Annotated in this window: 6 protein-coding genes; all 6 read right to left on the reverse strand. The window is 72.9% G+C overall.

The features are described from left to right. A partial coding sequence (locus ACOJUJ_RS08435) for a non-ribosomal peptide synthetase (protein ID WP_420126421.1) occupies positions 1 to 2,689 on the reverse strand: 2,689 nt, incomplete at its 3' end. 166 nt (positions 2,690 to 2,855) lie between these two features. Further along, a complete protein-coding gene (locus ACOJUJ_RS08440) occupies positions 2,856 to 18,953 on the reverse strand; it encodes a non-ribosomal peptide synthase/polyketide synthase (protein WP_420126422.1) in 16,098 nt (5,365 codons plus the stop codon). 1,260 nt (positions 18,954 to 20,213) lie between these two features. Continuing rightward, entirely contained in the window at positions 20,214 to 33,158 is a 12,945-nt protein-coding gene (locus tag ACOJUJ_RS08445; RefSeq protein WP_420126423.1) for an amino acid adenylation domain-containing protein, read from the reverse strand. Continuing rightward, entirely contained in the window at positions 33,151 to 36,192 is a 3,042-nt protein-coding gene (locus tag ACOJUJ_RS08450; protein WP_420126424.1) for a type I polyketide synthase, read from the reverse strand. Before ACOJUJ_RS08450 ends, ACOJUJ_RS08445 begins: the two co-directional genes overlap by 8 nt. A 773-nt stretch (positions 36,193 to 36,965) precedes the next feature. Next, on the reverse strand, positions 36,966 to 43,430 hold the full coding sequence (locus ACOJUJ_RS08455; protein ID WP_420126425.1) for an amino acid adenylation domain-containing protein: 6,465 nt from the start codon (positions 43,428 to 43,430) through the stop codon (positions 36,966 to 36,968). Between the two features lie 16 nt (positions 43,431 to 43,446). Continuing rightward, positions 43,447 to 45,789 (reverse strand): non-ribosomal peptide synthetase (locus tag ACOJUJ_RS08460; protein ID WP_420126426.1); only part of this gene is annotated, 2,343 nt, incomplete at its 5' end.

Raw genomic sequence — 45,789 nt, forward strand, 5'->3', positions numbered from 1 at the left:
CGTACGCCACCAGCCGCCGGTCGCCCGGCACGTCCTCGCGCGCAATCACCACGCAGTCGCTGACGCGCTCGTGGCCCCGCAGCATCGCCTCGATCTCGCCCGGCTCGATGCGGAAGCCGCGGATCTTCACCTGCGCGTCCATCCGCCCCAGGAACTCCAGCGTGCCGTCCGCACGCCAGCGCGCCCGGTCACCCGTCCGATACAGCCTCGCGCCGGGCTCCGCGCCAAACGCATCGGGAACGAACCGCTCCGCCGTCAGCTCCGGCCGTCCCAGGTACCCGCGCGCCACCCCCGCCCCGCCGATCAGCAGCTCGCCCGGTACGCCCGCCGGCTGCGGGCCGCCGAACGCGTCGCACACATAGAGGCGCACGTTCCCCAGCGGCCGGCCGATCGGATGCCCCTCCACGATTCCGTCCAAGGGCACCGGGTGCACGGAGGCCAGGATGGTACCCTCGGTGGGTCCGTACAGGACGTGCGTCTCCGCGCCGGGGAGCGCCTGGCGCATCTCCGCCAGCAGGTCGGCCGCCACCTGATCGCCGCCCACGAACGCGCGCCGCAGCCGGGCGAGCCGGGGGGTCTCGCGCTCCGCATGGACGATCTGCCGCATCAGCGCGGGGACGGCGTGAACCAGCGTGGCGGCGGCGATCTCCTCCACCAGCGCGGGTACGTCCATCACCCGCTCGCGCGCCACCAGGCGCACCGCCGCGCCGGAGGTCAGCGGCAGCAACCCCTCGAAGAGCCAGATGTCGAACGCGTACGACGCCAGCGCCGGCATCACGTCGCCCGAGGCGACGCCGAACGCCTCGCGCGTGGCGGCCAGCAGGTTGGACAGGGAACCGTGCTGCACCTGCACTCCCTTGGGGCGGCCGGTGGAGCCGGAGGTGTAGATGACGTACGCCAGGCTCGCGTCGGACGCGGTCACCTCCGCCGCCGCATCCGTCGTGTCGGAGGCGAGATCCGGAAGCTGGTCCACCCGCACGAGGGTGGCTCCGTGCTCCGGCAGCACCCCAGCCGTGTCCGTCGTGGCGACCACCACCGGAAGCGCGGCGTCGGCGATGATCCAGCCCAGCCGCTCCGCCGGGTAGCCGGGATCCAGCGGGACGTACGCGCCGCCCGCCTTCCAGATCCCCAGCACGCCCACCAGCAGCTCGGGCGTGCGCTCCATGCACAGGCCCACCGGCGTCTCAGGCCCAACCCCCAGCTGGCGCAGGTGCCGGGCGAGGACCGCCGCGCGACGGTCCAGCTCGCCATACGTCACGGCCTCCTGGCCGGCCAGGAGCGCGACGGCCTGCGGCGCGCGGCGCGCCCACTGGGCAAAGAGCGCGTGGGCCGGCGGGTCGGAGGTTTCGCGCGCCGTCTGGTTCCACGTCCCCAGCACCTGCTCGCGCTCCGCGTCGCCAAGCAGCTCCAGCCGCGAGAGGCGCACGTCCGCGTTGGCGGCGACCTGCTGCAGCACCCGCTCCAGGTGCCGCGCCATGCGCTGGATGGTGGGCGGCTCAAAGAGGTCTCTGCTGTAGTCCAGCCGGCCGCGCAGGCCTCCCGGGGTCGCCACCAGCTCCAGGGAGAGATCGAACTTGGCGACCTCCACGTCCGCTCCAACTCCGTTCACCTCCAGCCCCGCGAGAGCGCCGCCCCCGCCCCCGCCGCCACCCCCGCCCTCGGCGTCCTGCAGGCTGAACATCACCTGAAAGAGCGGCGAATGGCTCAGGCTGCGCTCCGGCTGCAGCTCCTCGACCAGGCGCTCGAAGGGCACCTCCTGGTGCTCGTACGCACCCAGCGTCGCCTCCCGCACCCGGCGCACGGCCTCGCGAAAGCTCGGGTCTCCCGAAAGATCGGCCCGCAGCACCAGCGTGTTGACGAAGAAGCCGATCAGCCCCTCCACCTCTTTTCTGGTGCGCCCCGCGACGGGGCTTCCCACCACCACGTCCTCGCTCGCGCTGTACCGGGAGAGGAGCACCTGAAATGCGGCCAGCAGCACCATGTACAGCGACGCGCCCTCGCGCCGGCCCACCTCGCGAAGCCGCTCCAGAAGCTCGCCGGAAAGCCCGACCCCTTCGTTCGCCCCCCGGAACGTCTGCACGGCCGGGCGGGGATGGTCGGTGGGCAGCTCCAGCAGCGCGGGCGCGTCCGCCAGCCGCTCGCGCCAGTACGACAGCTGCCGCTCCAGCACCGCCCCCCGCAGGTGCTCGCGCTGCCAGGCGGCATAGTCTCCGTACTGCACCGCCAGCTCGGGGAGCGGCGACCCCCGTCCCTCGCGGTACGCCTGGTACAGCGCCGAAAACTCGCTGGAGAGCACGCCGATGCTCCACCCGTCGCTGACGATGTGGTGCATCCCCACCAGCAGCACGTGGTCTTCCTGGCCCAGCCGCAGCAGCGCCGCCCGAAAGAGCGGTCCCGCGGCCAGGTCAAAGGGCCGCGCCGCATCGTCCGCCACCCGCCGCCGCACCGCCATCTCGCGATCCGCGTCGGCCAGCCCGGAAAAATCCTCGACCGGAAGGGTGAACCCGCCAAAGGGGATGATCACCTGCACCGGAGCGCCATCCACCTCCCGGAAAACGGTCCGCAGCGCCTCGTGCCGCCGGACGATCTCGCCCAGGCTACGCTCCAGCGCCCCGATGTCCGACGCTCCCCGCAGCCGGAGCGACCAGCCCACGTTGTACGCGCTGCTCCCCGGATCCAGCCGGTCCATGAACCACAGCCGCTCCTGCGAGAAAGACAGCGGAGCGCTTTCGCGATGGGGACGGGGTGCGATGGCAAGCGAGCGGACCTGGCCCCTGAGCCTAGCCTCGATGAGGGCACGCCTGGCAGCGGAGAGTTCCGGACGCGGAAGTCCAACCGTCGGTTCTGCGGACATATCAGGCTCTTACAACGGGGTTGGACGCGGCCAGCTGCTCGATCTCGTCTTCGGACAGGGTGGCGACGTCCTCGTAAATCCTGCGCTCGATCTCTTCCGCCATGGCTTCCAGCGCCGGCATGGCGTACACGGTGCGAATCGAGATCTCCACGTCGAACGTGGCCTGGACGTGGGCCAGCAGCCGCATGAGCAGCAGCGAGTGGCCACCCAGATCAAAGAAGCTCTCCGTCACCCCCACCCGTTCCAGCTGCAGCACCTCTGCCCAGATCTCCGCCAGCACCTCCTCCACCGGCGTACGCGGCGCCACGTACCGCTCGCTCGCCGAAGCGAGGCCCGGAGCGGGAAGCGCCTTGCGGTCCAGCTTGCCGTTGGGCGTCAGCGGCATCGCGTCCATGCTGACGAACGCGGACGGCACCATGTACTCCGGAAGATCGCGGAGCAGGTGCTCGCGCAGTGCTCCCGCGTCCACGTTGCCCACCACGTACGCCACCAGCCGCGTCTCCCCGGGCACGTCCGCGCACGCCACCACCACGCAGTCGGTGACACCCTCGCTCCGCCGCAGCACGCCCTCGATCTCGCCCGGCTCGATGCGGAAGCCGCGCACCTTGACCTGCTCGTCCACCCGCCCCAGGAACTCCAGCTCGCCCCCGGCCGACCACCGCACCCGGTCACCCGTCCGGTAGAGCCGCGCCCCGGCTTCGCCGCCGAAGGGGTCCGGAACGAACCGCTCCGCCGTCAGCCCCGGCCGGCCCAGGTAGCCGCGCGCGACGCCTACGCCGCCCACGTACAGTTCGCCAGGAACGCCCACCGGCGCCGGCCGGCCCGCCGCATCCAGCACGTACACCCGCACGTTCTCCAGCGCGCGGCCAATGGACGGGGCACGCCCGTCAGCCTCGCAGCGGGCGGAGGTGGCGCAGACGGTAACCTCCGTCGGCCCGTAGGCGTTCACGAAGGTGCGCCCGGCGCTCCACCGCGCGACCGTCGCGGCATCCACCGCCTCGCCGGCGCTGATCACCGTGCGCAACTCCGGCAGGTCGTCCGGCGGAAGGATGGCCAGCACCGACGGCGGCAGGGTGGCCACGGTGACGCGCCCGCCCCGCAGCGTCTCCAGCAGCCCCGGACCGGGGAGAAGTGCCTCGCGCGGCGCCATCACCAGCGCGGCCCCGTTCAGCAGCGTGTCGAATACTTCCGCCACCGCCGCGTCGAACGAGAACGAGGCGAACTGCAGGACGCGGCTCGTACCGTCGATGCCGAAGCGGCGCGCCTGCGCGTACGCCAGGTTCGGCACGCCTCGGTGCGGCACCATCACACCCTTCGGCCGGCCCGTGCTCCCCGAGGTGTAGATCACGTACGCCAGCTGGTCAGGCGAGACGGGGCGCTCCGGGTTCTCCGCGGACTCCGCCGCGAGCCGCGCCGCGTCGCCATCCACGCTCACCACCGCGACGCCCTCGCCGGTGGGAAGCACCGCGCGCAGCGACTCCTGCGTCACCAGCACGGGGACGGCGGCGTCGGCCAGCATGAACGCCAGCCGCTCCGCGGGATAGGCGGGGTCCAGCGGTACGTATCCGCCGCCCGCCTTGAGCACGGCCAGCGCGGCGACGATCATCTCCATCCCCCGCTCCAGGCAGATCCCCACCCGCGTCTCCGCCCCGACGCCCAGACCGGCGAGATGATGCGCCAGCCGGTTGGCCCGCTCGTTCAGCTCACGGTAGCGGAAGGTTTCGCCCTCGAACTCGACCGCCACGGCGTCCGGCGTCCGCGCCGCCTGCGCCTCGAACAGCTCGTGGATGCAGCGATCGGCCGGGTACTCGGCCTCCGTGCGGTTCCACGCCTCCACCACCACGCGGCGCTCCGCCTCCGGCAGCACGTCGATGCTCCCGATGGCCCGACTGGGAGCCGTCTCCAGCGCCTCGACCAGCCGGGCGAGCGCCGTGTGCATCATCCGGCACACCTGCTCCGCGTCCGCCGGGGCCGCGACCTGCGCCATCAGCGAGAACGCATCCCCCAGGTCGTCCACGGCCAGCGACAGGGGGTAGTTGGTCCGCTCCTGGGCGTGAATGCCGCGCACCCCCTGCTCCGGCTGCCCCGCCTCACCCGAACGCTCCGTCCCGCCCCCGTGCCGGTAGTTCAGCAGCGAGGTGAACAGCGGCGCGGGTGCCGCAACGCCGCTGCTGCGCTGCGCCAGCGCCAGCGAGGCGTGCTCGTGCCGCAGCAGGTCGGCCAGCAGGGCGTGCGTGCGCCGCACCGCCGCCTCGACCGCTTCGTCGCCGACCCCGATCCGCACCGGCAGCGTGTTGATGAGCGGGCCCATCACCCGGTCCGACCCCTCCCCGCCCTGCATCCGGCCGAAGAGCAGCGTCCCGAACACCACGTCATTTCGCCCGCTCAGCCGCGCCAGCACCTGCGCCCACGCCAGGTGGCACAGGCTGGCCACGGTCACCCCCAACGACCGCGCCCGGCGGCGCAGGCGCACGCCCAGGTCGCCCGCGATGGCAAGCCGCGCCTCGGCGATGCCGTGTCCCTCGCCCCACACGTCCAGCAGCCCGTACGGCGCCGTCGGCTCGTCCACGTCGGCCAGCATCCCGCGGAAGAACCGCTCGTGCTCATCCCGGCTCATCCCCAGCCGCGCCTGCGCCACGTAGTTGCGGAAGGGCGTGGGCGCCGGCAGATCGGACCCGCGGCCCAGCAGGTGTGCGGAGATCTCCTCCTGCTGCACCTCCAGCGACTCGTGGTCGTTGGTCAGGTGGTGCGTGAGCATCAGCAGCAGCCACCGGCCGCTTGCCGGGTCCTGGGCGATGCACGCGCGCAGCAGCGGCGCCCGCTTCAGGTCCATGCGGTAGTGCCGGGGGTCAAAGCGCCGCCACAACCGCTCGGCCGCCCCAACCCCGTCCCCGGCCCCCGCATCCAGCACCACCTCCTCCACCGGCAGCGGCGCGTGCCGCAAAACGACCTGCACCGGCTCGCGCAGCTCCTCCCAGGCCATGGCCGTGCGCAGGATGTCGTGGCGATCGATCACCGCCTGCAGTGCCGCCAGGTGCTGATCCAGACGCGCGCGCGTGTCGAACTCGGTCACCATCGACAGGAGGTAGGGATCCCCCTGCTCCGACAGCAGATGGTGGAAGAGGATCCCCTCCTGCAGCGGGGCCAGCGGATAGATGTCCTGCACGTTCGCGGCTCCGCCCGGCACCTCCGCCACGATGCGGTCGATCTCCGTCTGCGTGAGCTCCACCAGCGGCAGCATCCGCGGCGTGATGGATCGGCTTCCCTCCGGGATGGCGTTCGCGGGGATCTCCATCTCCATGGACGCCCGGCCCACGGCCAGAGCCAAATCCGCCAGCACCGGCGTGGCGAAGAGTGCCCGCACGTCCGTGTACAGCCCCACCTGCCGCATCCGGCCGATCAGCTTGATTCCCAGCAGCGAGTGCCCGCCCAGCTCGAAGAAGTGGTCCCATCGCCCCACCCGCTCCACGCCCAGCACCTCGCCCCAGATCTCCGCCAGCGCCGTCTCGATCTCCCCCAGCGGTGCCTCGTAGCTGCGGCGCGCGTACGCATCGCCCTCCGGCGCAGGCAGCGCCTTGCGGTCCAGCTTGCCGTTCGCCGTCAGCGGCAGCGCGTTTAGCGGGACGAACGCGGCCGGGACCATGTACTCCGGCAGTTCCCGGCGCAGGTGCTCGCGCAGCGCGTCCGCCTCAACGGCGCCCACCACGTACGCCACCAGCCGGCGGTCGCCCGTCGCGTCCTCACGCGCCAGGACCACGCAGTCGGTGACGCCCGCGCTGCGCCGCAGCACGCCCTCGATCTCGCCCAGCTCGATGCGGAAGCCGCGCACCTTTACCTGGAAGTCCAGCCGCCCCAGGTACTCGATGGCGCCGTCCGCCCGCCAGCGAGCGCGGTCGCCGGTGCGGTAGAGACGCGCGCCCGGCTGCGACGAGAACGGATCGGGGATGAAGCGCTCCGCCGTCATCGCCGCGCGGCGCTGATAGCCACGCGCCACCTGCACACCGCCGATGTACAGCTCGCCCGGCACGCCCACGGGAGCGGGGTTGAGCACGGCGTCCAAAACGTACAATTGCGTGTTCCAGACGGGGCGGCCGATCGGCACCACGTCCGCCGCTTCGTCGCGCGCGCACATCCAGCAGCTCACGTCCACGGTCGCTTCCGTCGGGCCGTAGAGGTTGGTGAGAACGACGGGGCCGGCGAATCGGTCGTAGAAGCGATGCACCAGCGCCGGCGGCAGCGCCTCGCCGCTGCAAACGACATTGCGCAGCGACGCGCAGCGGGTAGGCTCCACCGCCTCCACGAACGACTGCAGCATGGAGGGGACAAAGTGCAGTGTCGTCACCCCCTCGGCCTCGATGATCTCCTGCAGGTACAGCGGATCGCGATGCCCGTCCGGCCGCGCCATCACCAGCCGCGCGCCCTGCTGCAGCGGCCAGAAGAACTCCCACACCGATACGTCGAACGAGAACGGCGTCTTCTGCAGCACCACGTCGTCCGCGCCGATGCCGAAGTGCGCCTGCATCCACACCAGGCGGTTCACCACGCCCCGGTGCTGGTTCATCACACCCTTCGGTCGGCCGGTGGAGCCGGAGGTGTAGATGACGTACGCCAGCGAGTCCGGACCCGCGCCGACCGCCGGGTTCTCCGCCGGCTCCGCCGCCAGCCGCTCCGCAAGCGCGTCCACCACCAGCACCTCGACGCCCTCGCGTGCGGGCACCGTCTCGCGCTGGGCCGCCTGCACCAGAACCAGCGGCACGGAGCTGTCCTCCAGCATGTACGCCAGCCGCTCGGCGGGCAGGCCCGGGTCCAGCGGCACGTACCCGCCCCCGGCCTTGAGCACGGCCAGGAGCGAGATGACCATTTCGAAGCTGCGCTCCATCAGCACGCCGACGCGCACCTCGGCGCCCACGCCGCGGCCGCGCAGGTGGTGGGCGAGCTGGTTGGCGCGCGCGTTCAGCTGCGCGTACGTGAGCGACGCATCCTCGAAGCGCACGGCCACCGCGTCCGGGGTGCGCGCCGCCTGCGCCTCGAACAGCTGGTGGATGCAGCGGTCCGCCGGAACCTCCGCCTCGGTCCGGTTCCACTCGTCCACCACCCGCGCGCGCTCCGTCTCGCCGAGCAGTTCCAGCTCGGAGAGCCGCACGTCCGCATCGCCCGCGACCTGCTCCAGCACCCGCTCCAGGTGGCCGAGCATCCGGACGATCGTGCCGCGCTCGAAGAGGTCGGTGCTGTAGATGATTCCGCCGCGCAGCCCCTCGGGGGTCGCCGTGAGCTCCAGGGAAAGATCGAACCGGGCGACCTGCATGGCCGCACCGACGCCGCCCACCTTCAGACCCGCAAGCGCGCCTCCCCCGCCGCCTGCGTTCTGCAGCGTGAACATCACCTGGAACAGGGGCGAATGGCTCAGGCTGCGCTCCGGCTGCAGCTCCACCACCAGCTTTTCGAAGGGAAGCTCCTGGTGCGCGTACGCCCCCAGCGTCGCCTCCCGCACCCGCCGCAGGGTTTCGCGGAAGCTGGGGTCGCCCGAGAGGTCGGTCCGCAGCACCAGCGTGTTGATGAAGAAGCCGATCAGCGCCTCCACCTCGCCGCGCGTGCGCCCGGCGATCGGGCTGCCGACGACGACGTCCTCGCTGCCGCTGTACCTGGACAGCAGCACCTGGAACGCGCCCAGCAGCGTCATGTACAGCGTCGCGCCTTCGGTGCGGCTCAGCGCCTGCAGCCGCTCCAGCAGCTCCGGAGAGAGCTGCACCGGGACGGTCGCGCCGCGGTACGACTGCACCGCCGGGCGCGGATGGTCGCTGGGCAGCTCCAGCAGCGCGGGTGCGTCCGCCAGACGCTCCTTCCAGTACGCCAGCTGCCCGTCCAGGGTCTCGCCCGCCAGCTGCTCGCGCTGCCAGACCGCGTAGTCGGCGTACTGCACCGCCAGCTCCGGGAGCGGCGACGCACGCCCTTCACGGTACGCCTCGTACAGCGCCGACATCTCGCGGAAGAGCACCCCCATGCTCCACCCGTCGCTGACGATGTGGTGCATCGAGAGCAGCAGCACGTAATCTTCCCCGCCCAGCCGCAGCAGCGCCGCACGGAAGAGCGGGCCCGCGGCCAGGTCGAACGGCCGTGCCGCCTCCTCCCCCGCGCGGCGCCTGGCCGCCGCCTCGCGATCCGCGTCGCCCAGCCCCGACAGGTCCTCCACCGGCAGGGCGAAGCCGTCGAACGGCGCGATCACCTGCACCGGCGAACCGTCCGCCTCGGCGAAGACCGTCCGCAGCGCCTCGTGCCGCCGCACGATCTCGCCCAGCGCCCGCTCCAGCGCCGCCGGGTCCAGGGCTCCGCCCAGGCGCCAGGCGGCGGGCATGTTGTAGGTGGTGCTCCCCGGCTCCAGCCGGTCCAGGAACCACAGCCGCTCCTGCGCGAACGACAGCGGCAAAGCACCCGCGCGCCCGGCCGGCACCACGGAGGGCAGCACCGGCGCCCCCGCGCGGCGCATCTCCTCCACGCGCCCGGCCAGCTCGCCCACCGTGGGCCGCTCGAAGAGCGCGCGAAGCGGCAGCTCCACCCCGAACACCTCGCGGACGCGCGAGACCACGCGCGTGGCCAGCAGGGAGTGGCCGCCCAGCTCGAAGAAGCTTTCCGTCACGCCCACCCGCTCCAGGCGCAGCACCTCCGCCCAGATCTCCGCCAGCACCTCCTCCACCGGCGTGCGCGGCGCCACGTACCGTTCGCCCGCCGAAGCCAGGTCCGGGGCGGGAAGCGCCTTGCGGTCCAGCTTGCCATTGGGCGTCAGCGGCAGCGCGTCCAGCGAGACGAACGCGGACGGCACCATGTGCTCCGGCAGGCTCCGCCGCAGGTGCTCGCGCAGTGCGCCCGCCTCCGCGTCGCCCACCACGTACGCCACCAGCCGCGTCTCCCCGGGCACGTCCTGGCGGGCCACGACCGCGCAGTCGGCGACGCCCTCGCTCCGCCGCAGCGCGCCTTCGATCTCGCCCGGCTCGATGCGGAAGCCGCGCACCTTGACCTGCTCGTCCACGCGCCCCAGGAACTCCAGCTCGCCCTGCGCCGACCACCGCACCCGGTCGCCCGTGCGGTAGAGCCGCGCCCCGGGCTCACCGCCGAAGGGATCCGGAACGAAGCGCTCCGCCGTCAGCCCCGGCCGGCCCAGGTAGCCGCGCGCGACTCCCACGCCGCCCACGTACAGCTCGCCGGCAACGTCCACCGGCGCCGGCCGGCCCGCCGCGTCCAGCACGTACACCCGCACGTTCTCCAGCGGGCGGCCGATCGCCGGAGCGCGTCCATCTGCCTCGACGGAAGCAGCCGTCGCGCAGACCGTGACCTCCGTCGGCCCGTAGGCGTTCACGAAGGTGCGGCCGGCGCTCCACCGCTCCACCGTGGCGGCATCCACCGCCTCACCCGCGCTCACCACCGTACGCAGCTCCGGCAGGCCGTCCGGGGGAAGGATGGCGAGCACCGACGGCGGCAGCGTGGCCACCGTGACGCGCCCGCGCCGCAGCGTCTCCAGCAGCCCCGCGCCGGGGAGAAGCGCATCGCGCGACGCCATCACCAGCGCGGCCCCGTTCAGCAGCGCGTCGAAGACTTCCGCCACCGCCGCGTCGAACGAGAACGAGGCGAACTGCAGCAAGCGGCTGCTGCCGTCGATGCCGAAGCGGCGGGCCTGCGCGTGCGCCAGGTTGGGCACGCCCCGGTGCGGCACCATCACCCCCTTGGGCGTCCCCGTGCTCCCGGAGGTGTAGATGACGTACGCCAGGTGGTCGGGCGAGACGCCAACGGCCGGCGCCTCGGCGCTCTCGGCCTCGATGCGCGCGCGGTCGGCGTCCAGGCACACGACCTCGGCGGTGTGCGGCGAAAGCCCGTCCGGCAGCGGCAGGCGGGTAAGCAGGAGCGGCGCGCCGGAGTCGGCGAGCATAAAGGCCAGCCGCTCGGCCGGATACGACGGGTCCAGCGGCACGTAGGCGCCGCCCGCCTTCAGCACGGCCAGGATGGCGACGACCAGCTCCGGGCCGCGCTCCAGGCAGATGCCCACGCGGGTTTCCGGGCGAACGCCGCGGCGCCGCAGGTAGTTCGCCAGCCGGTTGGCGCGGGCGTTCAGCTCCGCGTAGCTCAGCGCGTCGTCCTCGAAGACGACGGCGGCGGCGTCCGGCGTGCGCGCCGCCTGTTCCTCGAAGAGCCGGTGGATGGTCGCATCCGCGGGGTAGTCCGCGTCCGTGCGGTTCCACGCCTCCACCACCACGCGGCGCTCCGCCTCCGGCAGCACGTCGATGGCGCCGATCGCCCGCCCTGGAGCGTCCTCCAGCGCCTCGACCAGCCGCTCCAGCGCCGTGTGCATCATCCGGCACACCCGCTCCGCGTCCGCCGGCGCCGCCACCTGCGCCACCAGCGAGAGCTCATCCCCCAGGTCGTTTACCGCGACGGCCACGGGGTAATTGGTCCGCTCCTGTACGCGAAGGGTACGCCCTCCTTCCCCGGGCTGCCCCGCCTCCTGCGGACGCCTGGGGGCGCCGCCGTGGCGATAGTTCAGCAGCGAGGTGAACAGCGGCGCCGGTGCCGCCACGCCGCTGCTGCGCTGCGCCAGCGACAGCGAGGCGTGCTCGTGCCGCAGCAGGTCCGCCAGCAGCGCGTGCGTGCGACGCACCGCCGCCTCTGCCCCCTCCTCCCCCACGCCGATCCGCACCGGCAGCGTGTTGATGAAGGGGCCCATCACCCGGTCCGTACCTTCCCCGCCCTGCATGCGGCCAAAGAGCAGCGTCCCGAACACCACGTCGCTGCGGCCCGAGACCCGCGCCAGTACCTGCGCCCACGCCAGGTGGCACAGGCTCGCCACGCTCACCCCCAGCGCCCGTGCCCGGCCGCGCAGCCGTGCCCCCAGGTCGCCCGCCACCGGAAGCCACGCCTCCGCGACCCCGCGACCCTCGCCCCACACGTCCAGCAGCCCGAACGGCGCGGTGGGCTCGTCGATGTCGCCCAGCATGCCGCGGAAGAACCGCTCGTGCTCCTCACGGCTCACTCCCAGGCGCGCCTGCGCCACGTAGTTGCGGAACGGCAGCGGCGCGGGCAGCTCGGACTCCCGGCCCTGCAGGTGCGCCGCGATCTCCTCCTGCATCACCTCCAGCGACTCGTGGTCTTCGGCCAGGTGGTGCCAGAGCAGCAGCAGCAGCCACCGGCCGCGCACGCGGTCCTCGGCGATGCACGCCCGCATCAGCGGCGCCTGTCCCAGGTCCATCCGGAACCGCCGGGGGTCGTAGCGCTCCCACAGCTGCCTGGGCGCATCCTCCGCCTCCGCGCCGGCATCCAGCTCCACCTCGTCCACCGGCAGCGGCGCGTGGCGCCAGACCACCTGCACCGGCTCGCGCAGCCCCTCCCAGGCCACGGCCGTGCGCAGGACGTCGTGTCGATCGATCACCGCCTGCAGTGCCGCCAGGTACGCGTCCAGGGGCGCGCGGCCGTCGAACACGGTCAGGTACGACAGGAGGTACGGATCCCCGTCCTGTGACAGCAGGTGGTGGAAGAGGATTCCCTCCTGCAGCGGGGCCAGCGGGTAGATGTCCTGCACCTGCGCGGCTCCGCCCGGCACGTCCGCCACGATCCGGTCGATCTCCGCCTGGCTAAGCTCCACCAGTGGCAGCATCGGCGGCGTGATGGATTGGGAGCCCTCGGGGATCGCGTTCGCGGGGACCTTTACCTCCGAAGACGCTCCGCCCACGGCCAGGGCCAGCTCGGCCAGCACCGGCGTGGTGAACAGGGCCCGCACTTCCACGTACAGCCCCGCGCGACGCATCCCCTCGATCAGCCGGATGGCCAGCAGCGAGTGTCCGCCCAGCTCGAAGAAGTTGTCGCGGCGGCCCACCCGGTCCAGCCCCAGCACCTCTGCCCAGATCCCGGCCAGCGCCGTCTCGATCTCCCCCAGCGGGGCCTCGTAGCTGCGCCGCGCGTATGCATCGCCCTCCGGCGCGGGCAGCGCCTTGCGGTCCAGCTTGCCGTTGGGCGTAAGCGGCAGCTGCGGCAGCACCACGAACGCGGCCGGCACCATGTACTCCGGCAGGCTCTGCCGCAGGTGCGCGCGCAGCGCCTCGGCTTCGGCGTCGCCGACGATGTACGCCACCAGCTGCTTGTCGCCCGGCTGGTCCTGGCGCATCATCACCCGGGCCTGGCGCACGCCCGGATACGCCGCGATCGCCGCCTCAACCTCCCCCGGCTCGATGCGGAAGCCGCGGATCTTCACCTGGTCGTCCAGGCGGCCCATGAACTCCAGCTTTCCATCGGCCTTCCACCGCGCGCGGTCGCCGGTGCGGTACATCCGCGCGCCCGGCTCCGCGGCGAACGGGTCGGGGACAAAGCGCTCCGCCGTCAGCCCTGGCCGGCCCAGGTAGCCGCGCACCACGCCGTCGCCCCCGATGCACAGCTCGCCGGGCACACCCACCGGGAGCGGCTGGCCCGCCGGGTCCAGGACGTAGGCGCGCGCGTTGGGGATGGGGCGGCCGATGGACACCGTGGCCGCGCCCTCCTCCACCTCGTCCACCTCCTCCAGCGTGCACCACACCGTCGCCTCGGTGGGCCCGTACTCGTGCAGTACGCGCGCGGGCTTCCCCTCGCGCAGCATCGCCCGCACGCCCTCCGTCCCCACCGCCTCGGCCCCGAACACCAGCTGGCGCAAACCTGCGTAGACATCCACCTGTCCGCGGACGTGCTGGTTGAAGAGCGCGGCTGTCTGGTAGAGGTGCGTGATCCCCTGCTCGCGCAGCGCCTGCCCCAGCAGCGGCGCGGAGAGAAGGACGTCGCGGTCGATGCCCACCAGCGTGGCGCCATGGACGAGCGCGCCCCAGATCTCGAACACCGCCGCGTCAAAGCTGGCGTTGGACGCCTGCGCCACCCGGTCGCCGGGGCCGATCGGCATCGTCTCCGGCAGGCAGGCGGCGTACTGCACCACCTCGCGGTGTCCCATCATCACACCCTTGGGCCGCCCCGTGCTGCCGCTGGTGTAGAAGACGTACGCCAGGTTCCCCGCCGACACGCCGGTCGACAGCGGGTGATCCGGGTGGGCGGCGAGCAGTTCCTCGGCTTGGTCCAGACGGATGACGTGCAGACCCGGGGCGGCGAGCTCCCCGTCGGTCAGCAGGACGCGGACGGCGCTGTCGGCCAGCATGAGCGCCATGCGCTCGGCCGGATAGCTGGTGTCGACGGGGACGCAGCAGCCGCCGGCCTTGAGCACGGCCAGGGTGGCGACCACGTTGGCGACGCTCCGCTCCACCCGGACGCCCACACGGCTCTCCGGCCCCACGCCCAGCCCGGCCAGGTGGTGCGCCAGCCGGTTCGAGCGCGCGTCCAGCTCGCGGTACGTCAGCTCCTCCGCGCCCCAAACCAGGGCCGCCGCACCGGGCGTGCGCGCCGCCTGTTCCTGGAAGAGCTGGTGGATGCAGGCCCGCGGGAACGGCCGCTGGGTGCGGTTCCACTCCACGACCACCCGGGCACGCTCCCGCGGCCCGGCGAGCGCCAGCCGCGAAAGCCGCACGTCCGCGTCCGCGGCAACCTGCTCCAGCACGCGCGCGAAGTGGCTGAGCATCCGCTCCGCCGTATCGCGGTCGAAGAGGTCGGTGCTGTAGTTCAGCACGCCGCGCAGGCCCTGGGAAGTGGCCGCGAGCGTCAGGGAAAGATCGAACTGGGCGACCTCCATCGCCGAACCGGCGCCGCCGACCTTGAGCCCCTGCAGCGCGCCTCCCCCGCCCCCGGCCTCCTGCAGCTCGAACACCACCTGAAAGAGCGGCGAGTGGCTAAGGCTGCGCTCCGGCTGCAGCTCGGCGACCACCCGTTCGAACGGCACCTCCTGGTGCTCGTACGCGCCCAGCGTGGCCTCGCGCACGCGCCGCAGCACCGCGCGAAAGCTGGGATCTCCGCCCAGGTCGGTGCGCAGCACCAGCGTGTTGACGAAAAAGCCGATCAGCGCCTCCACCTCGCCGCGCGTACGTCCGGCGATGGTGGTTCCCACGACGATGTCGTCGCTGCCGGCGTACTTGCCCAGCAGCACCTGAAAGGCGCCCAGCAGCGTCATGAACAGCGTGGCGCCCTCGCCGCGACCCAGTGCCTGCAGCCGCTCCAGCAGCTCCGGGGAAAGCTCCAGCGGAACCGAGGCGCCCCGGAACGTCTGCACCGGCGGGCGGGGGTGGTCGGTGGGCAGCTCCAGCAGCTCCGGCGCGCCCGCCAGGCGCTCACGCCAGAAGGAGAGCTGCCGTTCCAGCGCCTCGCCCGCCAGCTGCTCGCGCTGCCACACCGCGTAATCCGCGTACTGCACCGGCAGCTCCGCGAGCGGCGACTCCCCGCCCTCGCGGTACGCCGCGTACAGCGCCGCCACTTCGCGGAAAAGCAGACCCATGCTCCACCCGTCGCTGACGATGTGGTGCATCGACAGCAGCAGCACGTGATCCTCGGCATCCACCCGCAGCAGCGCCGCGCGAAAGAGCGGTCCCGCGGCAAGGTCGAACACGCGCCGCGCCTCCTCGCTCGTCCGCCGCTCGACCGCCGCCTCGCCCAGCCCCGACAGGTCTTCCACCGGCAGGGCAAACCCGCTGAAGGGCGCCACCACCTGCACCGGCGCGCCGTCGGTCTCGGCGAAGACCGTCCGCAGCGACTCGTGGCGCCGGACGACCTCACCCAGCGCGCGCTCCAGCGCCACCACGTCCAGCGCCCCCCCCAGGCGCCGCGCCACGGGGACGTTGTAGACGGTGCTCCCCGGCTCCAGCCGGTCGATGAACCACAGCCGCTCCTGCGCGAACGACAGCGGCAGCGCCCCCGTGCGCTCGATCGGCACCACGGGCGGCAGCCCCGGCGCCCCCGCGCGGCGCATCTCCTCCACGCGCCGGGACAGCTCCGCCACCGTGGGTGCCTCGAACAGCGCCCGCAGCGGCAGCTCCACACCGAACGCGTCGCGCACCCGTGACACCACGCGCGTGGCCAGCAGCGAGTGCCCGCCCAGCTGGAAGAAGCTTTCCTCCACCCCAACGCGCTCCAGCCGCAGCACCTCCGCCCAGATCCCCGCCAGCACCTCTTCGGCCGGCGTGCGCGGCGCCACGTACCGGTCCGCGCCGGCCGCGAACTCCGGCACCGGCAGCGCCTTGCGGGCCAGCTTGCCGTTGGCCGTCAGCGGCAGCGCGTCCAGCCGGACGAATGCGGCCGGGACCATGTACTCCGGCAGGCTGCGCCGCAGGTGCGCGCGCAGCGCGTCGGTCTCCACGCCGCCCACCACGTACGCAACCAGCCGCTGCTCGCCCGCATCCGCGCGCGCGATCACCACCGCCTCGCGCACGTCCGCGTGCTCGGCCAGCCGCGCCTCGATCTCGCCCAGCTCGATGCGGAAGCCGCGGACCTTCACCTGGAAGTCCAGGCGACCCAGGTACTCGATGGCACCGTCCGCCCGCCATCGAGCGCGGTCGCCGGTGCGGTAGAGGCGCGCACCCGGCTCCGCCGAGAACGGATCGGGGACGAAGCGCTCCGCGGTCATCGCCGCGCGGCCCTGGTAGCCGCGCGCCACCTGCACCCCGCCGATGTACAGCTCGCCCGGCACGCCCACGGGAGCGGGCTTGAGTGCCGCGTCCAGCACGTACAGCTGGGTGTTCCACACCGGCCGGCCGATCGGCACCACGTCCGCCGCTTCTTCGCGCGCGCACGTCCAGCAGCTCACGTCCACGGCTGCTTCGGTGGGGCCGTACAGGTTGGTGAGCACCACGGGGGCGGCGAAGCGGTCGTAGAAGCGATGCACCAGCGCCGGCGGCAGCGCCTCGCCGCTGCACACGACGTGGCGGAGCGACGCGCAGCGGCCAGGCTCAACCGCCTCAACGAACGACTGCAGCATGGAGGGGACAAAGTGCAGCGTCGTCACCCCCTCAGCCTCGATGATCTCCTGCAGGTACAGCGGATCGCGATGCCCGTCCGGCCGCGCCATCACCAGCGTAGCCCCCTGCTGCAGCGGCCAGAAGAACTCCCACACCGACACGTCGAACGAGAACGGCGTCTTCTGCAGCACCACGTCGTCCGCGGACAGGCCGAAGTGCGCCTGCATCCACACCAGGCGGTTGACCACGCCCCGGTGCTGGTTCATCACACCCTTCGGCCGGCCGGTGGAGCCGGAGGTGTAGATGACGTACGCCACGTTCGACGGCGTCACCACGGGCGCCGGATTCTCCGCGCTCTCCCGTGCGATCGAATCCCACGCCGCATCCACCTCCAGCGCCGGCAGTTCGGAGGCGGGGAGGATGCCGCGCAGCCGCTCCTGCGTGAGCAGCACGGCCACGTCCGCATCCACCAGCATGTACGCCAGCCGCTCGGCGGGTAGGCCCGGGTCCAGCGGCACGTAGGCTCCCCCGGCCTTGAGCACGGCCAGGAGGGAGACCACCATCTCCAGGCTGCGCTCCATCAGCACGCCCACGCGCACCTCGGGGCCCACACCCAGGCCGCGCAGGTGATGGGCAAGCTGGTTCGCGCGCGCGTTCAGCTCCGCATAGGTGAGCGACGCGTCCTCGAAGCGCACGGCCACCGCGTCCGGCGTGCGCGCAGCCTGCACCTCGAACAGCTCGTGGATGCACAGGGCCGCCGGAACCTCCGCTTCGGTCCGGTTCCACGCCTCCAGCACCAGCGCGCGCTCCGCATCGCCGAGCAGTTCCAGCTGCGAAAGCCGCACGTCGGCATCGTCGGCGACCTGCTCCAGCACCCGCTCCAGGTGGCCGAGCATCCGCTCGATCGTGCCGCGCTCGAACAGGTCTGTGCTATAGTTCAGCGCGCCGCGCAGGCCCCGGGGCGTCGCCACCAGCTCCAGGGAGAGATCGAACTTGGCGACCTCCATGGCGGGGCCGGCTCCGTTCGTCTCCAGCCCGGCGGGAGCGCCGCCCCCGCCCCCGACGCCGGCGTTCTGCAGCGTGAACATCACCTGGAACAGGGGCGAGTGGCTCAGGCTGCGCTCCGGCTGCAGCTCGGCCACCAGCTTCTCGAACGGGAGCTCCTGGTGCGCGTACGCGCCCAGCGTCGCCTCGCGCACGCGCCGCAGGATCTCGCGGAAGCTGGGATCCCCCGATAGATCGGTGCGCAGTACCAGCGTGTTGACGAAGAAGCCGATCAGCCCCTCCACCTCGCCCCGCGTGCGTCCGGCGATCGGGCTGCCGACGACGATGTCCTCGCCGCCGCTGTACCTGGACAGCAGCACCTGAAAGGCGCCCAGCAGCGTCATGTACAGCGTCGCGCCCTCGCCGCGTCCCAGGGCCTCCAGCCGCTCCAGCAGCTCCGGGGAGAGCTGCACGGGGATCGACACGCCCCGGTACGTCTGCACCGGCGGGCGCGGATGGTCCGCGGGCAGCTCCAGCAGCTCCGGCGCGCCCGCCAGGCGCTCCCGCCAGTACGCCAGCTGCCGATTCAACACGCCCGCCAGGTGCTCGCGCTGCCACACCGCGTAGTCGGCGTACTGCACCGGCAGCTCCGGCAGCGGCGAATCACGCCCGTCACGGTACGCCGCGTACAGCGCGCCCAGCTCGCGCTGCAGCACCCCCAGGCTCCACCCGTCGCTGACGATGTGGTGCATCGACAGCAGCAGCACGTGCTCATCCGCGCCCAGGCTCAGCAGCACCGCGCGAAAAAGCGGTCCCGCGGAAAGGTCGAACGTCCGCCGTGCCTCCTCGCCTTCCCGGCGCCTGAACGCCGCCTCGCGCTCCGCCTGGCCCAGGCCGGACAGGTCTTCCACCGGCAGCGAGAACCCGCTGAACGGCGCCACCACCTGCACCGGCGAGCCGTCCACCTCGGCGAAGACGGTTCGCAGCGCATCGTGGCGCCGCACGATCTCGCCCAGCGCGCGCTCCAGCGCCGCCTGGTCCAGCTCACCCGCCGGGCGCCAGGCCACGACGGGAAGGTTGTAGACGGCGCTTCCGGGCTCCAGCCGGTCGATGAACCACAGCCGCTCCTGCGCGAACGAGAGCGGCAGCGGGCCCTCACGCGCGGCGCGCTCGATCGGCGGAAGCTCCGACCCCTCGCCCACCAGCTTGCGGGCCCGCGCCATCTTCATCAGCTCCAGGCGCTGAGCCGGCGTCAGTTGGTTGAGCGTCGCGGTGGGGTTCATGACCTGGAGAACTTGGATGACTCGGGTATGTGGAACACGCACGGCTCCCCTCGCGCCCGGCAAAGCGGCGGGACGAGGGAAGGACGCCGATGCCGCGGGTGGATTCCGCACGGCGGGGCGGCGGGGCACGCCGAGAGCCGGCCGCTCGCCGCCCGGTCGGCGAACCGCCCCGCTCGATGCGGAGCGCGTGAGGAAAGCGGGAGTTCGTGCCCCGCGAACTGGCGGCGGAGCGCGAGCAGCTACGCCATCGGGTCCGGGTCCACCCGGGCGAGATGGGCGTCCATCACATCCTGGGGAAATTCCTGAGCACCGGCCGGGTGAACGGCTCCACCGACCGCACCTTCACCTGCATCCCCCGCGACTACCTTCGCGCGCGAGAGCGGCGCCGCTCCGGGCTGAACAGGCGTCCCCCGTCCGGCCGGGCTCCACCTGTCCCGTGGCTCCGCGCAACGCCGGAACGTGCTGCAGGAGGCGAAACCGCGCCTTTCATCTTCCGCCTCGAAACTGAACCGGAGATCGATGCGCTCACATGGGGCCCAACCGTTCGAAACGATTTGGGTTTTTGTAGCCGCGGTGTCCGAAAGGAAGCTACGCTATGATAGCGCTTCGCCTTATGTTTAGTCAACGTCCCACTCCGAAAAAGTGGGAGTAAAAAGTGTTGAATTTGTACCCGGGAAAGGCAGGGAGCCATGGCCGGGCGCGGTCCCGGCAGGCCGTCAGCACGGAGCCGTGCCGAAAAGGAAGGGGCGGCACGCACGGCCGGAGACCCAGCGCGTTACCGTCCGGATAGGATTGTGCCCGCGCGGACAGGCCCTGGTTCGGCGTTTCCCTGGGCGAAGGACCCTACCCCTCCACCTCGCGCCATCACTTCGGAAATCGCCCCCCCATATCCCGCTCCCCCACCCGCCGCTCGTCCTCAGGGGCGCGACGATGATGCATCGCTCCCTTTCGGCCAGGAACGATTAGGGATGCCGCAGCGCCTGGCGCCGCATTCGCCCGCGTGCGGTGTCCCCATCACCCCGCGCATCTCCGGCTCGCTGGACGTGGGGGCGCTGGAGCGCGCGGCGGGCGAGATCGTCAGCCGGCACGAGACCCCGCGCGCCGTCGCCACCGGCGCGGATGGCGTTCCGACGCACCGCATCCTCCCGTACGCCAGCTCCCGTCTCCCCGTGCGCAGCGGACGGGGAGACGGAGAGATCGAGCGAAGGGGAGGCGCCGCGCGGCACTGTGCCCCCCCTGCGGGCGCGGAGCGCGGTCAGGTCATGCGATGGAGGACTCGCGGAGGAGCGCGAGCATCTGCGCCATCTCCTCCGGGTCCACCTGGGCGAGCTCGGCGTCCATCGCTTCCAGCGCAGCGTCCACGTGCCCGGCCAGCTCCGCCACCGTGGGCCGTTCGAAGAGCACCCGCAGCGGCACCTCGACCCCGAACATCTCGCGGACCCGCGACACCACCCGCGTGGCCAGCAGCGAGTGCCCGCCCAGCTCAAAGAAGCTGTCGTGCACGCCCACCCGCTCCAGGCGCAGCATCTCGGCCCAGACCTGCGCCAGCGCCTCCTCGGTGGGCGTGCGCGGCGCGACGTACCGGTCGGCATCGGCCGCGTACTCCGGCGCCGGCAATGCCTTGCGGTCCAGCTTTCCGTTTTGCGTAAGCGGCAGCGCCTCCAGCAGAACGAACGCGGCGGGGAGCATGTGCTCCGGCAGCTGCCCCCGCAGGTGCTCGCGCACCTCGTCCACCGCCACCTCGCCGGCCACGTACGCCACCAGCCGCCGGTCGCCCGGCTGGTCCTCGCGAACCACGACCGCGGCCTCGCGCACGCCCGGCCAGGCCCGCAGCACGGCCTCGATCTCCCCCGGCTCCACGCGAAAGCCGCGGATCTTGACCTGCGTGTCTACACGGCCCAGAAACTCCACCGTGCCGTCCGCCCGCCAGCGAACCCGGTCGCCGGTGCGGTACAGCCGCGCGCCGGGAAGGTACGGGTCGGCCACGAACGTTTCCGCCGTCAGCTCCGGCCGGTTCAGGTAGCCCAGCGCCAGCCCCGCGCCGCCCGCGTACAGCTCGCCGGCCACGCCCACCGGCGCCGGCCGCATCCCCGCGTCCAGCACGCGCACGTACGTGTTCGCGATCGGCCGGCCGATGGGGATGCTGCCCCCCTCCCCCGGCGCCTGGACGACGCGGTGGCAGCAGGTGAAGGTGGTGTTCTCCGTGGGCCCGTAGCCGTTGATGAGCACCGTCTCCGGCAGCTCCGCCAGCACGCGGCGCACGTGGGGGACGGAAAGCACGTCGCCGCCGGCCAGCAGCTGGCGCACGCCGCGCAGGACCTCGATGCGCTCCTCCACCACCAGGTGAAAGAGGCCCGCCGTCAGCCAGAGGATGGTGACACCGTGCTCCGCCAGCGCCCGCCCGATGCTCTCCACGGAGGGCTGTTCGGGGGGATGGATGGCGAGGCGGGCGCCGTTCAGCAGCGGCCCCCACAGCTCCAGCGTGGCCGCGTCGAACGAGGCGGGCGCCAGCTGCAGGAACACGTCGGAGGAGTGGATGGATACGTAGTCCTGCCCGCGCACCAGGCGCACGACGGCCCGGTGCGACACCTCGACGCCCTTGGGCCGCCCCGTGGAGCCGGAGGTGTACATCACGTACGCCGCCGCTTCCGCATCCGTCCCCGCGACCAGCGCGTCCGCCGATTCCGCCGCGATCGCCCCTGCGTCCGCGTCCACCCGCACCACCCGCGCGGCGTGGGGCGGCAGGCGGTCCGCCAGCGACGACTCCGTCACCAGCACGGGGACGGCGGTGTCGGCCAGCATGAAGGCCAGCCGCTCCGCGGGATACGAGGGGTCCAGCGGCACGTACGCGCCGCCCGCCTTGAGCGCGGCCAGGGTCGCCACGACCATCTCCGGCCCGCGCTCCAGGCACACGCCCACCCGCGCTCCCGCGGCCACGCCGGCGCGGCGCAGGTGGTGGGCAAGGCGGTTGGCGCGGGCGTCCAGCTCCCCGTACGTCATCCCCCCGCCGTCCCACACCAGCGCCACGGCCCGCGGCGTACGCTCCGCCTGCACCTGGAACAGCTCGTGGACGCACCGGTCCGCGGGGTACTCGGCCTCCGTGTGGCTCCACGCCTCCACCACCATGCGGCGCTCCGCCTCCGGCAGCACGTCGATGCTGCCGATCGCCCGCCCGGGAGCCACCTCCAGCGCCTCGACCAGCCGCTCCAGCGCCGTGTGCATCATCCCGCACACCCGCTCCGCCTGGCCCGGGGCCGCCACCTGCGCCAGCACCAGGAAATCATCCCCCAGGTCGTTCACGGAGAGCGTCAGGGGGTAGTTGGTCCGCTCCTGTACGCCGATGTCCCGCACGCCCTCGCCCGCCTCCCCCGCCCCCCGCGAACGCCCCCTCCCGCCGCTGTAGCGGTAGTTCAGCAGCGAGGTGAACAGCGGGGCGGGTGCCGCCACGCCGCTGCTGCGCTGCGCCAGCGACAGCGAGGCGTGCTCGTGCCGCAGCAGGTCGGCCAGCAGCGCGTGCGTGCGCCGCACCGCCGTCTCGGCCTCTTCGTCGCCCACCCCGATCCGCACCGGCAGCGTGTTGATGAAGGGGCCCATCACCCGGTCCGACCCCTCCCCGCCCCCCATGCGGCCAAAGAGCACCGTACCGAACACCACGTCATCCCGGCCGCTCAGCCGCGCCAGCACCTGCGCCCAGGCCAGGTGGTACAGGCTGGCCGCGCTCACCCCCAGCGCCCGCGCCCGCCCGCGCAGCCGCGCGGCGACGTCGCCCCCCACCCGCAGCCGCGCCTCCCCGATCCCGTGTCCCTCCCTCCACACGTCCAGCAGCCCGTACGGCGCCGTCGGCTCCTCCACGTCGCCCAGCATGGCGCGGAAGAACCGCTCGTGCTCCTCGCGCTTGACCGCCGAGCGGGCCTGCGCCACGTAGTTGCGGAAGGGGAGCGGCGCCGGCAGCTCCGACTCAAGCCCCAGCAGGTGCGCCGAGATCTCGCCCTGCAACACCTCCAGCGACTCGCGGTCGTCCACCAGGTGGTGCATGAGCATCAGCATCAGCCACCGGCCGCTTGCCGGGACCTGGGCGATGCACGCCCGCAGCAGGGGCGCCCGCCTCAGGTCCATGCGGTAGTGGCGGGGGTCGTAGCGCTCCCACAGCTGCCTGGCCGCATCCGGTGCCTCCGCATCCAGCTGCACCTCGTCCACCGGCAGCGGCGCGTGCCGCCAGACCAGCTGCACCGGCTCGCGCAGCCCTTCCCAGGCCACGGACGTGCGCAGGATGTCGTGCCGGTCGATCACCGCCTGCAGCGCCGCCAGGTACTGGTCCAGGCGCGCGCGGGTGTCGAACTCGGTCACCGTCGACATCAGGTACGGGTCGCCCTCCTCCGACAGCTGATGGTGGAAGAGGAATCCCTCCTGCAGATGGGTGAGCGGGTAGATGTCCTGCACGTTCGCGGCGCCGCCCGGCACCCCCGCCACAATGCGGTCGATCTCCTCCTGGCTCAGCTCCACCAGCGGCAGCATCCGCGGGGTGATGGATTCGGAGCCCTCCGCGATCCCGTTGGCGGGGACTTCCATCTCCAGCGACGCGCCGCCCACGGCCACGGCCAGCTCGGCCAGCACCGGCGTGGTGAACAGGGCCCGCACCTCCATGTACAGCCCCGCCCGCCGCATCCGCCCGATCAGCTTGATCGCCAGGAGCGAGTGCCCGCCCAGCTCGAAGAAGTTGTCGCGGCGCCCCACGCGGTCCAACCCCAGCACCTCTGCCCAGATCTCCGCCAGCGCCGTCTCGATCTCCCCCAGCGGCGCTTCGTAGCTGCGCCGCGCGTACGCATCGCCCTCCGGCGCCGGCAGCGCCTTGCGGTCCAGCTTGCCGTTGGCCGTCAGCGGCAGCGCGTCCAGCGAGACGAACGCCGCCGGCACCATGTACTCCGGCAGGCCCTGCCGCAGGCGGTCGCGCAGCGCCTCGGCCTCCGCTTCGCCCACCACGTACGCCACCAGCCGCCGGTCGCCCGGCGCGTCCTCGCGCACCACCACGGTGCAGTCCGCGACGCCGGGCGCCTGGCGCAGCGCGGCCTCGATCTCGCCCAGCTCGATGCGGAAGCCGCGGATCTTCACCTGCTCGTCAAGGCGGCCCAGGTACTCCAGCGTGCCGTCCGCCAGCCACCGCACCCGGTCGCCGCTCCGGTACAGCCGGCCCTCGCCGAACGGGTTGTCCACGAAGCGCGCCGCGGTCAGCTCCGGGCGGTTCAGGTACCCGCGCGCGACCCCCGCGCCGCCCACGTACAGCTCGCCCGGCACGCCGACCGGCACCGGACCCCGCGCCGGGTCCAGCACGTACAGCCGCAGGTCGGGGATCGCCCGGCCGATCGGGCTCCCCGATCCGCCGAATACGTCCTCGCGGCCCAGCACCCGATAGGTGACGTGTACGGTGGTTTCGGTAATCCCGTACATGTTCACCAGCCGCGGCGTCTCCGTGCCCCGCCGCTCCACCCACTCGCGCAGGGAGGCGGGCTCCAGCGCCTCGCCGCCGAAGATCACGTTGCGCAGCGCCAGGTCGCCGCCCCGCTCGCCATCCACGCGGATGAACTGGCGGAAGGCGGAGGGCGTCTGGTTCAGCACCGTCACGCCCTCATGCTGCACCAGGGCGTGGAACGCCTCGGGATCGCGGCTCACGTCCACCGGCACCACTACCAGGCGGCCGCCATAGAGCAGCGCGCCCCAGATCTCCCAGACGGAGAAGTCAAACGCATAGGAGTGAAAGAGCGTCCACACGTCGTCCGCGCCAAAGCCGAACCAGGCGTCGGTGGCGCTGAACAGGCGCGCGACGTTGCGGTGCTCGATCAGCGCGCCCTTGGGCGTGCCGGTGGAGCCGGAGGTGTAGATGACGTACGCCAGGCTCTCCGGCGTGGCCCCGCTGGCGGGGTTCTCCGCGCTTTCCGCCTCGATCTCCGCCTGCGCGGCCTCGAGGCTGATCAGCTCGACGCCGTCCGGAACGGCCAGCAGCGCACGCACCTTTTCCTGCGCCAGCACCACGGGGACGCCGGCGTCGGAGAGGGTAAAGGCCAGGCGGTCCGCGGGGTACGCGGGATCCAGCGGCACGTACGCGCCGCCCGCCTTGAGCACGGCCAGGATGGAGACGATCATCTCCACCCCGCGCTCCAGGCAGAGTCCCACGCGCACCTCCGGCCCCACACCGCGCCGCCGCAGGTAGTGGGCGAGCTGGTTGGCGCGGGCGTTCAGCTCCCCGTAGCGCACCGCCTCGCCTTCGTAGACCACGGCCACCGCCATCGGCGCGCCCGCCGCCCGGGCCTCGAACAGCTGGTGGATGCACCGGTCCGCCGGAACCCCGGCTTCGGTGCGGGTCCACGCCTCCAGCACCCGCGCGCGCTCCGCCGCGCCGAGCAGCTCCAGCCGCGAGAGGCGCACGTCCGCGTCGGCGGCGACCTGCTCCAGCACCCGCTCCAGGTGCCCCAGCATCCGCTGGACGGTGGAGCGGTCGAACAGGTCGGTGCTGTACTCCATCACGCCGCGCAGCCCCTGCGTGGTCGCCGCCAGCTCCAGGGTGAGGTCGAACCGGGCGCTGGCGAGATCGGCTCCCACTTCGCCCACCTCCAGCGCCGGCAGACCGCCTCCCCCGCCCCCGGTGTTCTGCAGCACGAACGCGACCTGAAAGATGGGCGCGTGGCTCAGCGACCGCTCCGGCTGCAGCTCGGCCACCAGCCGCTCGAACGGCACCTCCTGGTGCTCGTACGCGCCCAGCGTGCCTTCGCGCACCCGGGCCAGCAGCTGGCGGAAGGAGGGGTCGCCCGAAAGGTCGGTGCGCAGGACGAGCGTGTTGGCAAAGAAGCCGATCAGCTCCTCTACCTCCCTGGTCGTCCGCCCCGCGATGGGGCTGCCCACGACGACGTCCTCGCTGCCGCTGTACCTGGACAGCAGCAGCTGAAAGGCCGACAGCAGCACCATGTACAGCGTGGCGCCCTCGCCGCGGCCCAGCGCCTGGAGGCCGTCCAGCAGCGTGCGAGGCAGCTCGAACCGCTCCCGCGCGCCGCGGTGCGACTGCACGGGCGGCCGGGGCCGGTCCGCCGGCAGCTCCAGCAGCGCCGGGGCGCCCGCCAGCCGCTCCTTCCAGTACGCCAGCTGCCGATCCAGGGCCTCGCCCGCCAGCTGCTCGCGCTGCCACACGGCGAAGTCCGCGTACTGCACCGGCAGCTCGGGCAGCGGCGAATCGCCGCCCTCGCGATAGGCCGCGTACAGCGTGGTCAGCTCGCGAAAGAGCACGCCCGACGACCACCCGTCGGTGACGGCGTGGTGGATGCACAGCAGCAGGACGTGCTCTTCCGCCGACAGCCGCAGCAGCGCGGCGCGAAACAGCGGGCCCCGGGCAAGGTCGAACGGACGCGCCGCATCTTCCCGCGCGCGCCGCAGCACCTCTGCCTCGCGATCCGCCTCGTGCAGCCCCGACAGGTCGTCGATGGGGAGCACGAAGCCGGCAAAGGGCGCGATCACCTGCACCGCGGCTTCGTCCACCTCGTGGAACACGGTGCGCAGCGACTCGTGGCGGCGAACGACCTCGCCCAGGCTGCGCTCCAGCGCGCCCACGTTCAGCGCGCCGTTCAGGCGCAGCGCGGTGGGCATGTTGTACTGCGCGCTGCCGCCCTCCAGCCGGTCGATGAACCAGAGCCGTTCCTGCGCGAACGAGAGCGGGAGGGGACGGTCACGATCCACGCGCACGACGGGCGGCAGCGCCGGCAGCCCCGCGCGGCGCACCTCTTCCACGCGCACGGCCAGCTCCGCCACCGTGGGCCCCTCGAACACCGCGCGCAGCGGAAGCACGACGCCCAGCGCGTTCTGCACCCGCGCCAGCAGCCGGGTCGCCAGCAGGGAGTGCCCGCCCAGCGCGAAGAAGTCGTCGTCCACGCCCACGGATTCCCGGCGCAGAACCTCGGCCCAGATCTGCGCCAGGATCTCTTCCGTGGGATTGCGCGGCGCGGCGGGGCGCGCGTCCGCCGCGGCGGATTCGGGCTCCGGCAGCGCGCGGCGGTCCAGCTTGCCGTTCGCCGTAAGCGGCAGCCGGTCCAGCCGCACGTACGCCGACGGCACCATGTACTCCGGCAGCAGCGCCTTCAGGTGCGTCCGCAGCGCGGCGGCATCGGGCTCGGCGGATCCATCAACAGGAACCCAGTAGCCGACCAGACGGCGGTCGCCCGCCTCACCCGTCTCGCGCGCGAGCACGGCGGCCTCGCGGATCGACGGATGCGATGCCAGGGCGCTCTCCACCTCGCCCAGCTCCACACGGAAGCCGCGCACCTTCACCTGCTGGTCGGCGCGGCCCACCGGCTCCACCTGGCCATCGAGGCGGTAGCGGCCCAGGTCGCCGGTGCGGTAGAGACGGTCGGCCGGATCGCCCGTCCACGGGTTGGGGACGAAGCGCGCGGCGGTCAACTCCGCGTCGTTCAGGTAGCCGCGGGAGAGGTACGGGGTGCGGACGGCGATCTCCCCCCGCTCCCCGATGCCCGCCAGCGTTCCCGACGGGGTGACGACCAGCAGGTCCACGCCGTCGATCCCCCGCCCCACGGGGACGGCCGGGCCCACCTTCGCCAGGTCGGCGGGGAGGCGGAACCAGCCCATGGCCTGCGGCGTCTCGGTGGCGCCGTAGAAGTTGACGGCCTGCGCGTTGGGCGCGGCGGCACGCAGCCGCTCCACGTCCGCCGCGCGCAACACGTCGCCGCCAAAGCAGGCCAGCCGCAGCGCGGGAAGCTCCGCAGCCGCGGAGGACGCGACGAGCTGCGCCATCGCGGGGGTAAGGTGGGCGACGGTGATCCCCTTGTCCCGCATCCACCCCGCCAGCCAGCCGGGCGTCCCGATCTCCGCCGGATCGGGGATGATGATGCTGCCGCCCACCGCCAGCGGGGCGAAGACGTCGCGCAGCAGCGGGTCGTGCGCCAGGCCGGAAAGGAGGGAGACGCGGTCCGCCGTGCCGATCCCAAGCTCGCGCGCGTACCAGCCGAAGAAGTGCGCCAGCGGCCGGTCCGTGCCGGCGATCGCCTTGGGCGTGCCCGTCGTGCCTGACGTGAAGGCGACGTACGCCAGGTCGTCGGCTGCGACGGAAACCGCGGGCGCGGACGATGGGAATCCGTGGAGCCCGTCGTCGTTGCCGTCCGCCGCCAGAACGACGGTGAGCCGGGTGCTCTCCGCGAGCGCGGCGGCCACTTCAGCCGGCACTTCGCCCGCGGCGGAGATGCGCAGCAGGGCGGCGGGACGCGCCGCGCCGGCCTGCGCCGCAAGACGAGCGGGCGGATACGCCGGATCCAGGACGGCGAACGCCGCGCCGGCCTTCCACGCGCCCAGTAGCGCCCGCACCAGCGCCGGCGAGCGGTGGGCGTAGACCGCCACCACGTCGCCCGGCCGCACGCCGCCGTCGATCAGCCGGTGCGCGATGCGGTTGGCCGCCGCGTCCAGTTCCGCGTACGTCCACGTCTCGCCCGCGGCGGAGATCGCCAGCGCGTCCGGCGTCGCCGCCGCCCGCGCGGCGAACGTCTCGTGCACGGCGCCCTGCCACGCTTCGGCCTCGATCGGCCGTGCCGGGTCGGGGAGGACGCCGCGCGCCGCGTCTGTCGCCAGCGCCAGCGCGCCGATGCGGGTTTCCGGCGCGGCCACGGCTTGGCGCAGCACCCCTTCCAGTTGCGCCAGCAGCTCGCGCATCCGCACCGCGTCAAAAAGGTCGGCGGCGTAGACCAGGTTGAAGTCGATCTCCCCGTCCCGCTCGCCCACGTACAGCGTAAGGTCGAACTTGCTGGCCACGTCGCCGCCCCCGCCGCCCCCCACCGCCTCCAGGCCGTCGGCGCGAAAGGCCCCGTCCTCGACGTTGTCGAGGTTGAGCATCACCTGGAACACCGGCGCGTGCGCCAGGCTGCGCTCCGGACGCACCTCCTCCAGCACCCGCTCGAAGGGGAGATCCTGATGCGTGTACGCGGACAGCGTGGTCTCGCGCACCCGCCCCAGCAGCTCGCGGAAGCTGGGATCGCCCGACAGATCGGTCCGCAGCGCCAGCGAGTTGAGGAAGAGGCCCACCATTCGGTCGGTCTCCGCCCGCGTCCGCCCCGCGATCGGCGTCCCGATCACCACGTCCTCCTGCCCGGCCAGCCGCCCCAGCACCACGTCCAGCGCGGCGAGAAGGACCATGAACAGCGTCGCCCCCTCGCGGCGGGCCAGCGCATGGATCCCCCCCGCCAGCCCGGCGGAAACGACCAGGTGCTCCAGCGCGCCGCGGTGCGATTCCACCGGCGGGCGGGGACGGTCCGTCGGCAGCTCCAGCAGCGCCGGCGCGCCCTCCAGCTCGCGGCGCCAGAACTCCACCTGCCGCTCCACAGCTTCGCCGGTCAGGCGCTCGCGCTGCCATACCGCGTAGTCCGCGTACTGCAGCGCGGGCTCCGGCGGCGGCGACGCTTCGCCGCGCGAAAAGGCTCGGTACAGCGCCGAAAACTCCTCCAGCAGCACCCCCAGCGACCAGCCGTCGCCGATGGCGTGGTGCAGGTTGAGGAGAAGGCGGTGCTCCTCGTCGGCGACCTGGACCAGCGAGGCGCGGAAGAGGGGTCCGCGCGCCAGGTCGAAGCGGTGCGCCGAGGCTTCGGCCGCCAGGCGGCGGGCCTCGGCGGGGCGCTCGCCCTCCGGCAGGTGCCGCAGGTCGGCCACCGGCAGGTCGAACGTGGCCGGGGGTGGGGCGATCCGCTGCACGGGAACGCCGTCCACGGCGGGCAGCGTGGTGCGCAGCGGCTCGTGGCGGCGCACCAGCTCGGCCAGCGCGCGGCGCAGCGCGTCGGGGTCCAGACGGCCGGTGAGGCGGTACGAGAACGGGATGGAGTAGACGGGGCTTCCCGGATCCAGCGCATCCACGAACCACAGCCGCTCCTGCGCGAACGTCGCCGGCAGGTCGCCCTCGCGCGCGGCGGGGGCGATGACGTCGGCCCCGGCCGCCCCGCCGGTGCCGCGCAAACGCTCGATCTCGGCCGCCAGCTCGGAGAGGACGGCGCGCTCGAAGACGGCGCGCAGCGGGATCTCCACGCCAAAGACCGTGCGGATGCGTGCGGCGACGCGGGTGGCGAGCAGCGAATGCCCGCCCAGCTCAAAGAAGCCTGCCTCCGCGCCCACCCGCTCCACGCCCAGCACCTCTGCCCAGATCCCCGCCAGCACCTCTTCCGCCGGCGTACGCGGCGCTACGTACGCCTCGGACGACGCGTACTCCGGCGCCGGCAGCGCCTTGCGGTCAACCTTGCCGTTGGCGTTCAGCGGCAGCCGGTCCAGGGGGACGATCGCCTGCGGGACCATGTACTCCGGCAGGCTCTGCCGCAGGTGCGCGCGCAGCGCCTCGACTTCGGCATCGCCGACGACGTACGCCACCAGCCGCTTGTCGCCCGGCTGGTCCTCGCGCATCATCACCCGGGCCTGGCGCACGCCAGGGTACGGCGCGATCGCCGCCTCCACCTCGCCCGGCTCGATGCGGAAACCGCGGATCTTCACCTGGTCGTCCAGGCGCCCCATGAACTCCAGCTTCCCCTCCGCCCGCCACCGCGCCCGGTCGCCGGTGCGGTACATCCGCGCACCCGGCTCCGCGGCGAACGGGTCGGGGACGAAGCGCTCGGCCGTCAGCCCCGGCCTGCCCAGGTAGCCGCGCACCACGCCGTCCCCGCCGATGCACAGGTCGCCAGGGACGCCCACCGGGAGCGGTTCGCCCGCCGGGTCCAGCACGTAAGCCCGCGCGTTGGGGATCGGCCCGCCGATCAGCACCGTGGGCGCGTCCTCCGCCACCTCGTCCACTTCCTCCAGCGTGCACCACACGGTGGCCTCCGTGGGCCCGTACTCGTGCAGCACGCGAGCAGGCTTTCCGGAGCGCAGCATCCGGCGCACGCTCTCCGTCCCCACCGCCTCCGCCCCGAACACCAGCTGGCGCAGCGAGGCGTAAACATCCACCTGCTCCCGCACGTGCTGGTTGAACAGCGCGGCTGTCTGGTACAGGTGCGTGATCCCCTGCTCGCGCAGCGCCTGCCCCAGCAGCGGCGCGGAAAGGAGCACGTCGCGGTCGATGCCCACCAGCGTGGCGCCGTGGATGAGCGCGCCCCAGATCTCGAACACCGCCGCGTCAAAGCTGGCGTTGGACGCCTGCGCCACCCGGTCGCCGGGGCCGATCGGCATCGTTCCGGGAAGGCCGTCCGCGAACTGCACCACCTCGCGGTGGGCCATCATCACGCCCTTGGGCCGTCCCGTGCTGCCGCTGGTGTAGAAGACGTACGCCAGGTTCCCCGCCGCCACGCCGGTCGACAGCGGGTGATCCGGGTGGGCGGCGAGCAGCTCCTCGGCCTGGTCCAGACGGATGACGTGGAGGCCCGGGGCGGCGAGCTCGCCGTCGCTCAGCAGGACGCGGACGCCGCTGTCGGCCAGCATCAGCTCCATCCGCTCGGCCGGGTAGCTGGTGTCCACCGGGACGCAGCAGCCGCCGGCCTTGAGGACGCCGAGAGTGGCGACCACGTTGGCCACGCTGCGCTCCACGCGCAGCCCCACGCGGCTCTCCGGCCCCACGCCCAGCCCGGCCAGGTGGTGCGCCAGCCGGTTCGCGCGCGCGTCCAGCTCCCGGTACGTCAGCTCCTCCGCGCCCCACACCAGGGCGGCCGCCTCGGGCGTGCGCCGGACTTGCTCCTGGAACAGCTGGTGGATGGAGGCCTCGCGCGGGAACGGCCGCTCCGTGCGGTTCCACTCCACGACCACCTGCGCACGCTCCCGCGGCCCGGCGAGCGCCACGCGGGAGAGGCGCACGTCGGGGTCGGCGGCGACCTGCTCCAGCACCCGCGCCAGGTGGCCGACCATCCGCTCGGCCGTGCCGCGGTCGAAAAGGTCGGTGCTGTAGATCAGCACGCCGCGCAGGCCCCGGGGGGTCGTCGTGAGCTCCAGGGAGAGATCGAACTGAGCGCTCGCCTGCTCCGCCGAGGCTCCGCGTGCGCTCAGCCCCGGAAGCGCGCCGCCCCCGCCCCCGGCCTTGTCCAGCTGGAACATCACCTGGAACAGGGGCGTGTGGCTAAGCGTCCGCTCCGGCTGCAGCTCGGCCACCAGCTTTTCGAAGGGCACGTCCTGGTGCGCGTACGCGCCCAGCGTGGCCTCGCGCACGCGCCGCAGCGTCTCGCGAAAGCTGGGATCGCCGGAAAGGTCGGTGCGCAGCACCAGCGTGTTGACGAACAGGCCGATCAGCTCTTCGACCTCCTTTCGCGTGCGCCCCGCGATCGGGCTGCCCACGACCACGTCGTCGCTGCCGCTGTACCTGGACAGCAGCACCTGAAAGCCGGCCAGCAGCGTCATGTACAGCGTGGCGCCCTCGCCGCGCCCCAGTGCCTGCAGCCGCTCCAGCAGCTCCGCGGAAAGCTCCACGGGGACCGTCGCGCCCCGGTACGTCTGCACCGCCGGGCGGGGATGGTCCGCCGGCAGCTCCAGCAGCTCCGGCGCGCCCGACAGCCGCTCCCGCCAGTACGCCAGCTGCCGGTCCAGGGCCTCGCCCGCCAGCTGCTCGCGCTGCCAGGCCGCGTAGTCGGCGTACTGCACCGGCAGCGCGGAGAGCGGCGACGCACGCCCTTCGCGGAACGCCTCGTACAGCGCCCACATCTCCCGCAGCAGCACCCCCAGGCTCCACCCGTCGCTGACGATGTGGTGCATGGAGAGCAGCAGCACGTGGTCCGTCTCCCCCAGCCGCAGCAGCGCCGCGCGAAAGAGCGGCCCCGCCGAAAGGTCGAACGGCCGTGCTGCTTCCTCCTGGATGCGCTGCCGGGCCGCCGCCTCGCGATCCGCCTCGCCCAGCCCCGACAGGTCCTCCACCGGCAGCACGAACCCGCCGAAGGACGCGATCACCTGCACCGGCGCGCCATCCGCCTCGGCGAAGACCGTGCGCAGCGCCTCGTGGCGGCGGACGATCTCGCCCAGCGCCCGCTCCAGCGCCGCGTGGTCCAGCGCGCCGCCCATCCGCACGGCGTTGGGCAGGTTGTAAAAGGCGTTCCCCGGCTCCATGCGGTCCAGGAACCACAGCCGCTCCTGCGCAAAGGAGAGCGGCGCCGGCCCCGCTCCGCGCGCGGGAATGGCGGCGGGAGCGGCCCCGGACTGCTGCGCGCGCCGCAGCTCCAGCAGCTTGCGCTGCGCGGGCGTAAGCTTCGCCAGGCGATCGGCCAGCTCAGTCATGGCCGTTCTCCTCCGACCCCGCCGCCAGCAGCGCCTCGATCTCCTCGTCGCTCAGGCCTTCCACCCCCGCCAGCAGCGCGTCCAGCCCGTCGTCCGCGGCCGGGGCGTCCACCACCGCCGCCAGCGCGGCCACCGTGGGTGCCTCGAACACCGCGCGCACGCCGATCTCCGCGCCCAGCTCAGCGCGGATGCGGGCCACCAGCTGCGTCGCCATCAGCGAGTCGCCGCCCTCTCCAAAGAAGTCGTCATGCAGCCCCGGCGCCGCGCCCAGCAGCGTCTCCCAGATGCGCCCCACCGCCCGCTGCGTGGCCGACCATCCTTCCCGCGGATCGCCGGCCGCCCCGTCCGCCCCCGCCTCGTCCGCGATCGTCGCCGGCGCCACGAAGCCGGACCGCGGCGCCCGGTCGACCCAGAAGCGCTTGCGCTCGAACGGGTAGGTGGGGAGCGGAACGCGGCGGCGCGCCTCGCCGCCGTGCACGGCGCGCCAGTCGACCTCCGCCCCCGACGCCCAAGCGCGGCCCAGCGCGCCCAGCAGCACCTCCACGTCGTCCGCCGGGTCGTCCGCGTGGCGGATGGAGTGGATGGACACGGAGCCGGGCACCTGCCGCCGGACCAGCGACGACAGCGTGCGCCCGGGCCCGCACTCGATGAACACCCGCTCGCGCCCCTCCGCGGCCAGCGTGGCCACGCCGTCGGCAAAGCGGACGGCCCCGCGCAGGTGGCGCGACCAGTAGGCGGGATCCGTCGCCTCGTCCGGCGTGATCCACGTCCCGGTGAGGTTCGACACCCAGCGCAGCGCCGGCGCGTTGCGCACGGTGCCGGCGACGCGGGCGGAAAAGGCGTCCAGGATCGGGTCCATCATCGGCGAGTGAAACGCGTGCGACGTTTCCACCCGCTTCGCCTGGATCCCCCGCCCCAGCAGCTCCGCCTCCAGCCGCGCGATCTCGCCGCCGGGCCCGGAGACCACGCAGCGGTCCGGCGCGTTGATGGTGGCGATGGAAACGGCGGGGACCAGCATCGGCTGCACCTGGGCGGCCGGGAGCGGGACGGCGAGCATGGAGCCGGCGGGAAGCGACTGCATCAGCCGCCCGCGCTCGGCGACCAGGGCCAGCGCGTCTTCCAGCGAAAAGACGCCGGCCAGGCAGGCGGCCACGTACTCGCCCACGCTGTGGCCGATCATCGACTCCGGCACGACCCCCCACGCCATCCACTGCCTGGCGATCGCGTATTCCACGGCGAACAGCGCCGGCTGCGTGAGCGCCGTCTGCTTGAGCCGGTCCGCGTCATCCGAAAAGATCACCTCGCGCAGGTCCAGCCCCAGGTGCGGGCGCAGCAGCTCCGCGCAGCGGTCCAGCTCGGCGCGAAAGACAGGCTCGCGCGCGTAGAGGCCGTGCGCCATCCCCGCGTACTGCGCGCCCTGGCCGGGAAAGAGAAAGACGACGGCGGGCGCCTCGCTCCCGGCCTGGCCGGTGGCGCCCTTTGACGCGTCCGCCAGCGCCTGCGCGGCCTGGGCATGCGTTCGCGCCACGATGGCGCGGCGGTGGGCGAACGCGCGCCGCCCCTGCTGAAGCGTCCACGCCACGTCCGCCAGCGCCTGATCGGGATTCTGCTCCAGGTGCGCCGCCAGCCGCCGCGCCGCCGCGTCCAGCGCCGTCTCGGTGCGGGCGGAAAGGACCAGCAGCTGCTCCGTGCGCGACGGCGCGGGCGAGGGCGCCACGGCGGGCGCCTGCTCCATCACCACGTGCGCGTTGGTGCCGCCCATGCCGAACGACGAAACCCCGGCCCGCCGCGGCACCCCGGCGGGCGGCGTCCACCGGGCCAGCGTGGCGTTGACGAAAAAGGGGCTGGACGCGAAGTCGATCTGCGGGTTGGGCTGCGTATAGTGCAGCGAGGGCGGGATTTCGCCCGTGCGCAGCGCAAGCGTGGTCTTGATGAGGCCCGCGATCCCCGCCGCCGTGTCCAGGTGGCCGATGTTGGTCTTGATGGAGCCCAGGGCGCAGAAGCCCGTGCGGTCCGTCCCCGCGCGAAAGGCCCGGGTAAGCGCCTCGACCTCGATGGGGTCGCCCAGTTCCGTCCCCGTGCCGTGCGCTTCCACGTAGGTAATGGTGGCGGGGTCCACGTCGGCGGCGGCGTGCGCGGCGCGGATGGCGGCGGCCTGCCCTTCGACCCGCGGCGCGGTAAAGCCGATCTTGGCCGAGCCGTCGTTGTTGATGGCCGACGCCAGGATCACCGCGTGCACGGTGTCGCCGTCCGCCAGCGCGTCTTCGAGCCGCTTGAGCGCGGCGATGGCCACCCCGCTCCCGCGCACCGCCCCCCGCGCCCGGGCGTCGAAGGCGCGGCAGTGGCCGTCCGGCGAATGGATGTTCCCTTCCTGGTAGAGATAGCCGGTATTCTGGTTGGCCTCGACGGCCGAGCCGCCCACCAGCGCCATGTCGCAGTCGCCGCCCAGCAGCCCCTGGCAGGCCAGGTGCACCGCCACCAGCGAGGTGCTGCACGCCGTCTGCACCACCACGGCCGGGCCTTCCAGCCCCATCTTGAACGCCGCGCGGGGGGCCAGAAAGTCCTTGTCGTTGCCCATGTACACGGCCATGTCGCCGGCCGCGGCGGTCACATCGGGGCGGGTGAGCAGGTTCAGGTAGTAGCTGCTCATGCTGGTGCCCGCGTACACGCCCACGCGGCCGGGGACGCGCGCGGCGTCGTAGCCGGCGTGCTCCAGCGCCTCCCACGCCACCTCCAGGAACAGGCGCTGCTGGGGATCGGTGACCTGCGCCTCGCGCGGGGTAAAGCCGAAAAACGCGGCGTCGAAAAGATCCACCTCCGCCAGCGCGCCCCCCGCGGGGACGTACGCGGGGTCGGTGCGCAGCGACTCCGGCACCCCCGCGGCGGCCAGCTCCTCGTCGCTGAAGCGGCGGATGGACTCCACTCCGGCGCGCAGGTTGGCCCACAGGGCGTCCACGCCGGGCGCGCCGGGAAAGCGCCCCGCCATTCCCACGACGGCGATCTCCAGCCCCGTGGGCTCGTTGGTGTGGCTCATCGATCGCTCGAAAGCTTGTTTATCGTTCATCGTGGATAGGGTTGCACGCCGCGCATCGCCGGAAACCGCGGCGAGTTCACCACGCGCACCACGGTGTCCCCGCACATCCGTCGCGGCGGGGCGCACCGGGCTTCCCTGGAGACGCAGGAAACGGCAGCCGGATGGAATCGCGGCAGGGGGCCATGAGAATTTTTTTCACGAACCCCAGGGTGTTCCGGACCGCTCCACAACCCATCATTCCGGCTTTACCTGATGCGCGATCCCGTGAACCGTCCCGTGCCACGAGCGCAGCGTGAACGCGCTGGCCTTCTCGCGCTCCGAGACTCTGCAAGATCGCGCATCAGGTGTGCGTGGAGGCTGGGTTCGGGCCGCTTGCGGCACGCATCGCCGACGGCTGATGAGGGATCGGCATGGGGGGACCCTGAAAAAATTCACATGGCCCCCTGCCGCACGTCCTCTTTTGCACCCACCCTCAGCTTCGCCTGCAGTCGGCATCCCGTCGAACGCCGGCTGAACAGCGTCCGAGCACCATCACTCGGCTCGCCTGCAACCAGAGCGACGAAGATCCTTGTTTATTCGTCGTCAAAAAACGGAGAACAGAGCAACAGCCCGCTCACCCCGCGACCCCTGGAGGCGCCAGCGTACGTATCTCGTCCGAAAATCCCCTGTGTTTTGTCCGGCCGGCGGCGCCAACCGCGCGAGACCCCAAGCCGCGGCCAACGCCGAACCTTCGGAGTCGGCGTTTACCCCTACACCCTTACACCCCTACACCCTTACACCCCGTTCCCCCGTGCCCCCGCCGCGCCAGCCCGCCCCCTCGCCCGCAGCCTCTGCCGCCCGTCCCGCACCCGCGCGTCGTCCGCCGGGGCGGCGGCCGGCTCCGGCGCGGGGGCGTCCAGCGCCGCGGCCAGGGCACTCACCGTAAGGTAACGGAAAAGGTGGGTGATGGGCACCGGCTGGCCGAACGCATCCCGCAAGCGCGCCTGCACCCGCACCAGCAGCAGCGAGTGGCCGCCCAGGTCAAAGAACCGGTCGTGCGCGCCCACGCGCTCCACCCCCAGCACCTCACCCCACACCGCGGCCACCGTGCGCTCCGCCTCGGTGCGCGGCGCCACGTACCGGTCCGCGCCGGCCGCGTACTCCGGCGCCGGCAGCGCCTTGCGGTCCAGCTTGCCGTTGGGCGTCAGCGGCAGCGCCTCCAGCCCCACGAACGCGGACGGGACCATGTACTCCGGCAGGCTGCGCCGCAGGTGCTCGCGCAGCGCGTCCGCCTCCACACCGCCCACGACGTACGCCACCAGCCGCTGCTGGCCCGCTTCCGCGCGCACCACCGCCACGCAGTCGGTGACGCCCGGGTGCCGGCGCAGCACCGTCTCGATCTCACCCAGCTCGATGCGAAAGCCGCGGACCTTTACCTGGTGGTCCAGCCGCCCCAGGTACTCCAGCGTCCCGTCCGCCTTCCACCGCACGCGGTCGCCGGTGCGGTACATCCGCGCGCCGGGCCGGGCGCTGAACGGATCGGGGACGAATCGCTCCGCCGTAAGCGCGGGGCGGCCCAGGTAGCCGCGCGCCAGCCCGCGGCCGCCCAGGCACAGCTCGCCCGGCACCACCGCCGGCACCGGCTGCATCCGCGCATCCAGCACGTACGCCCGCGTGTTCGCGATCGGCCGGCCGATGGTGGCGCGGGCGCCCGCCTCGCGCGGCGTAAAGGTGCTGTAGGTCGTGTCTTCGGAGGGGCCGTACAGGTCGATGACCCGCTGCACGCCGTGGGCGTACAGCGCGTCCACCAGCTCGGTGCGCAGCGGCTCGCCGGCCAGGTTCACCGTCCGCACCCCGGACGGGATCCCGCCGCCCTTGAGCAGCGCGGCCGCGGCGGAGGGAACGGTGTTCAGCAGCCGCACCTGGTCCGCCGCCGGGGCGGAGGGCAGGGCCAGCGCGTTCTCGACGATGATCACCCGCCCGCCCAGGCTGAGCGGAAGGAACAGCTCGTAGACGGACAGGTCGAAGGAGATGGAGGTGCAGGCCAGCATCCCGCCCAGCTCCTCGGCCGTGTGCAGCGCCTTTGCCCAGGTAAGGAGGATGACGGCGCTCTCGTGCTCGATGGCCACGCCCTTGGGGACGCCCGTGCTCCCCGACGTGTAGATCAGGTAGCCCAGCCCGCGCGGCGACACGGGCAGGTCCAGGTTTTCCGCGCTCTCCCGCGCGATCTCGCCCGCGGCGTCCGCCGCGTCGACGCTGACGACGCGGACGCCGTCGGGCACGGGGAGCACGCCGCGCAGCGACTCCTGCGTCAGCAGCACGCCCACGCGCGCGTCGCGCAGGGTGAACTCCAGCCGCTCGGCGGGATAGGCGGCGTCCAGCGGCACGTACGCGCCGCCGGCTTTGAGCACGGCCAGCATGGCAATCAGCATCTCGATGCCGCGCGCCAGCCCGATCCCCACCCGCGCCTCGGGCTGCACGCCCAGGCGCACCAGGTACCGGGCCAGGCGGTTGGCCCGCGCGTTCAGCTCCGCGTAGGTAACGGACTGGGTGTCGTGCGTGGCCGCGAGCGCCGTGGGCGTCTGCGCCGCCTGCGCCTGGAACAGCGTGTGGAGGGTGGCGTCCGCGGGATACGCGGCCTCCGTCCGGTTCCACTCGTCCAGCACCAGCGCGCGCTCCGTCTCGCCCAGCAGCTCCAGCTCCGAAAGCCGCACGTCCGGGTCGGCGCCGACCTGCTCCAGCACCCGCTCCAGGTGGCCGAGCATCCGTTCGGCCGTTCCGCGCTCGAAGAGGTCGGTGCTGTAGTTCAGCTCGCCGCGCAGGCCCTGCGGGGTCGCCGCGAGCGTCAGGGACAGGTCGAACTTGGCGACCTCCATGGCCGCGCCGGCGCCGCCGGCCTTGAGCCCCGGAAGCGCGCCCGCTCCGCCCCCGGCGTCCTGCAGGGCGAACATCACCTGAAAGAGCGGCGAGTGGCTGAGGCTGCGCTCCGGGCTCAGCTCCGCCACCAGCTTTTCGAACGGCACCTCCTGGTGCTCGTACGCGCCCAGCGTGGCCTGGCGCACCCGGCCCAGCAGGGCGCGGAAGCTGGGGTCGCCGCCAAGGTCGGTGCGCAGCACCAGCGTGTTGACGAAAAAGCCGATCAGCTCCTCCACCTCGCGGCGCGTCCGCCCCGCGATCGGGCTTCCCACGACGATGTCGTCGCTGCCGCTGTACTTGCCCAGCAGCACCTGAAAGGCGGCCAGCAGCGTCATGTACAGCGTGGTCCCCTCGCCGCGCCCCAGCCGCTGGATACGCTCCAGCAGCTCCAGGGAAAGCTGCACCGGGACGGTCGCGCCGCGGTACGTCTGCACGGCCGGGCGCGGATGGTCCGTCGACAGCTCCAGCAGCTCCGGCGCGCCGGCCAGCCGCTCCCGCCAGTACGCCAGCTGCCGATCCAGCGCCTCCCCCGCCAGCTGCTCGCGCTGCCACACCGTGTAGTCGGCGTACTGCACCGCCAGCTCCGGCAGCGGCGACTCACCGCCCTCGCGGTACGCCGCGTACAGCGCCGCCAGCTCGCGGTACAGCACCCCCATGCTCCACCCGTCGCTGACGATGTGGTGCATGGTCAGCAGCAGCACGTGCTCCTCCGCATCCAGCCGCAGCAGCGCCGCGCGGAAGAGCGGGCCCGCCGCGAGGTCGAACAGCCGCCGCGCCTCCTCGCCGGTCCGTTGCCTGACCGCCGCTTCGCGGTCCGCCTCGCTCAACCCCGACAGGTCCTCCACGGGCAGGGCAAACCCGTCGAAGGGTACGATGACCTGCACCGGCGATTCGTCCACCTCGGCGAACACCGTACGCAGCGCCTCGTGGCGCCGGACGATCTCGCCCAGCGCGCGCTGCAGCGCCGCCTGGTCCAGCGCACCCGCCAGCCGCAGCGCGGTGGGACTGTTGTAGGTGGCGCTCTCCGGCTCCAGCCGGTCGATGAACCACAGCCGCTCCTGCGCAAAGGAGAGCGGCAGCGCCCCCGTGCGCCCCGCCGGCACCACCGGCGGCAGCACCGGCAGCTCCCTCCCCCGCTCGTCCTCCACGGCCCTGGCCAGCTGCGCCACCGTGGGTCCCTCGAACAGCGCGCGCAGCGGCAGTTCCACGCCGAACACCGCGCTCACCCGCGACACCACCCGGGTGGCGAGCAGCGAGTGCCCGCCCAGGTCGAAGAAGCTCTCCTCCACCCCCACCCGCTCCAGCCCCAGCACCTCTGCCCAGATCCCCGCCAGCACCTCTTCCGCCGGCGTGCGCGGCTCCACGTACCGGTCCGCATCGGCAGCGTACTCCGGCGCGGGGAGCGCCTTGCGGTCCAGCTTGCCGTTGGGCGTCAGCGGCAGCGCCTCCAGCGGCACGAACGCGGACGGCACCATGTACTCCGGCACGCTCTTGCGCAGGTGCTCCCGCAGCTCCTCCACTTCCGCATCGCCGACCACGTAGGCCACCAGCCGCGTATCTCCCGGCTGATCCTCGCGCACGATCACCTGTGCCTCGCGCACCCCGGCGTGCGCCGACAGCACGGCCTCGATCTCTCCCGGCTCGATGCGGAAGCCCCGGATCTTTACCTGAAAGTCGGTGCGCCCCAGGTACTCCAGCGTGCCGTCCGCCCGCCAGCGCGCCCGATCCCCCGTCCGGTACAGCCTTGCGCCGCCTTCCGCGGAGAACGGATCGGGGACGAAGCGCTCCGCGGTCATCCCGGCGCGGCCCAGGTAGCCGCGCGCCACCCCCGCCCCGCCGATCAGCAGCTCGCCCGGCACGCCCGCCGGCTGCGCGTTCCCCAGCGCGTCGCAAACGTACAGGCGCACGTTGCCCAGCGGACGGCCGATCGGGTGCCCCTCCACGCCTCCGTCTCGCGGGACGGGATGCACGGAGGCCAGGATCGTCCCCTCGGTGGGGCCGTAGAGGACGTGCGTCTCCGCGCCGGGAAGCGCCTGCCGCATCTCCGCCAGCAGGTCCGCCGGCACCCGGTCGCCACCGACGAAGGCGCGCCGCAGCCGGGCGAGCCGGGGCGTCTCGCTCTCCACCAGGACCAGCTGCCGCATCAGCGCGGGGACGGCGTGGACGAGCGTGGCGTCCGCGATCTCCTCCGCCAGCGCGTGCGCGTTCATCACCCGCTCGCGCTCTACCAGGCGCACCGCGGCGCCGGAGGTCAGCGGCAGCAGCGCCTCGAAAAGCCAGATGTCGAATGCGTACGACGCCAGCGCCGGCATCACGTCGCCCGCGACGACACCGAACACCTCGCGCGTGGCGGCCAGCAGGTTCGACAGGGAGCCGTGCTGCACCTGCACACCCTTGGGACGGCCGGTGGAGCCTGAGGTGTAGATGACGTACGCCAGGCTCGCGTCGGACGCGGGCACCTCCGGCGCCGCGTCCGTCGTATCCGACGCGATCTCCGGAAGCTGGTCCACGCGGACGACCGTGGCGCCGTGCTCCGGCAGCACCTCCACCGTGCTCCCCGTGGCAACCACCACCGGGACGGCTGCGTCGGTGATGATCCACCCCAGCCGATCCGCCGGGTAGCCAGGATCCAGCGGGACGTAGGCGCCGCCCGCCTTCCAGATCCCCAGCACCCCCACCAGCAGCTCGGGGGTGCGCTCCATGCACAGCCCCACCGGCGTCTCGGGCCCGACGCCCAGCGCGCGCAGCCGCCGGGCGAGGACCGCCGCGCGCCGGTCCAGCTCGCCGTAGGTCACGGCTTCGGGGCCGTCCAGGAGGGCGACGGCCTGCGGAGCGCGGCGCGCCCACTCGGCGAAAAGCAGGTGGGCCGGCGGATCGGCGTATCCGCGCGCCGTCTGGTTCCACGTCCCCAGCACCTGCTCGCGCTCCACCCCGCCGAGCAGGTCCAGCTCCGATAGCCGCACGTCCGCGTCGGCGGCGACCTGCTCCAGCACCCGCTCCAGGTGGCCGAGCATCCGCTCGATCGTGCCGCGCTCGAACAGGTCGGTGCTGTAGTTCAGTCCGCCACGCAGGCCCTGCGCGGTCGCCGAAAGCTCCAGGGAAAGATCGAAGTTGGCGGCCTCCATGGCCGCACCGGCTCCGGTCATCTTCAGCCCCGCGAACGCGCCTGCGCCCTGCCCGGCGTTCTGCAGCGTGAACATCACCTGGAACAGGGGGGAGTGGCTTAACGACCGCTCCGGCTGCAGCTCGACCACCAGCTTTTCGAAGGGCACGTCCTGGTGCGCGTACGCGCCCAGCGTCACCTCGCGCACGCGGCGCAGGGTTTCGCGGAAGGACGGATCGCCTGACAGGTCGGTGCGCAGCACCAGGGTGTTGACGAAGAAGCCGATCAGCCCCTCCACCTCCCCGCGCGTGCGCCCGGCGATCGGGCTTCCCACCACCACGTCCTCACCCGCACCGTACCTGGAAAGCAGCACCTGGAACGCGGCCAGCAGCGTCATGTACAGCGTCGCGCTTTCGCCGCGCCCCAGCGCCTGCAGCCGCTCCAGCAGCTCGGCGGAGATCTTTACCGGGACCGTCGCGCCCCGGTATGTCTGCACCGGCGGGCGAGGGTGGTCGGTGGGCAGCTCCAGCAGCTCCGGCGCACCCGCCAGCCGCTCCCGCCAGTACGCCAGCTGCCGGTCCAGCACCTCACCCGCCAGCTGCCCCCGCTGCCACACCGCGTAGTCGGCGTACTGCACCGGCAGCTCGGAAAGCGGCGAATCACGCCCGTCGCGGTACGCCTCGTACAGCGCCGACACCTCGCGCGTGAGCACCCCCAGGCTCCACCCGTCGCTGACGATGTGGTGCATGGACACCAGCAGCACGTGATCGTCCGCATCCAGCCGCAGCAGCGCCGCGCGGAAGAGCGGCCCGGCGGACAGGTCGAACGGCCGCCGCGCCTCCTCGCCGGCGCGCCGCCGGATCGCCGCCTCGCGATCGGCCCCGCCCAGCCCCGACAGCTCCTCCACCGGCAGGGTGAACCCGCCAAAGGGCGCAATCACCTGCACCAGCGAACCGTCCGCCTGGGCGAACGTGGGCCGCAGCGCCTCGTGCCTGCGGACCACCTCGCCCAGTGCGCGCTCCAGCGCCGCCTGGTCCAGCGCGCCTTCCAGGCGCCATGCCACGGGCCGGTTGTAGTGCGTGCCTCCCGGCTCCAGCCGGTCGATGAACCACAGCCGCTCCTGCGCAAAGGAGGTGGGCGCGGTCCGCGTCCGGCCGATCTTCTCCAGGAGCATCTTCCGCAGCAGCTCCTGCTTCTCGCTGAGCGAGAGCGTGCCGGCAGGCTTGGGGGGGACGGTCATTCCAATCTCTGGTTCTTCAGAATTGCGCGCTGAGGAGGCGATCCAGCTCTTCCTCCGACAGCTCGTCGAGCTGGGCGAGCAGGTGGTGCGCGCTGGCCTCGGGGCCGGGCGCCGGTTGGGCCACCGGTCCCGCCATGGCCACCTCCCCCCGTTCCGCCACGACGCGGGCCAGCTCCGCCACCGTGGGCCCCTCGAACAGGGCCCGCAGCGGCAGCTCGACGTCGAACACCGCGCGCACCTGCGAAACCACCCGGCTGGCCAGCAGCGAGTGCCCGCCCAGCTCAAAGAAGCTGTCCGTCACCCCCACCCGCTCCAGGTGCAGCACCTCGGCCCAGATCCCCGCCAGCACCTCCTCGGTGGGCGTCCGCGGCGCTACGTACGCGTCCGTGCCGGCGGCGTGCTCCGGGGCCGGCAGCGCCGCGCGGTCCAGCTTGCCGCTGGGCGTAAGCGGCAGCGCCTGCAGCACGACGAACGCGGACGGGACCATGTAGTCCGGAAGCTCCCGGCGCAGGTGCTCGCGCAGGATCGCCGCGTCCACGTCACCCACCACGTACGCCACCAGACGGCCGTTCCCCGCGCCGTCCTGGTGCGCGACCACCACCGCCTCGCTGACCCCCGCGCACCCCAGCAGCCGGGCCTCGATCTCTCCCGGCTCGATGCGGTACCCCCGCACCTTCACCTGCGTATCCACACGGCCCAGGAACTCGACCGTCCCATCCGCCAGCCACCGCCCCAGGTCCCCCGTGCGGTACAGCCGCGCGCCGGGCTCGCCGCCGAACGAGTCGGGAACGAAGCGCTCCGCCGTCAGCGCCGGCCGGCCCAGGTAGCCGCGGGCCACCCCCGCGCCGCCCACGTACAGCTCGCCGGGGACGCCGACCGGCACCGGCTCGCCGCGCGCGTCCAGCAGGTAGACCCGCGTGTTGCAGATCGGCCCGCCGATGGACGCGCCCGGCGCCTCGCCCTCCGCGCCGATCGTCCGCGCCGTGGAGGTCACCGTCGCCTCCGTGGGGCCGTACTCGTGGTACAGCCGCGCCCCCGGAAGCCGGGCCCGGAGCTCCGCCACCATCCCCGCGGGAAGGGACTCGCCCCCCAGGACGATCCGCCGCAGGCTGGAGCAGCCCTCCAGCCCCGGGTGCTCCAGGAACGCCTGCAGGTGCGAGGGGGTGAGGACCATGGTGGTGACTTCCTGGCGGCGGATGACCTCCACCAGGTAGTCCACCTCCCGCTGTCCGCCCGGCCGCACGATGACCAGGCGGGCGCCCGCCAGCAGCGGCTGAAACAGCTCGCGTACCGAGACGTCGAAGCTGAGCGACGTCCTTTGCAGCAGCGCGTCGCCGGCCGCGAGCTCCCAGTGCCGTTCTCCCCAGGCCAGCAGGTTGATGACGGCGCGGTGCCGGTTCATCACCCCCTTGGGCTGCCCCGTGGAGCCGGAGGTGTAGATGACGTACGCCAGGTTGTCCGGGGTCGGCGCCCCGCGCACGGGATCGGAGTCCGGCTGGCCGGCCCAGGCGGATGCATCGCCATCGAGCACCTCCATGGGAACGCCCGATCCGTCGAAGCGTCCCGCCAGCGAGCGCTGCGTCAGCAGCACCACGGGCGCGCTGTCCTGCAGCATGTAGCCAAGCCGATCCTCGGGATACTCCGGATCCAGCGGCACGTACGCCCCGCCGGCCTTGAGCACCGCCAGCACGGCGACGACCATCTCCGTGCCGCGCTCCACGCACAGCGCCACCCGCGCCTCGGGACCGACACCCCGGTCGCGGAGGTGGTGCGCCAGCCGGTTGGCCCGCGCGTTCAGCTGGGCGTACGTCACCTCCTCGCCTTCGTAGACCAGCGCGGTCGCGCCAGGCGTGCGCGCCACCTGCGCTTCGAAGAGCTGGTGGACGCAGACGTCCCGCGGCACCTCCGCGTCCGTGCGGTTCCACGCCTGCACCACCACGCGGCGCTCCGCCTCCGGCAGCACGTCGATGCCGCGGATCGCCCGGCCGGGAGCGACCTCCAGCGCCTCGACCAGCCCCTCCAGCGCGGCGTGCATCATCCCCAGCACCCGCCCGGCATCCGCCGGCGCCGCGACCTGCGCCGCCAGCGAGAACGCATCTCCCATGTCGTCCACGGCGAGCGCGACCGGATAGTTGGTGCGCTCCTGAACGCGGACGCTCTTCCCTTCCCCGCCGGGGTGCGCGCCCTGCCGGGCCGCGCCGTAGCGGTAGTTCAGCAGCGAGGTGAACAGGGGTGCGGGCGCCGCCACGCCGCTGCTGCGCTGCGCCAGCGCCAGCGAGGCGTGCTCGTGCCGCAGCAGGTCCGCCAGCAGCGCGTGCGTGCGCCGCACCGCCGCCTCGGCCGCCTCCTCGCCCACCCC

The organism is Longimicrobium sp. (assembly GCF_048594345.1).
In the GTDB taxonomy this organism is placed as follows: Bacteria; Gemmatimonadota; Gemmatimonadetes; order Longimicrobiales; family Longimicrobiaceae; genus Longimicrobium.

Bases quoted from the DNA above. Each gene is read 5' to 3' on its own strand.
- ACOJUJ_RS08440 (WP_420126422.1), bottom strand. From the start codon at position 18,953: ATGAACCCCACCGCGACGCTCAACCAACTGACGCCGGCTCAGCGCCTG.
- ACOJUJ_RS08445 (WP_420126423.1), bottom strand. From the start codon at position 33,158: ATGACTGAGCTGGCCGATCGCCTGGCGAAGCTTACGCCCGCGCAGCGC.
- ACOJUJ_RS08455 (WP_420126425.1), bottom strand. From the start codon at position 43,430: ATGACCGTCCCCCCCAAGCCTGCCGGCACGCTCTCGCTCAGCGAGAAG.
- ACOJUJ_RS08450 (WP_420126424.1), bottom strand. From the start codon at position 36,192: ATGAGCCACACCAACGAGCCCACGGGGCTGGAGATCGCCGTCGTGGGA.